Source organism: Clostridium thermopalmarium DSM 5974 (assembly GCF_002995795.1).
GTDB lineage: Bacteria > Bacillota > Clostridia > Clostridiales > Clostridiaceae > Clostridium_H > Clostridium_H thermopalmarium.
Genome location: NZ_PVXN01000053.1, coordinates 171520 through 227542 on the forward strand (window position 1 = coordinate 171520; position 56023 = coordinate 227542).

Consider the following 56023-nt stretch of genomic DNA (forward strand, 5'->3'; position numbering starts at 1 on the left):
AAGAAAAATCACCAGCAGATACTAATAAATAAGGCTACAGGAAGGAGATTTATAGCACCTAGTAAACAATACAAGGTCTATGAAGAAGAGTGTTCTTGGGAGCTAAAAGGACAATATGAAGGAGAGCCAATAGACTATCCGGTTAATGTTAAAGCATTATATTATATGCCTACACGTAGGAAAGTAGATTTAACTAACCTTCACGAAGCATTACATGACATACTAGTTAGCTGCGGAATCCTAAAAGATGATAATTGTAAGATAATAGTTTCTACAGATGGAAGCAGAGTTTTATACGATAGGAACAACCCTAGAACAGAGGTATTTATTACAAGGATAGAGGAGGAGTATATATGACACCAGGAGAGATAATGGAAAAAATTCAAGTTTGCCAACAAGCTTTAACAGCAGGAAATATAGAACTTAAGACTTTTGGTGTTAAAAAAGCTAATGCAGAAAGGAATTATAGAATTGCATTAGCTAAAGAAATTTTTAGATTAAGACAGGAAGAAAAACAACCAGCAACATTAATAAATGATTTAGCAAGGGGTAAAGAAGAGATAGCAAGGTTAAGGCTAGAAAGAGATATAGCTGAAACGAATTATAATGTATGCTTAGAATCTATGAGAAATTTAAGACTGGAGTTAGAAGCATATAGGAGTTTTCTTACATGGGAAAGAGTAGAACTTAAAAACACATAGAAAGCAGGGAATTGATATGGAGGATTGGAGGAAAAGATTAAATGACTTATTAGAGGGCAGAATAAAATTATTTGAGGAAGATTATGTGCATGGTGATCCATGTAGGTATAAAAAAGATGGAAAATGGGTTAAGGCAAAAATAGACATGAAAAAGAAAATAATATACGGATTAGATGGAGAGATATTAAGGAGGTGCAATTAATGTTAGCATTGGTAATAATCATAGCTATGATTTCTGTATCGGTGTCGATTACATGTTACAGGTATAGCATTATAAAAGCTAAAGAGACTATGAAAAAGATAAATAGACCGGACCTAATACAGATGAGGAGGGTAGAAGAACATGACAGAATATCAAAGTAAGCAACAAATAGTGGAATGGCTTAAGGAATATGAAGCTATAAAAGCTGGAATAGAGAATTTAGAGCAGACTATCGAGGATATAGCTCAATCTGATATGGCTGTAAATTATGATAAAGAGCCTACTGGGAAAACCAATAAATTTAATTCGATTGTAGAAAGTGCTGTAGTAAAGATAGACAAGCTAGATATAAAACGTAGAATAGAGGCAATGAAGAATATAGTTAATAATATAGATAGAGCATTAAGTATTCTTACTGATACAGAAAGATTTATAATAGAGCATAGATGTATTAAAAGTCAATATTATTATCAGTTCTGTTATCAAATTAATGTTAGTGAAAGAACCGCTAAGAGAATTAAAAAAGAAGCTTTAAGGAAAATGTCTATAGTTATTTTTGGGAAAGAGTAGGTTGGCACTTTTTTGGCACGATTTTATTAAATATCTGTAGTAAAATAGTATTATAAAAATATATACAACACATTGTGCTAGAGCACTTGGACAAGTTCCAGGTGCTTTTTCTATTTTTATAATTTTTATAATTAAGGAGCGAGAAGTGTGAAAATAGGTGAAATACTTAGAGAAAAGCAGCCTAAGGAATATAAAAAATTAAGAAACGAACAAAACACAATTAAAAAACATGAGCACTTCTCTACTAGAGAAATAGAAGAGCTGATGTATCATAGTTGCTATAAACGTAGTAAAGGTGGGGCTTTGAGGCAGATAAAATAAATGGATATGAGGTTAATTGCTCATATCCATTTTATAATTTATATTTGCTTTATTTATAGTCTTTTATCCCAAGATGTTCTTTTAAAGCCACTTGAAGTATTTGTGAAAAGTTGACTTTATTTTCTTCGGCTATTTTGTTTAACCAGTAAGGAATAGTTAATGTCTCATTATGTATGAGTGACTTATAAGCGTGAATAGAAACTACAAAGGAGCTATTAGGCATTTTAATGCTTTCAAGTCTCTTCTTTAGATATAGATAAGATTGTAATTTATTAATAAGTGAATTGATATAAAAAATGTAAATAATGATATAAATTGCAGGAATTTTTCATTTTGTGAAGAATAATGTTATATAATGGAGGTGAGAAAAGTGAAATTAATACCATTAAAACAATGGATATGTGATGTCTGTGGGGAAATAATAGAAAAACCAGAGGATGGATATGTACAATGGCATAGGGATTCTAATATGAAAATTGATGACTTTATTATTGTGCACCATCAATCAGCTTCTCCAAGAAAATGCACTAGCAATGGATGTTATAAATATGATAGTGATTCCGATTTGAAAAGTTTTTTGGGAGAACATGGTATTGTAGAATTGCACGCATTATTAGATCCTGGTCCGTACCATCTTCCAGAATACTGCAAACAGGTAGCGGATATAAGAAAATGGTCAGATCTTTATAAAAGATTACAGCTTCCTTACTATGAAGAAGCAAGAAAGTACTGGCATAGAGCAATGTCAGATGGATACTTTGGCGATTCTAATGAAGTTTATATTTATCTACCAAATAATCTAAAAAGAATGATTGAACATTATGAAAAAGAAGATTATTAAAAAGAGCTTTTCTTAAAGAGCTCTTTTTTAGTGCAAAGAGAATCCTATTTACATATTTAAAATTATGAAAACTAAATTTAAAATGTAAACTGTAAAATTGTTAAAAAAAGAAGGAAAACTTCCTAGAATGTAGAAATATCATACTAGGAGGTGAAAATTATGGATATGGAAGAAGGCAAAAAAGAAAAAGTAAGAGAAATTAAAAGAAAAGCTACTATTGAATCAGCAGGAAGATATTTTGATTCTCTATATGATAAGCACCTAGAGGATAAGAGAAAAGTAAAACTAAAATTAAAGAGTAAAGATGGCAATGATGTTATTATAAACAAAACGGAATATGAAATACCGTTTCAAATTGATCAAATAATACTTGCCTTAAACGGAGCATTTGAAATTAAGGTTAGCAATTTTGAAATTACTAGAGAAAACCTTAGTTCAATAGAAATTCTATTTGAATAAAACAGGAGATAAGTAGTATATGCATTGTGAATTAAAAGATATAGAAATTGAGTTGTTTGATAAAAAGCAGAGAATGGGACGAGAAGTTAAAATCATTAGGGAATGTTCTGAAAACTACAAAGTTATAAACGGGATAAAGACATTTGTTCCTTGTAAGTTCAGACTAAATGAGAAATGTTTACGACTAAAATATAGAATAGGTAATAAGTAATGTAAGTTAGAGCTCATAACGGGCTCTTTTTTCATACCCAAAACAAACAAATAGGTAGGTGGTGACAATGTAGAATGACAGATATAAGAGGACCAGATATAAAAGATCAGGCTAAACAAGATTACCTAAAAGGCATGAAATATAAAGAACTTGCTGAAAAATATGAGGTAAGTATAAATACAATAAAGTCATGGATAAAAAGATATAATTGGTCCAAAGAGAAAAAAGAAGTGAGTGCACACAAAAAGAAAAAGGGTGCACCCTTAAATAATAAAAATGCAGTAGGCCATGGAGCTCCACCAAAGAATAAAAATGCGGAGAAACATGGATTTTTTTCTAAGTATCTTCCAGAGGAAACTTTAGAGCTTGTTGATGAGATTAAAGAAATGGACTACTTAGATATACTTTGGGAGAACATCACAATTCATTATGCCGGAATAATAAGAGCTCAAAGAATTATGTATGTGAAAGACCAGGAGGATATGACTAAGGTATTGAAAAAGCAAAAAGAAACCTCAGGAGTAACAACAGATAGCTGGGAGAAGGAATACGAGTTACAATTTGCCTGGGATAAACAGGCTACTTTTCTTAATGCACAGAGTAGAGCTATGTCAGAGCTACGAAACTTAATAAAACAATATGATGAAACTCTTCATAAAAATTGGGATTTAGCAACAGATGAGCAAAAGGCTAGAATTGAAAAGTTAAAGATAGATATAGAAAATACAAAAGGTAATAATACAGGTGATGAACAAGTGGTGATTGTAGATGACATATAAGCTATCAGAAATAATCATTCCCAAGTTCCACAGTTTTCATAAAGCATATAAAGAAGATTACCTTCACTATGTTTTAAAGGGTGGAAGAAACTCTGCTAAATCATCTACTTATTCTGAGGAGTTAATATTGGATTTAATGAAGTATAAAATAAATGCTTTAGTTGTTAGAAGAGTTGCAAATACTCTTAGAACCTCTGTGTATGAGCAATTATTATGGGCAATAGATATTTTGAATGTGGGACACCTTTGGAAGAAAAATAAAAGCCTTTTAGAACTAGAATATCTTCCATGGAAAAATAAAATACTTTTCAGAGGTGCTGATGATCCGCAAAAGATTAAATCTATCAAAACAAGCAAGTATCCTATAGCAAGGTTGTGGTTTGAAGAAGTTGCAGAGTTTAAGACAGAGGAGGAAGTACAGACTATAGTTGATTCTATAGTCAGAGCAGAGCTTCCAGATGGATTAAAGTATAAAATAGTTTATTCTTATAATCCACCTAAAAGAAAGCAGCATTGGTTAAATAAAAAATATGAAACACAGTTTATACCTGCTAATACTTATGTTCATCACTCTTGTTATTTAGATAATCCTTATGTTTCAAAAGCTTTCATAGAAGAAGCTGAGAACATGAAAAAGAAAAATGTTTTTAAATATAGGTGGAATTACTTAGGTGAGCCTATAGGTAGTGGAGTTGTGCCATTCGATAACTTAGAATTTAGAACTATAACTGATGAAGAAGTTAAAAGCTTTGATAATATCAGGCAAGGCATTGACTGGGGATATGGAGTTGACCCAGTAGCATTTGTAAGGTGGCACTATGATAAGACTAGAAGGAAATTATATGCTTTAGATGAAGTGTATGGGGTTAAAATGTCCAATAGAATATTAGCAGACAAGATAAAAGCTAGAAAGTACAATGGATTTTTAACAATAGCAGATAGTGCTGAACCTAAATCAGTTGCAGAACTAAAGTCTTATGGCATTAGAATTAAAAGTGCTAAAAAGGGTGCAGGAAGTGTGGAATATGGAGAAAAGTGGCTTGGTGATTTAGAAGCTATAGTAATAGATCCGAAAAGGACTCCCAATATAGCAAAGGAATTTGAAAATATAGACTATGATGTTGATAAAGATGGCAACCCATTAACCAGGTTAGTAGATAAAGATAATCACACTATAGATGCAACAAGATATGCGTGTGAAGATGATATGAGTAACAGTGGGGTACAAGTATTTAAATAAGGGGGTGAAAAGATGCTTTTTGATTTTAGACCTAAAGTTCCAGCACTTACCAAAGAGGAGGTTATAAAAGAATTCATAGATGAGTTTAATAAGTCAGATAAAAGAAAAAATATGATAATAGGTGAAGCTTACTATGAAAATAAGAATGACATAAACACAAGGGAAAGATACTGCTATGTTAATAAGCAGAAGATGATAGACCATACCAAAGTAAATAATAAATTAAGTCATTCATTTATGAAGCTGCTAGTGGATGAAAAGATAGGGTACTTGTTAGGAAAACCTCCTAGTTATACCTCACTAAATGATAGTTTTGAAGAAAAGCTCAATGAGGTGTTGGACAGTGACTTTGACGATGTACTAAATGAAGCTGGTATTGAAGCAAGTAATAAAGGTATTGCATGGTTGCAGGTTTATATTGATGATGACCAGGAATTGAAATTTAAAGTAATTCCAAGTGAGCAGATAGTACCTTTGTGGTATGATACCGCTCATACAAAATTACAGGCAGTAATTAGGTATTACTATATAACAGTATATGAAGGTAAAAATAAAAAAGATGTGCTTAAAGTAGAGTACTGGGATGATAAAACTGTGATGTATTATACCGATTATAATGGTAAATTAATTCCTGATGTAGAGGCAAATGAAACTGCAGAACCCATAGGACATTACATGAAAGATAATGAGCATTTTGGTTGGGGAAAGGTTCCTTTTATAGCTATTAAAAATAATAGTAAAGAACTTAATGATTTAACTTTTGTAAAGAGCCTTATAGATGATTATGACCTGAACACAAGTGATACAAGTAATAATCTTGCAGAGATACAATCTCTTATTTATGTACTAAAGAATTATGCTGGACAAGACATAGGAGAGTTCATGCAAGACTTAAGATACTACAAGGCTATAAAGGTTGAAGGTGATGGAGGAGTTGATTCCCTACATGCTGATTTAAATGTTGAAGCTGTAGAAAAGCACCTGGATAGATTAAAAAAAGATATATATCAGTTTGGCCAGGGTGTGAATATGGATACTGACCGTTTTGGAGCTAATCCTTCAGGAGTTGCATTAAAGTTTTTATATTCGGGACTAGACCTTAAATGTAATAACTTTGAAAGAAAACTTAAAAAAGCTTATAAGGAAATATTTTGGTTTGTAGCAGAGTACTTAAAACTTATGCGACAAGGCAACTTTAACTATAAAGAGGCTAAAGTTCAGTTTAATAGAAATATGATTATCAATGAAACAGAAGTAATTCAAAATTGCCAAGGAAGTGTAGGTATTATAAGTAGAAAAACAGTAAGAGAACACCACCCTTGGATAAATGATGTGGCAGAGGAAGAGCAGAGGCTTGAACAGGAACATGATTCTTTAGAGTATGACCTTCCACTAAATAAACCACCCAATAAACAAGGTGATGTAGATGAATAATATTGATTACTGGAAGAAAAGAGAAGAGGAAAAAGTCAGTAAGCAATTTAGGAAGGCAGATTTATTAGAAAAAGAATTAAAGGAACAGTATGAAATAGCTCTAGAAGAAATAAATAAAAAAATAACTTATTTTTATGAGAAATATGCCAAAGATAATGACATGACATATAGAGAAGCTACAATGTTCCTAAATGGTCAAGAATACTCCAGGTGGAGAAAAACACTTGAAGAGTATATAAATGACATAGAGTATTCCGGGGATGAATTGTTGCAGCTGGAGCTTAACACTCTAGCAATGAAAAGCCGTGTGAGAAGAATAGAGGTATTAAAAACTGATGTTAGTATTGAACTTCATAAATTATATAAAAAGCAAAATGAGACAGTTACAGGTTTGCTAACAGATATAGCAGAAGGAACTTATTATGAAACAATATATCAAGTACAAGTTTTTGAAGGAATAGGACATTCTTTTGCAAAACTTAATAAAAATACTATAGAAACTATTCTCTCTTATCCATGGAGTGGAGCAAACTTCTCTGATAGGATATGGAAACAAAAAGAAAAGCTTACAGATACAATCAAGCAGGAATTAACACAGAAGTTTATCCAGGGTAAAGATGTAAGAAGTACTGCTAAAGCTATAGCTGATAAAATGAATGTAAGTTATAAAAATGCTTGTACTTTAGTTCAAACAGAAAGTGCATATATTGTAGGGGAATCTACTGCAAGAGGATATGAAGCTACTGGAGTACAGCAGTATCAAATATTGGCTACACTAGATAGCAGAACATCATCTATATGCAGAGAACAGGATGGGAAAGTCTATGACCTAAAAGATAAGACTATAGGAGTTAATTATCCACCTTTTCATGTAAGATGTAGGACAACTACAGTACCTTACTTTGAAGATGAAGAGGATACTGGAAAGCGAGCTGCAAAGAAACCAGGAGGAAAGACCTATTACGCACCAGCAAATATGACCTATGAAGAATGGTACAGTGAACATGTTGCTTAAAGCGAGGTGAAGATAGTGGAAGAAGCAAGTAAAGAAATAATTGATCTAAGAAATAGAGTTATAGAGGCGCAGCAAAGAAATGCTAGCCTCAAATCACAGGTACAAAAATTGAAATATACAATAAAAAACATAGCAGAATTATTATAAAAAGAAAGGAATGATATAAATGAAACAATTAAACACTATTCAAAAAATGGAAAAGTTGAATGATGTCTATGCAGTAGATGAAAAAGGCAATGGAGGAGCAAACCATAGATATGTAATATGTAAGCAAGGTGAAACTAGGTGGTGTAATGGGAATAATTCAGAGGGAGTGTATTCTGATATACAATTTCAAAATGGTGCAAGAAAGGAAGAAAACTCAATCCATGGAGTAGCAAATGAGGACTTATTAGAAATAGTAAGACACAGATTACAATGTTTTCAAGCAGGACCATTTGCGAGTAAATATAACGAGGAGGCTCTAAAACACATAGAAGAAGCTTTGCATTGTATGAATGCTAGAGTAGAGGATAGAGTTAAAAGAAATGTATTAGGAAGGAATGAAAAATAATGGCTAAGTATAGAAAGAAACCAGTAGAGGTTGAAGCAGTTCAATATACAGGGAAAAACATTAATGAGATATACAATTTTGTAAGAAAGCATCTATTTAGAGATATAGATAGGAACTTATCTATTCAAACTCTAGAAGGTACTATGAAAGCAACACCAGGTGACTGGATTATAAAAGGTGTCAATGGTGAGTTTTACCCATGCAAGCCAGACATATTTGAGAAAACATATGAATCAGTAAAATAATTTTGAGAGGAGCGATAATATGCCAAAGTTAAGTGAAATACTAGGAGAATCATATTCACAGATACCAGAAGATATTAGAACTAAGTACAAAGATATTGACTTAGTTGACAGCTCCGGTTATGTAGAAAAAAATAAATTTGATGCTGTAAAAAATCAACTATCAGATTTGCAAGCTCAAATAAAAGAAAGGGATAAGCAGCTAAAAGATTTATCTTCTAAAGTTGGAGATAATGAAGAATTAAAAAATCAAATAGAAGAGCTGCAGAATAAAAATAAAGCTGCTAAAGATGAATATGAATCTAAAATATTAAAAATGCAGTTTGATTATGCACTAGAAAAAGCTCTATCTAAAGCTGGAGCAAAGAATAGTAAAGCAGTTGAAGCTCTATTAGATAGAGATAAAATAAAATTAGATGGTGAAACTCTTATAGGATTAGATGAACAGCTTACAAGCTTAAAGATATCTGATCCTTATTTATTTGGTGAAGATAAAATTTCAAGTCCTAAACCAGGTGATGGAAAGAGTGATCCAGGAGATAGTGATTTAGCAGCTAAAATAGCTGAAGAAAGAAATAAAGAAGTACAAAATCCATATGAAAAATTATGGAATTAGGAGGGAAAAAGTATGTATGTAAAAACAACAACTTTTAATAACCAGGCTGAATTTTTAGCTAGTGACAAATATGTTAATTTCACTACTACAGTATCCGACGAGGGCATAACAGCAGATGAGTTAGGAAGAAAGATAGTTCCTGCAGGTAGCATATTAGATGCAGCTGGAAAGATAGTAAATGATGGTACTGCGGCAGGAATACTTTTTTCACCTGTAGATGTAACAGAAGGACCACAACCAGGAGCACTTATGGTTGAAGGTTATGTATTAGAAGCTAGACTTCCAGTTAAGCCTGCTGACACAGCAAAAGCAGCATTAAAAGAAATTAAATTTAGATAGGAGAGTGTTAAATATATGGCTAGAATAGAAGAACTATTTTCAACAGAAACAGTTTTAAATTATGTGAAAAATAGACAACCAGTACCAATGTTAGGAGATATGCTTTTCCCTGAGAAAAAAATCGAGGGATTAGATTTTAAAATGATAAAAGGTGCAAATAACTTACCTGTATCAGCAAGTATTCATAGTTTTGATACTGAAACTGAAATTGGTTCAAGAGATGGAGCTTCTTACAGTGTAGAAGAGCTTGCACTAATCAAAAGAAAAATAAAAATGGATGAAAAATTAATAATACAATTAAGTTCACCTAGAAGTACTCAAGAAGAAACTCAGGCTATTAATCAAATTTTCAATGATGTAGATAATATGGTTAATAGCGTAAGAACTAGAGTTGAAGCTATGAGAATGGAGGCTATATGTACAGGTAAGCTTTCTATAAATGAAAATGGAGTTAAAATCTCTATAGATTACGGGACTCCCAAAACTCAACAAAGTACAACAGATTGGACTGCTCCAGATGCAAAAATACTAGATGATATTTATAACTGGACAGATAAAGTTGTACAAAATACAGGATTTACTCCTACAAGAGCTTTAACTTCTAAATCAGTTTTAAATATACTTTTAACAAATACCGCAATAAGAAAGGCTATATTAGGAGTTAATTCAGATAGGATCATAACCAAAGATATGTTAAATCAGTTGTTAGCTTCTATGGGATTACCTCAAGTAGCGACATATGATGCTCAGTATAGAACGCAGGGAGCGGATGGAAAGTATACAGCTAAAAGATACTTTGAAGATAGTAAATTTGTATTACTTCCAGATGGAAAGTTAGGAGAAACTATTTATGGTTTAACTGCGGAGGAAATAGAGCTAAGAGGCAGAGGTGATGTTAAGATTGAAAGCTTTGGAAATATCCTAGCTGAAATTTACTCAACAAAGGATCCGGTTGCTAGATGGACTAAAGCAGTTGCAACTTGTCTACCATCATTCCCTTACGCTGACCAAATTTACATTGCTAAAGTTAAGTAGGAGTTTTATCTCCTGCTTAATTTAAAGAGGTGTTAGTATGCTTGAAAATATAAAAGATGTGTTAGAGATAACGGATAACTCTAAGGATAAACTTATTAATAGGTATATAAGTAAAGTTACTCAGAAGGTGCTTAATTATTGTAACTTAAAAGAGTTGCCTATAGAACTTCAAGGCTTTATAGAGGATAAAGTTATTTCTATAATGCAATATAAATTAGAATCAGCAAGTAGTGATAAAAGTAGCAGGGAAGTTAAGTCAATTCAGAGAGGTGATACTAAAATTGAATTTGCCACCATATCTGAAAAAGATGAAAAAACACTATTAAATTTTAGTAATTCAGACATGAAAGAATTAAATAGTTTTAGAAAGGTGGCTTGGTAGTATGGATGAAGCAGCACTCCTTGAATTAACTTATTTTGATAAAGCTACAATAAGTGGCCAAATACAATATAAAAAACCTAATGGAGCTATAGCTTTTAAAAATGGACTAAAGGCAGAAAATATTAAATGTGCTATTTCAAAAAAAGAACCTCAAATACTAAGCGAAACTGAAACAGTATCTAATATAAAATACTCAGTTATTATGTTTTGTAGGCCCGATACAAATATTGCTGCAGGTGATGATGTTCAGGTAACATTTGAAAATGGACTGAAAAAAAATTATATAGCTGGAGAGCCATTCCTTTATTCAAGTCATTTAGAGATACCTCTAACAAGAAAGGATAGAAACTAAATGTTTGAAATTGATGGTTTAGATGAGTGGATAGCCAAACTAGAAAGAATAAAAGTAGAGTTCCCGGAAGAAATTGAAGCTGAAATATTAAAATTAGCCAATAAGTTACTAAGAAAAGTTAAACAACGAACTCCAGTAGGTGATACAGGAGAGTTGAGAAGAAATTGGGAAATAGGTGATATAGTAAGAGAAGGTAATGGTTGGTATATAGAGGTTTTCAACAATACTGAATATGCACCGCATGTGGAATTCGGACATAGGACAAGACTAGGAGTAACTAGTAATCCTGAACACTATAAAGCAAGAGGAGTTATAGCCTATGTTCCTGGAGTACATATGCTGAAAATAAGTGTAGAAGAATTAAATGCTCAATTACCAGGAGAATTAAAGCGTTGGATTAATAGAGTATTAGGAGAATAGTATATGCTTAAGTATAACGATATAAGGGATGCATTTACCTTAAAATTAAGTGAGAAGTATCCTAAAATTAATATATATGATGAAAAGATACAGCAGGGTTTTGAATCACCTGCTTTTTTCGTGCAATTAATTCCAGGTAGTTCAACAAGGGAAAGTAAGAATGTTAAGTCTCGATTCCTATTAGTTGATATTCAATACTTTCCTAAGGAAGTAAATTCTACTGAAGAAGTGTTAAATATGGCAGATGATTTAGAAGATATGTTTAAGGGTCATATTTCTATTAAAAATAGAAATATTAAATTAGACAATACACAGTATCAATCAATAAATGATGGAATTGGCATTGTATTACACTTCCAGGTACCTATTAACTATTATGAATTAATTGAGAAAGATATTGAAAACTTCGATGTAATGCAAGATATGATTTTATCAAAGAAAGGAGTGTAGATGATGTTAGGATTACCTAATGTAAATATAGCTTTTAAAACTAAAGCTAGTACTGCTATGCAAAGAGGCGAAAGAGGGATTGTAGCTCTTATATTAAAAGAAAAAGGTCCAGTAAACAATCCTATAAATATAAGCACTATAACAGATATTCCAACAGGATTTACTGCAGAAAATAAAGAGCAGATAGAGTTAGCGTTACGAGGAGGAGTTAATCCACCTAAAAAAGTAGTAGTCTATGCGATACAACCAGAGGCTACTGATTATAATGAGGCTTTAAAATACTTAGAGGTAACTAAATTTAATTATTTAGCAATACCATTCATAGAAAAAGAAGCAGCCAATATTATAGCCACTTGGACAAAGGAACTTAGAGATACAAAAGATGTGAAAATCAAAGCTGTATTACCACATACTCCGGCAGATCATGAAGGAGTTATTAATTTTGACACAGATGATATTAGAGTTGGAGAAAAGACATATTCTGCAGCTCAATATTGTGCTAGAATAGCAGGTATTTTAGCAGGGTGTCCTCTTAATATGAGTGCTACCTATACGGTTCTTCCGGAAGTTGATGATGTACCTCATTTAACTAAAGAGGAAGCAGACAAGGCTATAAATGAAGGTAAGTTAATTTTAATAAACGATGGTGAAAAGTGTAAGATTGCTAGGGCTATAAATTCATTAACTTCAACTACTAAGGATAAAGGTGAGGATTTTAAAAAAATATTAATAGTGGACAAGAATGATATGTGGCATGATGATGTAAAGCGTACAGTAAGTGATTATTATCTTGGGAAATATGCAAACACCTATGATAATAAAATATTGCTTATAACGGCTATACAAGCATATAATGACCAGCTAGCACTTGAAGGATTACTAGATAGTTCTTCAACTGAGTATAATAAAGTTTTTATAGACATAGCAGCACAGAAAACATATTTAAAATCAATTGGAGAAGATGTTGAGAATATGAAAGACCAGGATTTAAAAGAGGCTAATACAAAAGATAAAGTATTTATAGCTTCTAATTTGAAGTGGACAGATGCAATGGAAGACTTCAATATCAATGTAACTATTTAGGAGGTGCTTATTAATGGCATATGATGCACAAAAAACTATATCCGGTACTCAGGGTGAATGCTGGTTAGATGGAGAATATTTAGACAATGCCACAGGCTTGCAGGCTAAAGTTAAACTCATAAAAGAAGAAGTTAAAATGTGCAAAGTTATGGGTAAAAAATATAAGGTTGTAGGCTTTGAAGGCAGTGGTACATTAAAATTAAATAAAACTAACTCTAGAATGCTTTTAAAACTAGCTAATAAATTAAAGGAAGGTAAGAGTGTAGTCTGCACCATAGTATCAAAATTAGATGACCCTGATGTGGTTGGTGCAGAGCGTGTGGCAATAAAGGATGCAACCTTTGATGAATTTGACTTAGTGAATTGGGAAGCTAAAAAGATACTTGAGGAGAGTATTCCCTTCACATTCTCTGAATACGAAATTTATGATTGGATACAGCCATAATATTCTATGGCTGATTTTAAATTTAAGGAGGAATATCAATGGCTAATAATGTTATGGATTTATTACTAAAATCAGATACAAGTAAGGTGAAACTACCTACAAAAAAGGTTAAAATACAAAGCTTATCAGAGGCATTTGGAGAAGACGTTATATTTACAATCCAGGCAATAGGAATTGAAAAATATAATGAAATTCAAGAGGCTGGGGTAACTGTAGATGAAGATGCTCTTAGTGATATAGATTATAATAAAATTCAATTGCTTACAGTTTTAGAAGGAGTTAAGGAGCCAAATCTAAAATCAAAAGAGCTTATGGAGCATTTTAAAGCACATACTCCTATAGAGCTGCTTCAAAGAATGTTTTTAGGTAAACCAGGAGAAATTGCAACCTTATACAATCATATAAATGAGTTGTGTGGTTTTGGTAAAAATGCGGTTGAAGAAATAAAAAACTAATAAATTCTGATGGTGAAGTAAACACCATGTATTACCTTTTTAAAACTAAAAGGTTAATTAAGCCATCAGAATATTGGAATTTAGGACTAGGGGACAAATTAGTATTAAGAGCTTTCGTTGAGAAAGAGATAGAGGAAAGAACTCGCAAGGAATTAGCATTACAAAGAAAAGAAATACCAATATTTAGTGTGGATGTAGTATAATAACACTAGGAGGTTGATGTTATGAAAAAAATATTTATAGCAGTGCTTAGTGTTATTATGGCTATGTCTTTAGTAGCTTGTGAGAAGAAAAAGGAAGTTGTAAAAGGCAATGATAAGGTCAATCAAGAACAAGAAGTTAAAAAAGAAGGAAAAATAGATTTAAGTAAAATAGAATTAAATAAAGGGAATGTAGAAAAGCTAATAAAACAAATATTAGGAGCTAATAAGATTAGGGCTGTTACTGTTAATGATTCAGATATAAGTATTAAATTATTTCAAGAGCCTGAGGATGAAAAGCAATTTTTAATACACACTTCTAATTATTTTATTGATATTGTTAGTGAGTTATTTAAAAATAAAAAAGTTGAAAATATAGAGTTTATAGTAGACTCTATATTTGATACTAAACAGAATGAAAAAGTAGAATCTAGAGCTATTGCCTATACAATAACTAGAGAAAAATATAATAAATTTAATTGGGAAGATATTAAGCTACAAGTATATTCTGAACCTAAAATATTGTATGATTTACTAGACTCAGCGGCAGTACATCCATCAATTATAAATAATATTAAATAAAATAACACCTTAAGATACACCTTAGGGTGTTATTTTTATTGTCTTAAAAGGTGGTGAGGCATATGGCTGATGAAGAAAGACTTGGTGCTCGTATTGAGTTTAATACAAATAACTATATGGCTTCTATGCAACAAATCATAAGTCAAACAAATGATTTCAGACAATCTGTACAGCGTGCTAGAGAAACTATGGAACATGCAGCAAGAACTCGAGTAGAGGCTAGAATTAGAGTAGATAATACTCAAGCCACACGAAGCACCAGAGAAGTTAGAGACAACTTAAGAAGATTACATGAAAATAGACCTATAACAATTGCAGCAAGGGATATGACCAGACAGAAATTTAGAAATATACTTAGCACTTTAGGAAATTTAACTGGAAGACCCCACAGAGTTGTTTTAAATGCAATAGATAAAACTAAAAGAGTAATGTCTAGTATAAAAAACAGCATATTCAACCTTAAAAATCTAGCTGCAGGGATTGTTTTTGGAGCTACTGCTAAGTTTGCCTTTGATAATACAGTGGGTGCTGGAGCGAAACTAGAGCAGGAAGAAGTAGCGATGAAACACTTTATAGGTTTTCAGAATAAAGGGAAAAAAGGTTTTGATGTAAACAAGGCCACTCAGGAATACATTGCACAGTTAAGGCATAATGCTAATGTTACCCCGTTTGGTACAAATGAGGTTATAGCTGCAGGACGTAGAGCTGTAAACATAATGCAAGGTGATACAAAACAAGCTATGGAGCTTGTAAAGCTTGCTGAAAACATGGCTGCACTTAATCCTGGTAAAACTGTTATGGATGCAATGGAAGCTTTGGCAGATTTAAAGCAAGGCGAAGCTGAAAGAATGAATGAATTCGGCTTTAAATTTAGCGCTGATGATTTTGTCGAAGCTTCAGGAGCTGCAAAGAAGAAAGATAAAAAAGGTAAGGAAAAGAAAATGAAAATGTCTGACCTTACTGATGATCAATTTACAACTGCTTATAACAGTATTGTAAAAAATAAATTAAATCCATTCTTTGCTGGCGGAGCTGAAAAACTTGCAAAAACTGCTGCAGGACAGTGGTCAACAACAACGGGTCTGATGCAAAGTATGGGCTCAGATATTGGTAAAGCATTTCTTCCTCCAATAAATAAAGTTTTAGCACAAGTAAATAAAAGGTTTGAAAGCTTTTCTCAATCTAAGGCATTTGGAACTATAAAAAAACAAGTCGAAAGTTTTGCAAACTCTCAAGGTCAGAAGTTTTTAAAATGGTTTGATGACTTAGAAAAACATCCTGAAAAGATAGAAAAAGGCTTTAATAATGTTAAAAATACTTTAAAAGGCATAGGTAATGTATTAAAGACAGTTGGAAAATTAGCTAAAGAGGCCTATAACTTTGTAAAACCACTTTTAAATTTTGCAAATAAAAATCCTAAAGCAGCACTAGGAATATTAGCAGGATTAAAGTTCGGTCCAGGAATTATGAAAACTATATTACATGCACCTAAAAATATAAGGAAACTAAAGCAGGAACTTTCAGAATTAAAAACAGCTTTAGGATTTTTAAAAGCTGCTTCCAAAAATAACTTTAAGGCAATTGGAGGTATATTTAAGGGTATAGGTAAATTTACAGGTAAAGGTATAGGCAAGGGACTTATGTCTATACTTAAAGTTTTTAAAATTGTAGGAAAGGGAATAATCAAAACTGCAGCAAGAGTTTTCACATTCTTAGCAGCTAATCCAGTGGTTTTAATAATAGTAGCTATAATAGGTGTTTGTATATTACTTTACCAGGCATGGAAACATAATTGGGGTGGTATTAGAGACAAGACAAAGGCAGTAATAAATTTCATTAAACCTAAAATAGAGAGCATTAAAGAAACTTTTCAACATGTTAAAGAGAAGTGCTCTGAATTTGCAGAAAGTGTTAAAAAGAAATGGGAGGAACTAAAGGAGTTCTTCAAACATCCTATCAAAGGAACTATTGAGTTAGCCAAAAAAGGTGCTGGTTGGATTAAAGATAAGCTTGATGGAAGTCATGCTACAGGGCTGTCAAATGTACCTTACAATGGATATCTAGCAGAGCTGCATGAAGGTGAAAGAGTTCTTACAGCTCAAGAAAATAGAAGTTTTAAAGAAGGTTTTGGAGGAGTTCACATTGCAAAATTAGCTGATAGTATAGTTGTAAGAGAAGATGCTGACATTGATAAAATAGCAGATGCTCTTGTAAAAAAATTAAAAAAGACCAGCTTTAATATGGCTTAGGGGGTGTTATAGTGGAATTTTGGTTTTTACAAAATAAAGACAAGCTACAACTTCCAGTACCTCCAGCTGAGTTTGATGTTAGTGTTGGGAATATGAATGAAACCATAGTAGTAGAGAATGTTGGTGAGGTTAATTTGTTAGGTAAGTCAAGGCTTGCTACTATTTCCTTATCATCATTTTTTCCTGCTCAAGTATATGATTTTTGCCAGTACACAAATTTTCCTAAACCATACGAATGTGTTGCTTTAATAGAAAAATTTAGGAAGTTAGGACAAGTAAGAGTACTTATAACTGAAAGTAATGTAAACCAAATTTTTTATATTGAGGATTTTACTTATGGAGAGAGAGATGGAACGGGAGATGTTTATTTTACTATAAATTTAAAGGAATATAGGAAAGTTGTGGCCAAGTCTGTTAATACATCCAAAGCAAGTAATGGTGGAAAATCTAAAGTAGTAACGAATAAACCAAGACCTGCAACTAAAAAACCATCTGTAGGTCGAAAGTATACAGTTAAAAAAGGGGATAGTCTATGGAATATAGCAAAACGCTACTATGGTAATGGGATGAAATATAAGGATATAGCAAGTAGAAATAACATAAAAAATCCCAACCTTATTTATCCAGGACAGGTGTTAGTCTTATGATAGAAGCATGGATAATGTATAAAAATAAAAATGGATACTGGAAAGAAAATGCTACAAATTTACTTAAAACAATAATTATAAGTGGCAGTAAAGATGAAGTTGCTCGTAAACTTGAAGCAACCTTTTTTTATAGCATTTTTGACCGAAATCACGAAAATGTTCAAATAGGAGTAGGTTCAAAGATATGGATTGTACTAGATGGAAAAGAGATTTTTAGAGGAATAGTATGGGACAGAGAGTTAAATTCACATCAGGAATTAGTTATTACAGCATATGATTACTTAGTTTATCTTCTAAAATCTACTGTCACTTATAATTTTAAGAACATATTGGCAGAGGATGCCGTAAAAAAAATTATAACTGAATTGGGCTTACAATATGGAAATATACCTAAAATAGGAATAAGAATTAGTAGGCTTATACAGGATAAAACAGCATATGAGGCAGTAATGGAAGTGCTTACTCAAGTATCTAAGCAGAATGGAAAACAGTATATTCCTGTGTGTGATGGTACTAAAGTTTCAATTATCGAAAAAGGAGTTATTGTAGTTGACTATGAATTGACATGTATAAATGCATTTCAAAAGGATAATGATGTTGGAAATGTATTAAATACAAGTTACAAAGATACTATGAAAAACATGGTCGGAAGAGTAAAGATATATGATGATAAGGGTAATTATATATCTAAAGTGGAGAATCCTGGTCTTTTTGAGTACTATGGAATAATTCAAAAGACATATCAAACAGAAAAGGATAAGAATCCTCTTCAAGTGGCTAGAAACATGCTTCATGGTATTGATAATGAATGTAGTATAGAAGCTATAGGAAACTGGAGTTGTAGGACAGGATATGCTATTAAAACTAAAATATTTTATATAGATGCACTTCAAAATGGACTACTTTTTATTGATGGAGATACTCATACTTGGGAAGTTGGAAGTAATAAGTACACTATGACACTAGATTTAAAATTTGAAAATAAAATGGATGTAAAGGAGGATTAAATATGAAGGATCCTTATGTTGAGTTTATAAATTTAATGAAGGATAGGGGAGCAGATAAAAATCCTCCCAGTATACAAATAGGGCAAATGGTTAGTGCTAATATTCTCAAAATAGGAGAGCTGCAGCTAACAAGTGATGATTTTTATGTAGCTGATTATTTAAAAGAAAATTATAAAAGAAATTTAGAGGTAGATGGCTCTACTAGAGAATATATAACTAAAGATGGATTAAAAGCCGGTGATACCGTGGCAGTACTAGCGACGGAGGATAGGCAGACATTCATAGTGTTATGTAAGGTGGATAAGCCATGAGTACTATATTTCCTAATGAAGATATTTTAGACCAGGCTATAAAAGAAACAGTTCATGACAGAGAAGAGTTGCCTCTATTTAAAGAATATGCTTGGGATTTTGATAAAAATAAATTTATTTTAGAGAATGGTAAGTTTAAAGTAGTTGAAGGAAATGAAGCTCTTAAAGTATGGATATGGAAGGCATTAAAAACTGAAAGATATAGATACTTAGCTTATAGTTGGAATTATGGACATGAATTGGATTCACTCGTAGGAAAAGGACTAAGCAATGCAGCATTAAAGCTAGAGGTTGAACGTTATATAAAAGAGGCTCTTTTAATAAATCCTTACTTAAAAGATATATATAATTTAAATATTACAATTGAGGGAGCTAAACTAGATATTGCTTTTACAGTTTCTACTGTTTATGGGGAGATGAATGTAAGTGTATAGTGAAGATAGTAAAGATATACTAAATAGAATGTTAGATAAAGTGCCTAATGATTTAAATAAATTAGAAGGCTCTTTTTTATTCGATGCGTTATCTCCTATTAGTTGTGAGCTAGCTGAAGCTAAAATACAGCTTGATGAGATACTTAATAGAGTATTTGCTGTAACCGCAGCCAAATATGGTTACAGTGAAGAATTAGATAAAAAAGCAGAAGAATATGGAATATATAGGAAAGGCGGCACAAAAGCTACAGGGGAAATTATATTTGATGGAGTAGATAATACGGTTATTCCAAAAGGAACTATTGTTCAAACTAGCAACGGTTTGCAATTTGAAACTACAGAAGAAAAGATAATAATAAATGGAAGTGCTACTGTTAAAATAGAAGCAATGGAAATAGGAGAAAAATACAATGTGCCATCCGGAACTATTACTCAACTGCCTATACAGTTAGTTGGGATTAGAAGTATAAATAATATTAATCCTACTACGGGAGGAACTGAAAATGAATCAGACGCAGAACTGCTACAAAGATTACTTTTAAAAATTCAATCTCCTGTAACTTCAGGTAACCCTAATCATTATAAACAATGGGCTTTAGAGGTAGATGGAGTTGGAAAAGTTAAAGTATTTCCTTTATATGATGGTAACGGGACAGTAAAAATAGTATTAATTGATAGCAATAAAAAGGCACCATCTGAGGAATTAATAAATAATGTTTTTAATCATATAGAAGATGTTAGACCTATAGGACCTAAAATAACTGTTGTTGGTGGTATAGAAAAACAAATTAATATAACATCAAAGGTCATATTGGCCAATGGATTTAATATAGGCCAAGTACAAGAAGAATTTATAAAATTACTAGACGAATACTTAAAAGATATAGCTTTTGAACTATCATATGTGAGTATAGCAAGAATAGGAAATCTGCTTCTTAATACTCCTGGAGTTTTAGATTATACAGAACTAAAGATAAATAACTTCTCGGTAAATGTTGGACTATCGGATGAAGAAATACCTGTACTTGGAACAGTCAGTTTGGAGGTGCAATAATTGTACCCAGAAAGTATAGATAAGTTTACAGAAAAATTAAATAAACTAGATGGCAATACCTATGTAATCGAAGAAGAGGTAACATTCACTGATGGAGCATATGAAGATGAACTGCAGCATGATAATGTATCTAATACAAGTGTAAGAGTTTATACAGGAAGTAAGTTGACAGGAGATAGAATAGATAATTTTATACTTTCTACTCCAAGTGAAACTCCATGGAAAAGAGTTATTAAGATATTTGCTGATGTTCCTAAAGCATATATCACTTACGAAACTCAAGGAGATACAGTTGAAGCTGACGATATAAATAAAGTACAAGAAAGTATAGTGAATACTCAAAAAGAAGTAGACAGATATAAAGATGCTAATGATTTAGAGATAAGCAACCTAAAGAATAGGGCAACTATACTTGAAAATAATAAAGCTGAGAAAACATATGTAGATACAGAATTAAATAAAAGGTACTTAAAAGAACAGGTATTTACTAAAGAGGAAGTTTTACAGAAGATACAAGATATTATAGGTACCGCTCCTGAAGCTCTAGATACATTACAAGAGATAGCAGAAGCATTAAATAATGACGCAAACTTTGCTGGAACAATTACTAATGAATTAAGTAAAAAAGTTGATAAAATAGAAGGAAAACAATTAAGCACAGAAGACTATACTACAGCTGAAAAAAATAAGTTAGCTGGGATAGCTGATGGGGCAAATAAATATATTCATCCTTCAACACATCCAGCTACTATAATTGTAGAGGATAGTGCTCATAGATTTACTACAGATACTGAGAAAAATAATTGGAATGATGCGAACAGTAAAAAACATACGCATTCTAATAAGGCTGTACTCGATATTATAACTCAAACACTTGTAGATGCTTGGAACAGTGCTGTATCTCATATAAGTGATACTATTAAGCATATAACCAGTGATGAGAGAACCTTATGGAATACAGTAACTAATAAATCTGATATAGGACATACACATGACGATAGATATTATACAGAGGATGAAATAAATTCTAAGTTTGTAAGTAAATCAGAGCTTGGTGATGCTGGCTATGGAGATATGCTTAAAAGCATTTACGACACTAACGGCGATGGTATTGTAGATAAAGCCGAAAAATTAACTAATGCAATAACAATATCAAATTATGATACTTTAAAACCAGATTTGGTAGCACAAGGAACTATAACACCTATTAGAGCATCAAATGCTGCTAATTCGCCTTGGAATAATACAACATCGGGATTTTTAATACAAAGTAATGATAGAGATAGTTTCCATATCTTAATATTTAGAAGTGGAGGAGATGGATGGGCGTATAGAAGCTATTATCAAGGTAACTGGAGCAGTTGGAAAATTTGGTCGACAACAGACCATAATCATAATACTCAATACCTGCCTAAGGGTGGAGTAACCTGGAATGATTTAAAGGGGGTGTAGGTGTTGTATGGAACTATAAAATATGGTACTAGCCAATATGGTAATAATTTTACAGTATCAGATGAAGAAATTGAATTATATAGACCAGACTTATTAGCCTATTTACCTCCTATTTTACGAGAAATAAAAGAATTTAAAGTATGGAATGATGTAGTAGGATATGAATTAGCATTGCTAAAGTGGCAAATGAAAGACGTACTTAAGCAATGTTTTATTGATACTGCTACATGGGGATTAAGTTTATGGGAAAAAGAGTTTGGAATTGACACAGATATAAGTAAGAGCTATGAAGAAAGAAGAGAAATTCTTAAAGCTAAAAAAAGAGGCCATGGAACTGTAACTAAAAAATTAATAAAAGAAACAGCAGAAGCTTTCAGCGGTGGAGAAGTAGATATTATAGAACACCATGAAAGCTATTCTTTTACAGTACAATTTATAGGTGTTAAGGGTATTCCAAAGAATTTAGCAAGCTTTAAAGATATGCTAGACACTATAAAGCCAGCACACTTGGCGTATGATTTTAAATACACTTACACAGTTTGGGATTTTATAGAGGGTAATTTAACATGGAATGATGCAAAACTTAAAACATGGAATGACTTAAAAATTTATGAATAGAGGAGAGTGAGATGATATGAAAACAACAGCTAATTATGGATTAAAAAAGCCAGAGGGGACAGATGTAGTTAATATTGAGGACCTTAATTATAATGCGGATATCATTGATACGCAGATTAAAAGTTTAAATGATAAAAAAATAGATTATGGAACAGCGAGTGGGACTAATACCTACACTGTAACTATAACAGGAGCAACATTGACAGAGGGAAGAAGTTATAAAATAAAATTTACTAATGCTAATACTGGAGCAGCAACATTAAATATTAATGGTTTAGGAGCTAAGAGTATCCTAAAATCAAATGGAAATGCTTTATCTAGTGGAAACATAAAAGCAGGACAGATACTTCATCTAGTTTACACTGGTTCGGTTTTTCAATTATTGGGTGAAGGGGGTGAGTATGGTACTGCCACCGCAGATAAGGTACTAGAAGGATATACAATAGGTACAGAAAATGGAATAGTTTCTGGAACTATGCCAAATAATAGTGGTAAAATCCAAGAAGCAGTAGCCACGTATTCAGAAGAAGGGTTCGTTAGATTACGACCACCTAAAGGATACTATGATGGAGCACAGGGAAGTTCTGTAGATTGGACTGATGAAAATTTTAAAAAAGAAAATATTAAACCTGGTGTAACTATATTTGGACAAACAGGAACTTTTACAAGTGATGCTAATGCTACAGCAGGTCAAATTTTAAGCGGACAAACTGCTTATGTAAAAGGTAATAAGGTAACTGGAACCATGCCTAATAATGGTTCAAAAACATTTACTCCATCAGATAGTGTTCAAACCAGTGGCGCTGGTTACTATAGTGGTATTACAGTAAATGCTAGACCTAGTTTATCTGGAAATGCTACCACAGCTCAAGTGTTAAGTGGACAGACTTTCTATGGAAATAATTACACACGTCAAACAGGAACAATGCCTAATAATGGAGCTAAAATAATTATTCCTAGTACAACTAACCAAGCTATACCTGCGGGTTATCATAATGGTAGTGGATATGTTAAAGGTGATGCTAATTTAAAACCAGAGAATATAAAAAATGGAGTTAGTATATTTGGGGTTACGGGAACTTTAGAACCTAGACCATCTTCAGTTCACACAAGAACAGTAAGCACCACACATTCTAGTAGTCGAGGTGTACAGAATTTAACACAAACTTTTATTTCGGCACCTAATGCAAATTATATTCTTTTTATATCAGACTTGGATGCTGATAATAGACCATATAGCTATGTAGCTAATAATGCTCATGGTGCTCCTCAATCGAGTATAGGATTCTGTGATGGTACGAAATATTTTGACTTTTATGATGATTATGGTGGTTTTGGTGATTCGTATTCTTCAATGGACACTAAAATAAGGTCATTTTCTGTTTATATAGATAAAGCGAATAATAAAGCCTACACACTACTCATATATAGTCAATATATGAGTAATTATGAGGATAGCAACTTACACGCTTTTTCTATTAAACAAAGAATACTAGATATAACCGGGCTTAATCACAATTCTTTATCAATTGTGAGTCTATTAGGCTCACAGGATGAATATAACAGTTCATCCTCTGCAAAACTAGATGGTACTTTCTATTATTTTTCATAATATAGGAATTGGAGGTAGTTATAAATGATAGGAAGAAAAATTTATTATGAATTAGCAACAGGTGATGTTATATTAACAACATTAGAAAAAACAAGTGAAACTGCGATAAATACAACAAAAGAACAAGATTTTCAGATTTATGATGTACTACAAGCAAGAAGTATAGATTCTGTAGGAGTTATACAGCTAGAGTTTGGACAATATCAAGGCGAATTTCAAACAGCAAAATCATACAAAGTAAACCTAGAAACTAATGAATTAGTATTTGAATATCCAACTTATGAGCCACCACTTACAGAACAAATTGAGCGACTAAAGAGTGAAAATTTATCACTAAAGGAAGAAAATACAGCATTAAAAGAACAACAAAAAGAACTTCAAACTTCCTTGTTGGAAGCACAAAACGCAATTAATGCTTTATTGGAGGTGTAATAAATGAGTATATTATACAATTATTTTGTTAGTTGCTGGAGATTAAATCCTAATTTTAATGAAGAAAATCTTAATAATGCGGTAGCTAAAGGATTTATAACAGAGGAAGAAAAAGCAAAAATATTAAAAATCGAAAGAGAATTTTTAGAATAAAATAAGTTGTTTAATAGGCAAAGTAATGACTAGAGATAGTCTTTATTTTGCCTTATTTTATAAGAAAGAAGGGTAAAAGATGGATAAAAAAGAGGTATTCAGTACAGCTATAGCAGGAACGGGAACATTTCTAACATGGTTATTTGGGGCTTGGGATACAGCTCTAGCAATACTTGTATTATTTATAATCCTAGATTACGCAACAGGAGTAATTAGGGGCTATATAAAAAAAGAGCTTAGTTCAGATGTAGGGTTTAAGGGAATAGCAAGAAAAGCTATTATACTCGTGGTTCTAATTGTAGCTGTAGCATTGGACAGACTGCTCAATACAGGGACTTGGGTATTTAGGACATTGGTTTGTTATTTCTATATTGCTAATGAAGGATTAAGTATATTAGAGAATTGTGGTTCTTTAGGTTTACCATTACCAGCAAAGATAAAGGATGCGCTGGAGCAACTTAAAGATGGCAATAAAAAAGAGATAAAGGAGGAATAGTCCATGAAAATAGCAATTCGTGGAGGACACAATTATGGAGTACCAGGAGCTTCAGGAGTATTAGATGAGGTCGCAGAAGATAGAAAGGTTTATGCTAAGGTTATAGAATATCTTAAAAAGTTAGGTCATGAGGTATTAGACGTAACACCTAATAAAACATCTACAAGTGCTGAAGATTTATCTTTTGGAGTATCTAAAGCTAACAGATGGGGAGCAGATTATTTTTGCTCTATTCATTTTAATGCTGGAGGCGGTAGAGGTACAGAAGTTTTATATTATAATGGAAGTTCTAAGGGAAAGAGTAAGGCTGAAAAAATAGCAAATAAAATAGCGGAGTTAGGTTTTATTAACCGAGGAGCTAAGGTAGATACTAGAGGACTTTATGAATTAAGAAATACCAAAATGCCAGCTAATATAATAGAAGTATGTTTCGTGGACAGCAATGTGGATGCAGAGTTATATAGAAAAGTTGGAGTTAGTAATATTGCCAGAGCAATAGCAGAGGGAATAACTGGACAGATTATTAAAGTAGAAACTGAAGCTAAACAGAATAAATATACTGTTAATTACTGTCTAGAGTTTCAGAAGTGGTATAACAAGGTTACTCAAACAAGAGCACCGCTTACTGAAGATGGTATATACGGTCCATTAACAGAGGAGGCATTACAGAAAATTACAAATATCATAAGAGAATTTTAATTTACTCCCTGGAGAAAACCAGGGGGATTTTTTTATTTTTTGATTAGAACTAATGAATATAAATAATAACATGAATTGATAAAAAACATAAGGCTAGTTGACAAAATTGCAAAAACATAGTAATACAGTTGTAAAGTATATTTGTAAACAATATTACCATAGTGATAGGAATATTTTTATGAATAAGATGAAAATAAGTGAAATATACTTGTATAAAAAATATATTTATGGACAAAATTTTTTAATAATATAGAAAAAATTATATCATAGTATTTTAATTATTTTATTAAAATTTATATTGTTTTAGAGGAAATATGTTTACAGTGTAGAAATAGGAATATGCTACAATATATAGAAAGAGTGATAGTAATGGCTATTCCTAGTCTAAACGGACACGGTATTTTACCAGAAGGTATTTATGAATGCACAATGGAAGATATAAAAGAAAAGTTTTGTTCTATAGAGAATAAAGAACATAGATGTAAGTTATTTAAAAAGCTAGAGCAATATTTAAAAGATTTAAAGAAGTTTAATACTAAATATGAATTAATAATTGATGGGAGCTTTATAACTGATAAAAAATTTCCATCTGACATAGATTTTATTCTGGCATATGATTTTGAATATAGCCCAAAGACTAATTTCGATGATTGGCTTATGTTATTAAATGGAGATTGCGTAAAGCAAAAATACGGGTTACAAGTATTTCCAACATTTCTTGATAGTGATTTATACGATGAAACTATTGAATTTTGTAAACAAGTAAAAGAAAAGCCAGGTATAATTAAAGGGTTGTTGAGGGTGAGAATATGATAAATAGCATTGAGCAAAAAAATCAGGCTGAAAATCAAATAAAAAGATTAGAGAATATATTAATTTCTCTTAGGGAAAAATTATTGCCAGATAGAGAAAAACAATATAAAGCAATGGCTAGTAGTTATGTAAATAAAATAAGAGAGTTGAGAGAAGAAATAGATGAATTTACAGGCGTTCAACTATTTAATATACCTAAAAATGATTTAAATATCCATATAATAGGGCCTGTTATTGGATATGGTGAGGCTCCAATTAGTTTGGTATCAAAGTTTTTAGATAATTTTAGGAAAAGCATTCAAACAATATATGCAATTTTGTGTGATATAAAGATTTCAACAAATGTACCTAAGGAAGTTGCTAAAGCATGTGATTTTAATTTATTAGGATATAACAAAGGGAGTATAAATTTATCACTTGGATTACCACCTAAACAGTTAAACTTTTTTGACAGTAATAATAAAATAGATAATGCTATGGAAGTATATTTTAAAGCTATTCATTGGGCTTCAAGTGCCTTACCAAAAGAGTGTATTGATATAGATGAAAATATAAGAGATAGAGCACTAGGAAGTATATTAAGAACTCTTCCAGATGAAAAAAATATAAGTGAAATAACTTTTTCAGGAGAAGCAATAAAAAAATATGGTAAGTTAAGTATAAATAAATATGCTAAATATAGGATTAGTGAAATATTGTTAAATAAAGATATTGATGATGAAATAATAGAAGTGAAAGGCAAAATTAGAGAAGTAGATTTGGATAATTTATCTTTTACATTAAGAGATATACAAGAAAATGATTATAATATTCCGAATCAGATGAAGTGTATAATGACAGAAGCAGTAGCTGAACAACTTAAAGATTATTTAGACTCATATGCAATTATTAAGGGAATTAGAAAAGAATCTAGTAATACTATCAATGTTAAATTAGTAGACACTTTAGATTAAAATTGATCCTGGGAGCAATCCCAGTTTTTTTATTTTAAACAAAAAAAGACTGGCAAAGTGCCAGCCTTCACCACTTCCGTTGGAAATGGAATTTGATTTCTTATTAATTATATTATACTTAAATTAAAAAAAATATCAACAGAATAAAAATATTTTACAAATTCTATTGACTTTTTACGCAGGTATGTTATAATATAATTAGGAGGTGGGGAAATGGAATTTGATTTCTTATTAAAACTTCTAGGATTAATCCTCCTAGTTTTACAAATCACCGAAAAGTTAATAGATATAATAAACAAACTTTTCGATGATTGACAAAAGGGGATGAAAAATCCCCGCCTTTCCCTTATCTTAATATAAATAAAGGATGGTGTTAAAATGAATATTAAATTACTACTCAATCAAGCGTCTTTTGGAGTAAGCATAGCATTTTTAATAATAGCTTTACTTAGTAAAGATGTGCGATATATATTAATAGGAATTGTCTTGATAGTATATAGTGAAAATAAAATTAAAAAATCTAAAAAGTAGGTGAATTAATGGAACGTGAAGAACTAATAAAACTAATCCAAGAGAACACAATGGATTCCTCTGAAGTTGTTGAATACCTTGGTATATCTAAGCAGCGATTATCAGATATGAATAGAACTGGCAAGCTTGTTGCTGTTAAAAAAGGTATTTATTTAAAGGTTGACGTGGAAAAGAGAAAACAAGAACAGGGAACGTTAAGAGAAAAATATTATAAAAGATAATTATTTTACCTCAAGCTCAGGCTTGGGGTATTTTTTTATTTTTTGAAAACATATCAGCATTGTTAAAAAATTTTAAATAGCAGTGCCAAAGTGACCATAATTTTAAAATTCTAAAAAGCATATGCATAATGGGGTTACTAAAATGCACTGCCTTTTGGGTATCATGGAATAAATATTAAAAGGGTGAAATGCGAACAAATGTTCTTGTAAAATAAAAGTAAAAGTGGTAAAATGATATTAGCCACTGGGGAGTATGGGAGGTAATAAAATGTATGAAATGATGAAAGAAAAAGAAAAAACTAAAATACATAATGAAAACTTTGTAAAGGAAGATTTAGAATTAAAAGCACTAATTGAAGAAAATATCAAACTAAAGTCAATCATCATGGAATTAAAAAGATACATTAAAAGATTATAATTGGTTGCATTTTGGTTGTATTATTTTGAAAATAGATTGAAACAATTTTAAAAACTTAATTACAATAAATTTTATTAAAGCTGATATTTTCTACATTTAAGAACAGTTTAAAATGTTTAATATATAGAAATTATCGGTCTCCAAAACCATTGGTTGTGGGTTCGAGTCCTACTGCCCCTGCCATAAAAACCTGTAAACATTAATGTTTACAGGTTTTTGTTTTTTATATAAAATAAAAATGCTAAAATTTACATATAAAAAATATATTAATGAATAGAGGGAGTGAAATAAATATGATAAAAATAGATGTTGAAAAATGTATAGGATGTGGACAATGCGTTAAGGATTGTTTTCCTAATGATATAGAAATAGTATATGGAAAAGCTCATGTTAAAAATGTAGCGTGTATTAAATGCGGACATTGTATAGCTGTGTGTCCTAAAAATGCTGTATCAATAGATGAATATAGCATGGAAGATGTAAAAGAATATAATAAAGAAGAGTTTTTTATAGACGAGGATAATTTATTAAATTTTATAAAGTTTAGAAGAAGCGTAAGACAGTTTAAAGATAAAGAAGTGGAAGAAGAAAAAATTCGTAAGATTATAGAAGCTGGTAGGTTTACTCAAACGGGAAGCAATATGCAAGATGTATCTTATATAGTTGTAAGAGAAGGGCTAGAGAAGCTAAAAATATTAACATTTGATGTATTAAAAGAAATAGGAGAACAAATGTTATCTAATTTAACTCCAGAAACTATGAGATTTAAAAATTATGCACAGATGTGGATAAAAATGAGGGATTCATATGAACAAAATCCTAAAGAAAATGACAGATTATTTTTTAATGCTCCCATTGTAATAGTTGTTACAGCTAGTTCAGAAGTAAATGGAGCCTTAGCTTCTTCCAATATGGAACTTATGACTAACGCTTTAGGTCTTGGAACGGTTTTTAGCGGTTTCTTCGTAAGGGCAGCACGAAGAAGTAAAAAGATTAGGGAGTTTCTTGGAGTTGAAGAGGGGAAACAGGTTATAACATGCATGGTAATAGGATATTCGGATGTAAAGTACTTTAGAACAGTACCAAGAAAAGAAGCCAATATATCTTGGCTTTAAAAGGAACTACATTTCTAATTCATTATCATTTAAACGAGAAAGTGGTCAAAAATAAAATAGAATTTACTGCTGTATAAGTGGTAATATATATATATAATGTATATAATTAGATTTATAAAAAATAATATAAAGAATATATTAGGCGGTGTTTAAATGAAGAAATATTTAGAGATGTTTATTGCCTTCTTCAAGATCGGAGCTTTCACTATAGGTGGAGGATATGCTATGCTTCCTTTGATTGAAAAGGAAGTTGTAGATAGAAAAAGGTGGATAGAAAGAGAAGAGTATCTGGATATGATAGCCCTAGCTCAGTCTGCTCCTGGGCCTATAGCAGTTAATACTTCTGTGTTTGTAGGATATAAAGTAGGGGGAGTCTTAGGAGTTTTTGCAACAACTTTAGGATCAGTTTTACCATCCTTTTTAATAATTTTAATAATAGCTTCTTTCTTTACAGGTATAAAAGATAATGTTTTTGTAGAAAAAGCTTTTAAAGGAATAAGACCAGCTGTTGTAGCTCTTATTGCAGCACCAGTGATAAACATGAGTAAAAGTGCTAAAATTAATAGAAAGACCATACTTATACCTATTGTGGTGACCATCTTAGTAGCCTTTGCAAATATAACTCCTATAATAATCATAATAGTTTCAGCCTTAAGTGGTGTTTTTTACATGAGACATATAGGAGGAAATAAAGAATGATACTTTTAAGACTTTTTATTACATTTTTTAAAATAGGGCTTTTTAGCTTTGGTGGAGGATACGCTATGTTGTCAATGATACAACAAGAAGTGGTATCTATACACGAATGGGTTGGGCCTAAAGAATTTGTTGATATGGTGGCTATTTCTCAAATCACTCCAGGACCTGTTGCTATAAATATGGCTACATATGTAGGATATAAGGTAAATAGTGTGATTGGTTCTTTATTTGCAACTCTTGGAGTTATAACCCCATCTATAATAATAATGCTCATAATAACACGATTTTTTGTAAAATTTAAAAATAATAAATATGTTGAGCATGCTTTTTTAGGCTTAAGACCAGCTACAGTAGGTTTGGTAGCTGCAGCAGCTATATTAGTTGCTTATGGAGCTTTTATAGATTATAAAAGTATACTTATATTCATAGGAGCATTTATACTTTCATATAAATATAAGATAGATCCAATACTTATGACTGTAATTGCGGCAGTAGTTGGAGTAATTGTCTACTAAATCATATTATAAACAAATTGCTGCATATTTAGATACGATTTAGCACAAACAAGATGCAGAAACATATTTAAATAGAATGAAGGCAGAGGATTGCCTTCATTTTATTTTCGGATAATACTTTTTTAATTTTTAAGATTTATTATAATATATTAAATGAAATCATATTTTAATAGGGAGTTGAGTTTATGTTTTTCTTTGGAGTGTTTGGTGTTTCTACTAGGGAAAAAGAAATAAGGGAAATAAGCAATAAAATATGTAAAAAATGCGGTGCTATGACTGCATATAAGATGATAAAAACTTACAATGTGTTTCATATATTTTTTATTCCTATAATTAAGTGGGGAGAAAAGTATTTTTTAAAGTCACGATGCTGTGACACCATATTTGAGATATCGGGAGAATTAGGTAGAGAGTTAGAACAAGACGAAAAAGTGCATATAGACGATAATGAACTTCGTGAAATTTATAGCAACTATAATAATGAATTTTATAATAAAAAAGAGATAAGGTGTAGAAATTGTGGAAGTGAGGTGGATTCGTCTTTTAAATATTGCCCTAACTGCGGAGAAAAGTTAGGTTAAAAATAACCTCATGTCTCTAATAGACATAAAAAAATTGAAGTGATATAATTACACTGTTTCAAATGGTGTCATAAATCAACACTAGAGGAGAGACAATATGAAAAGGGCAATTATGTTGATATTGGTTACATTTTTACTTGTAGGATGTATGACTAATAAAGTAAGCTCTTCTAATGAGGGCATACAGCATAATAATGAACCTGCATCAAAGCCCACATTAAAAAAGCAGCAATATAGTTTTGGACCTATGGCAGACTTATCTAGAATAGATGATTCCACGAAGCAAGAACTTCAAAATTATTTAGATAAGCTGGGAGATCCACCTGCAGATAGAATAACTTTTAATGGAATAAGTGCATTTTATAATGAGGATGGTTCCCTTCTTGTGGACCTATTCATTAGAAATGGATATTCTTATTCTGTGTTTAACTTAGAAGCTACATTAGATATAATAAAAGATGGTAAGATTATTGCATCAGCACCTTTTTATTTTAATGTACAGGACTTTGGAGAACTTCCTCCGAATGTTTCAAGACCTTGGACTATATTATATTATCCTGAGGATATAAAGTTTAAGGAAAATCAACTTATGGATTTTGATATAAAGGTTAATAATCTCCAGTATGAATATTAGGCATGTAAATGGGGGGATTTTAAATGTATGAATACGATGTAGTAATAGTTGGAGGAGGACCAGCAGGGCTTGCGGCAGCTATAAGAGTTAAAGAACTTGGAATTAGCAAAATTTTGATATTAGAAAAAGAAGAATGTCTTGGAGGAACATTAAACCAATGTATACATAGCGGTTTTGGAGAAGAAATTTTTGGAGAAGAAATTACAGGTCCCGAATATGCTGAAAAATTTATAAAGCAAGTTAAAAAGATGGGAATAGAATATAAGCTGAACACTACTGTATTTGACTTTAACAGGGATAAGACAATATGGGCAGTTAATGAAGAAGATGGCATAATGGAGATAAAACCAAAGGCTGTAATTTTAGCTACAGGGTGTAGGGAAAAGCCAAGAGGAGCAATAAACATAGCAGGGAGTAAAAGTGCAGGAATATATACTGCAGGAATGGTGCAAAAGTTTGTTAATATAGAAGGATATATGCCTGGAAAGGAAATAATTATTGTAGGTTCTGGAAAGGTAGCTCTTATTATGGCAAGAAGGCTTATTTTAGAAGGAGCTAACGTTAAAGCTGTAGTAGAAGAAGCATCTACTCTTAAAGCTTCTGAAAAGTATATAGCAGAGTGTTTAGAAGATTTTAATATACCTATAAAACTATCTTATACAATAATAGGTTTAGATGGAAAAGATAGAGTTGAAGGAATAACCATTGCAAAGGTTGATGAAAATAAGAATCCAATAGAAGGAACTGAGGAATATATTCCTTGTGATACGGTACTATTATCTGTGGAAATTTCTCCAGAAAATGAGCTCGTAAAGAAAGCTAAAATTGAAATTTCTGAAGAAACAAGAGGACCTAAAGTAGATTGCAATATGGAAACAGAGTTAGAGGGAGTATATGCTTGTGGTGATTTGCTTTATGCACATGAGGAAGTAGATGAAATAACTTTAGAAGGGTATAAAGCTGCAGAAGGCGCAGCAAATTATATTAAATCAAGATTGAACTAAAATGCCTAAGGGTGTGCCCTTAGGCATTTTTAGAAGGCTTTTTTGAAACATGACTTACATATCAATGTTTTGCCTTTATTTGCAGAAATAATTTCATTGCTATTTTTTATGACTTTACCACAAATTGCACAAGTGCTATGAAATTCATCTATGGATTTAGGTTTAATATTTTTTACTCCTTGAGATTTTTTATTAGCAGGAGGTTCATATTCTATAGGTTCATCTCTGAACTCCTTTTGACCAATCTCGTAATTCATAAAATATGTACTTTCTCCAAAGAGCTCTAATTCAAATCGTGGATTTTCAGAGTCATAATATTCTTCTATTATAAGTCTTCTGATTTGAGCATCGTTTATAATAAGTCCGCTTTTTTCAATTCCATCAAAAATACTCTTAGGTATATTTGTTGTATCAGGATGTCTTTTTTTACTTTTATAATAAACCTTTAGGACTGCAATTAAGGATTCTGTAAGAAATACATTAGGATTTTGTAGCCTTGCAACGTAGGCTATCTCTTCTTCGTATAAAGCATATCTATCATGATATTTACCAGAATTATAAGGAAGAATAGATCTGCCGCTTGAATTAGAAAGCTTAAAGTTAGATTTTGAAATAGGAGAACCATTCACAACTACTTTTGCATAAGGTTTCATTTATATCAACCCCCTTTTAGAGTCAGATAATATTATAACACAGCGCAGTAAGGTTGCTAATACCTTATTGGTGAGGTATAATTAGTTCTGAAATTTGTCAATAATAAGATTAGTGTTTAAAAGCGAAAGAGGGAAAAAAATGATTAAAGATATAAAGATTCTTGCTATAGAAACTAGCTGTGATGAAACTGCAGCGGCGGTTGTAGTTAATGGAAGAGAGGTATTATCTAACATAATATCTTCTCAAATAGATATACATACTAAATTTGGAGGAGTAGTACCTGAAGTTGCATCCAGAAAGCATATAGAAGCTATAGGAATAGTAGTAGAAAGAGCATTAGAGAAAGCTGATGTTACATTAGAAGATATAGATGCTGTAGCTGTTACTTATGGTCCAGGATTAGTAGGGGCATTGCTAGTAGGAGTTCAATATGCTAAAGGACTTTCTTATGGACTAAAAAAACCTCTAATAGGAGTAAATCATATTGAAGGACACATAAGCGCTAATTTTATACAATATAAAGATTTAGAGCCTCCATTTGTGTGTCTTGTAGTTTCAGGAGGGCATACTTTTGTAGTATATATGAAAGACTATGGCGAATTTGAAGTATTAGGACAAACAAGGGATGATGCTGCAGGAGAAGCTTTTGATAAGGTAGCAAGAGCTATAGGGCTTGGATATCCTGGAGGGCCTAAAATAGATAAAATATCAAGAGAAGGAAATGAAGAAGCTATAGCTTTTCCAAGAGCTAATTTTCATGATAAGGATTCTTTGGATTTTTCTTTTAGCGGAATAAAATCAGCAGTTCTGAATTATCTTAATAAGATGAATATAAAAGGCGAAGAAATAAATAGAGCAGATATAGCAGCTTCTTTTCAAAAAGCTGTGGTAGACGTATTGGTTGATAATGCAATAAAGGCATGCAAACTTAAAAGAGTAGATAAAATAGCCATAGCAGGAGGCGTTGCTTCAAATTCTCATTTAAGGGAAAGTATGGTAAAAGAAGGGGATAAGAATGGAATAAAAGTACTTTTTCCAGATCCAATCTTGTGTACAGATAATGCAGCCATGATTGGAAGCGCTGCGTATTTTGAATTTTTAAAGGAAAGAATAGCACCATTAGAGTTAAATGCTATACCTAATTTAAAATTAGGAGAAAGATAATAATGAATGAAAACAGGTTTTGCTTTAATTTTTATCAACTATTATAGTTTAAAAATTAAGATTTAAAGGTTTAGGCTGTATTTGAAGAAATGTTTTTATAAACACTTTTTCAGATACAGCCTAATTTAATAAGCGGATAAAGGAAAATGTTGTTATAAAAGATACTTTATATAGCAAATAAAATGTTTTATAATAGTATTAAGAAATTGGAAGGTTAAGGAGAGTATAGTATAATTAGAGTATCAGGAGGATGATATAAATTTTGCAGAAGGTATTAATTATAAATGATTGTAAGCTCGAAGGAATTATAATGAAAGATTTATTACAAAGTCTAGGATATGATGTAAAGATATCAAATGAATATGATGCTATAACACAGGTGGAAGAATATTTACCGAGTATAGTTATCGCAAATTTCATTATGAAAAAAGTAACAGGAGATAAGCTTATAGAAAAAATAAAAAAGGTTAAACCTGATACTTGGTGCATACTATCCTCCAGTAATTCAATAAATTTAGAAAGTTATAGAGCATTTAATGTGGATGCAGTAATGCAAACACCTATAAGTGAGGAAAAGCTTAAAGATGCACTGAATATCAAAAAGATGATTAAGTTTTGCCCTTATTGTGGTGAAAATCTAAAGGAAATAAAAAGAGCAATAATATATTGCCCTAATTGTGGAGAAAAATTGCAATAAAAATGCACAGCATTTTTATTAAGTGGATAGTGTTGAACAAGTAATTAGAAGCCCTTGTATTTCTGAATTTAAAACACCGTAAAAACCTTCTATTGTCTAAACAATAGTTAGCTTAGGAGGTTTAGAGGGTTAAATTCAGAAATATTAGAGCTTCTTTGCGTAGTGAATCTTTCCTAAATGCAAATCTCATATGGAATGTTCAATATTAAAGATTGTCACAATTTATTGCTATTCTTCAATAAGTTCTTCCCATTCTGTATATAGTTCTTCAAGTTTAGCTTGACATCTTGCGATTTCTTTGTTCACTGCTTCGCTCTTTTCAGGGTTAGAATATACTTCTTCAAGGCAAAGTTGTTGATTCAAATTTTCTATGTTTTCTTCCAAGGAGGAAATAGTCTCTTCTAGATTTTTTATTTTTAGTTTCTTTTGCTTTTGTAATTTTTCTTCTTCTCTTTTCTTTTTCTTTTCATATTGTATTTGAGTTTTTGTTTTGCCTTCAACCTCCTCTAATTCTTGAAATCTTAGAGGATTTTTCTTCTTTTCTACATAGTAGCTATAATTTCCAAGAAAGGTTTTTATGCCATCATCATTTAGTTCATGTATTTTTTCTACAATCTTATTTAAGAAATATCTATCGTGGGATATAACTAAAACAGTTCCATCATAATTTGATAGAGCATCTTCTAAGGCTTCACGAGACATTATATCTAAATGATTTGTAGGTTCGTCAAGAAGAAGAAAATTAGCTTTCGATAACATAAGTTTTAGAAGATTTATTCTGCATTTTTCTCCTCCACTTAGAGTGGAAATTTTCTTAAATACATCATCACCTGTAAACAAAAAAGCGGCAAGAGCATTTCGAATTTGGGTAGTAGTCATATTAGGAAAGTCATCCCAAACCTCATCTAAAATTGTCTTATCAGGGTTAAGATTAGATTGTTCCTGGTCATAGTAGCCGATAAATACGTTTTTTCCTAAAGTGCAGGTACCTGTGTCACTTTCTACTTTATTCATGATTATTTTAAATAAAGTGGTTTTTCCACGACCATTTTCACCAATTAAAGCTGTTTGTTCTCCACGTTTGATATCTAAATTCAGATTTTTAAATAGCAGTCTATCTCCATAAGATTTAGATAGGTTTTCAACATGAAGAATATCATTTCCACTCTTTATTTGAGTTTCAAATTTAATTTTGGCTCGTTTATTATTGGCAATTGGAGCTTCTATTCTTTCAATTTTATCTAAAGCTTTTTGTCTACTTTCAGCTGCCCTAATGCTTTTTTCTCTATTGAAAGAACGATATCTTTCAATAATTTCTTCTTGGCGTTTTATTTCAGCTTGTTGAATGTTATAAGCTTTTAATTGATCTTCATACTCTTTTTTCTTTAATTCAATAAAAGCAGTGTAATTTCCATTATAGGATTTGATGGTTCCATTTGATAATTCAAAGATCTTTGTAGCAATGGAATCAAGAAAATATCTATCATGAGATATAATTATAATCGTTCCTTTATATGTTTTTAGGTACTCTTCAAGCCATTCTATAGCTTCTAGATCTAAGTGGTTAGTTGGCTCATCAAGTAGGAGAATTTCTGGATTTGAGAGTAACAGTTTACATAGGGCAACTCTGGTTTTCTGGCCGCCGCTTAAAATGCTTATGGGCTTATCATAGTCATCTTCAGTAAAGCCCAGCCCTTTTAATACTTTGCTTAGTTCGCCTTTATAAGAATATCCTCCTCTGTTATTGTATAATTCATAAGAAGTTGTATAATCCTTAATGATCTTATTATGATATTCTTCATTTTCGTGATCATAAGGCTTATTCATTTCTTCTTCTAATTTTCTAAGCTTGCTTTCCAAGTTTAAAAGATCTTGAAATACAGATATAGTTTCTGTATAAATAGAATTAGATGACTCTAAAGAAAGATGCTGTGATAAATAACCTATTTTCTTATTTTTATCAATAAATATATCACCGCTGTCTGCATCAAGTTGCTTAGTCAATATTTTAAACAAAGTAGACTTGCCTGCTCCATTAGGACCAACTAAGCCTATGCGTTCTCCTTCATTTATATTAAAGGTTATATTTTTTAAAACCACATTTATTCCATAACTTTTTTGTATATCCTTGCAGCTCAAAACTATCATTGTATTCACCTTCCTCAGTATATTGTACTATGGAAAGTATGTTTTTTGTAGTGTAAATTTATTTTACCTGTTTAAAGATAGTATAGAGCTTAATAGGTAGTTAATATTTTAACAAGAATATATAAAAGATGTATATAATTATAAGGAAAATATAGAATAAAAGTAGAAAATAAATTTATATTGGTTTTGTTATGATTAAGACACAAGTTTTTTACTCTGAAGGATTATTGTATTAATAAATTAAGTATAGTAAAATAGTTGATAATACGATATATTGATATACATATTGAAAATAGTCAGAGATTAGAAATAGACATTAATAAGGAGGGTAAGACGTGGATAGAAAAAGTAATGTTTCAATGGCTGTTATAAGAAGATTGCCTAAATATCAGAGGTACTTAAGAGAACTTATGGAAAATGATGTCGATAGAATTTCTTCAAAAGAACTGAGTGAAAAAATAGGATTTACTGCTTCTCAAATTCGTCAAGACCTTAATAACTTCGGAGATTTTGGACAGCAAGGCTATGGCTACAATGTAAAAGATTTATATAAAGAAATCGTAAAAATACTTGGACTAGGAGAAGAATACAACATTGTAATAATAGGAGCTGGAAATATAGGTCAGGCAATAGCTAATTATAATTTTGATAAGTTGGGATTTTTACTTAAAGGAATTTTTGATGTTAACCCTAAGCTAATAGGGTTGAAAATAAAAGATGTTGAAATAAAAGATATAGATGATTTAGAGGAAACTTTACAAAATAATAGAATAGATATAGGTGTTATTTGTGTTCCAAGCACTAATGCTCAAAGTGTTTGTGATATTCTTGTGGCTAATGGAGTAAAAGGTATATGGAATTTTGCACCAGTTGATTTGCATGTTACAGATGGTGTAGCCGTTGAAAATGTTCACCTAAGCGAAAGTTTGCTTACTTTGACATATATGTTGAAAGATATGAAACATCAGTAATATGACAAAAATTTTAGGAACTTTTTAAAAATAACTATTATTTTTATTGAAAAATAGAAATAATAGTTATATAATTATAAATGTGGGTTTTGTCTCGAAGGCGATATGCCTAAAAATTTTTTATACCTAATTGTTATGATATTAACAATTTCGACAAAGTATATGGGGAGGATTATTATTGTGGAGTATAAGAATGTTTTATTTGAAAAGGAAGGAAAGATAGCTGTAGTAACTATCAATAGACCAAAGGCGTTAAATGCGTTAAACTCAGATACTTTAAAAGAATTGGACAAGGTTATAGATGAAGTTGCGAGTGACAATGAAGTTTTAGCGGTTATCATAACAGGAGCTGGAGAAAAGGCATTTGTTGCTGGAGCAGACATATCTGAAATGAAAGATTTAAACGTTTTAGAAGGTAGAGCATTCGGAATTTTAGGAAATAATGTATTCAGAAAAATTGAAACATTAGAAAAACCAGTTATAGCAGCTGTTAATGGATTTGCCCTAGGCGGGGGATGCGAATTATCAATGTCTTGTGACATAAGAATAGCTTCAGAAAAAGCTAAATTTGGACAACCAGAAGTTACACTTGGAATAACTCCAGGCTTTGGAGGAACACAAAGACTTGCAAGACTTGTAGGCATGGGAATGGCAAAAGAATTAATATTCTCAGCTAGAACAATAAATGCTGAAGAAGCTTTAAGAATTGGACTTGTAAATAGAGTTGTTGCACCAGAAGCTTTAATGGATGAAGCTAAAAAACTTGCAAATACTATAGCAAGCAATGCGCCAATTGCTGTAAAACTATGTAAACAAGCTATTAACAGAGGTATGCAAGTAGATATAGATACAGCAATTAGCATAGAAGCAGAAATCTTTGGAGAGTGCTTCTCAACAGAAGATCAAACTGATGCTATGACAGCGTTTGTTGAAAAGAGAAAACTAGAAGGCTTTAAAAACAGATAGAGAAACTCATAGATATATAGAAGATGTAGAAGATTGATAGGAAGAAAATCAATAGCATTAGCAATTTTATTAACACTTTAAGAATTAGGTAAATATGGGGAGGATTATTATCATGGAATACAAAAATGTTTTACTTGAAAAGGAAGGAAAAATAGCTGTAGTAACTATAAATAGACCAAAGGCATTAAATGCTTTAAATTCAGATACATTAAAAGAATTGGACAAGGTTATAGATGAAGTTGCGAGTGACAATGAAGTTTTAGCAGTTATCATAACAGGAGCTGGAGAAAAGGCATTTGTTGCTGGAGCAGACATATCTGAAATGAAAGACCTAAACGTTTTAGAAGGTAGAGCATTCGGAATTTTAGGAAATAATGTATTCAGAAAAATTGAAACATTAGAAAAGCCAGTTATAGCAGCTGTTAATGGATTTGCTTTAGGTGGGGGATGCGAATTATCAATGTCTTGTGACATAAGAATAGCTTCAGAAAAAGCTAAATTTGGACAACCAGAAGTTACACTTGGAATAACTCCAGGCTTTGGAGGAACACAAAGACTTGCAAGACTTGTAGGCATGGGAATGGCAAAAGAATTAATATTCTCAGCTAGAACAATAAATGCTGAAGAAGCTTTAAGAATTGGACTTGTAAATAGAGTTGTTGCACCAGAAGCTTTAATGGATGAAGCTAAAAAACTTGCAAATACTATAGCAAGCAATGCGCCAATTGCTGTAAAACTATGTAAACAAGCTATTAACAGAGGTATGCAAGTAGATATAGATACAGCAATTAGCATAGAAGCAGAAATCTTTGGAGAGTGCTTCTCAACAGAAGATCAAACTGATGCTATGACAGCGTTTGTTGAAAAGAGAAAACTAGAAGGCTTTAAAAATAGGTAGGAGGTTTAAACATGAATTTTGAATTTACTAGAGAACAAGAATTAGTAAGACAAATGGTTAGAGAATTTGCTGAAAATGAAGTAAAACCTATAGCTGGAGAAATAGATAAAACTGAAGAATTTCCTATAGAAAATGTTAGAAAGATGGGTAAGTACGGATTAATGGGAATACCTTTCTCAACTGAATATGAAGGAGCAGGTGGAGACTATCTTTCTTACATTTTTGCAGTAGAAGAATTAGCTAAAGTTTGCGGTACTCATAGTGTTATTCTTTCTGCTCACGTTTCACTTTGTGCATCTGTTATAGACGCATTTGGAACTGAAGAGCAAAAGAAAAAGTATCTTCCAGATCTAGCAAGTGGTAGAAAAATTGGTGCCTTCGGTTTAACTGAGCCAAATGCTGGTACAGATGCTGCAGGACAACAAACAGTAGCTGTTAAGGATGGAGATAAATATATACTTAACGGACAAAAAATATTTATAACTAACGGTGGATATGCTGATACTTTCATAGTATTTGCTATGACTGATAAGAGTAAAGGAACAAAAGGAATATCTGCTTTCATAGTAGAAAAAGGATTCCCAGGATTCTCAATAGGTAAAGTTGAAGACAAATTAGGAATAAGAGCTTCATCAACTACTGAGCTTATATTTGAAGATTGCGTAGTTCCAGCTGAAAACTTACTTGGAAAAGAAGGAAAAGGTTTTTCAATTGCAATGAAGACTCTTGACGGAGGAAGAATTGGTATAGCTGCTCAAGCATTAGGATTAGCAGAAGGTGCTTTAGAAGAAGCTATAAAATACATGAAAGAAAGAAAGCAATTTGGAAAGCAATTATACAAATTCCAAGGTATGGCATGGATGGCAGCAGAATGCAAAGCTAAAATTGAAGCTGCTAGATATTTAGTATATAAGGCTGCTTGGAATAAGCAAGCTGGACTTCCTTACACTGTAGAAGCTGCAACAGCTAAATTATTTGCTGCTGAAACTGCTATGGAAGTAACTACTAAGGCTGTTCAAATGTTCGGTGGATACGGATATACTAAGGATTACCCAGTAGAAAGATTAATGAGAGACGCTAAGATAACTGAAATTTACGAAGGAACATCTCAAGTTCAAAAAATGGTTATTTCAGGTGCATTATTTAGATAAGAGATTAAGTCGAGGAGGAAATTAAACAATGAATATAGTAGTTTGTTTAAAACAAGTTCCAGATACAAACCAAGTTAAAATAGATCCAGTAACAGGAACACTTATAAGAGAAGGAGTTCCATCAATCATTAACCCTGAAGATAAGCATGCTTTAGAAGAAGCATTAAGAATAAAAGATGAAAATGGAGCACACGTTACAGTTATATCTATGGGACCTCCACAAGCTGAAGCTGCTTTAAGAGAAGCAATGGCTATGGGAGCAGATGAAGCAATTCTTATAACAGATAGAGCATTTGCAGGAGCAGATACATTAGCTACTTCATATGCCCTTGCAGGAGCATTAAAGAAGTTAGAATATGATATTGTATTCGCTGGAAGACAAGCAATTGACGGAGATACTGCACAAGTAGGACCAGAAATTGCTGAACACTTAGGAATTCCACAAGTAACTTATGTACAAAAAGTAGAAATTAATGGAGATACTTTAACAGTAAACAGAGCTTTAGAAGACGGATATGAAGTATTAGAAGTAAAAACACCATGTCTTTTAACAGCAATTAAAGAATTAAATGAACCAAGATATATGAATGTAAGAAATATATTCGAAGTATTCAAAAAAGAAGTTAAGATATGGAGCGTTAACGATATCGATGTAGATAGAGAACTTCTAGGATTAAAGGGTTCACCAACAAAGGTTAAGAAATCTTGGCCAAAAGAAACAAAAGGTAAAGGTGAAGTTATCAATATGTCAGCTAAAGAAGCAGCAGCATTCGCAGCTTCAAAATTAAAGGAAAAGCACTATATTTAGTATATAAGTAGAAGTGGAGGAATAGTCAATGAATATAGCAGATTACAAAGGCGTTTGGGTATATGCTGAACAAAGAGATGGAGAACTTCAAAAGGTTGCTTTAGAATTATTAGGAAAAGGAAGAGAAATTGCAGATAAATTAGGAACAGAATTAACTGCAGTTTTACTTGGAAATAAAGTAGATGATTTAGCTAAAGAATTATTAGCTTACGGAGCAGATAAAGTATTATATATTGAAGATGAAAAATTAGCTCACTATACAACTGATGCTTACACAAAGGCAATTTGTGATTTAGCAAATGAAAGAAAACCAGAAGTTTTATTCATAGGAGCATCTTATATAGGAAGAGATTTAGGACCAAGAATAGCTGCAAGACTTAAGACTGGACTTACAGCTGACTGTACAGCATTAGACGTTGAAGAAGGAACAAATCAATTAATGATGACAAGACCTGCATTCGGCGGAAACTTAATGGCTACAATCATGTGTACAGAACACAGACCACAAATGGCTACAGTAAGACCAGGAGTTTTTGATAAATTAGCTAAAGATGAAACTAAAATAGATGAAGCTAAAATTGAAAAGGTATCAGCAGTATTAGAAGAAAAAGATTTAAGAGTAACTGTTAAAGAAGTTGTTAAAATAGCTAAAGAAGTAGCTGATATCAGTGAAGCTGAAATTATAGTATCAGGAGGAAGAGGAGTAGGAAGCAAAGAAAACTTTGCATTACTTCAAGAACTTGCTGATGTACTAGGTGGAACAGTAGCAGGATCAAGAGCAGCTGTTGAAAATGGCTGGATTGACCATGCGCTACAAGTAGGTCAAACAGGAAAGACAGTAAGACCAAAACTATACGTTGCAGTAGGTATTTCAGGAGCAATCCAACACTTAGCTGGAATGCAAGATAGTGATTATATAATTGCTATTAACAGAGATGCTGATGCACCAATCATGAATGTTGCTGATTTAGGATTAGTTGGAGACTTCGCAAAAATTATTCCTGAATTAATAGCTCAAATAAAAAGCTATAAATAATTAAAATTAGGTTGGTTTTTAAATATAAGCAGTAGCTTATATCTTATAAATTAAACTCACAGTACTAATTTTAAATTGCTTAGGAGGTATGAAATTATGAAGAGGGTATGTGTGCTTGGTGCTGGAACTATGGGATCAGGCATTGCTCAAGTATTTGCAATGAAAGGATTTGAAGTAGTTTTAAGAGATATTAAAGACGAGTTCGTTCAAAGAGGACTTGACGGCATTAACAAATCTCTTACCAAGCTAGTGTCAAAGGGGAAAATGGAAGAAGCTGTAAAGGAAGAAATTCTTTCAAGAATAACTGGAACAGTTGACCTAAATATGGCAGCTGATTGCGATTTAGTAGTAGAAGCAGCAGTAGAAAATATGGAAATAAAGAAACAAATCTTTGCTGAACTAGACAAAATATGCAAGCCAGAAACAATACTTGCATCAAATACATCTTCTTTATCAATAACTGAAGTTGCTTCAGCAACAAACAGACCAGATAAGGTTATAGGAATGCATTTCTTCAATCCAGCTCCAGTAATGAAGCTAATTGAAATTATAAGAGGAATGGCAACTTCTCAAGAAACTTTCGACGCTGTAAAAGAAGTTTCTTTAGCTATAGGAAAAGATCCAGTTGAAGTTGCAGAAGCTCCAGGATTTGTTGTAAACAGAATCTTAATTCCTATGATAAATGAAGCTGTTGGAATCTTAGCAGAAGGTATAGCTTCAGCTGAAGATATAGATAAAGCTATGATGCTTGGTGCTAACCATCCAATGGGACCTTTAGCATTAGGAGACCTTATAGGACTTGATGTATGTCTTGCAATAATGGATGTATTATATAAAGAAACAGGAGATTCTAAGTACAGAGCTCATACATTACTTAGAAAATATGTAAGAGCTGGATGGCTTGGAAGAAAAACAGGAAGAGGATTCCACAATTACGCTAAATAGTGATAATTGAAACAATTTTAACAATAACATAATATGACAGTAAGCGAAAGACTGTGCATTTTGTACGGTCTTTTGTTCTATAATAGTAAAAAGATTAAAATATTGCCTCAAAAAGTATTAGAATTGTTATTAAAACTTGATTGAGTACATAAACTGTAATATAATATTGTTAATAAATTAACTATTATGAATAGTTGCAAAACAAATTAGGAGGGATACTATGGCAAGATTTACATTACCTAGAGATATTTATTTTGGAGAAGGAAGTTTAGAGGTTTTAAAGACCATTAAAGGAAAAAAAGCAGTAATAGTTGTGGGCGGAGGCTCAATGAAGAGGTTTGGTTTCTTAGATAAAGTTGAAAGCTATTTAAAGGAAGCTGGAATAGATACAAAGCTAATTGAAGGCGTTGAACCTGATCCATCTGTGGAAACTGTTATGAATGGTGCTGCTATTATGAGAGAATTTGAGCCAGATTGGATTATAGGAATGGGCGGAGGTTCTCCAATAGATGCTGCAAAAGCTATGTGGATTTTCTATGAATATCCAGACTTTACTTTTGAACAAGCAGTGGTTCCTTTTGGAATACCAGAATTGAGGAAAAAGGCTAAATTTATAGCTATACCTTCAACAAGTGGTACTGCAACAGAGGTTACAGCTTTTTCAGTAATAACTGATTATAAAACAGAAATAAAATATCCTTTAGCGGACTTCAATTTAACACCAGATATTGCTATAGTAGATCCTGAACTTGCACAAACTATGCCACCTAAATTAGTTGCACACACAGGAATGGATGCTTTAACTCATGCTATAGAGGCATATGTAGCTAGTGCAAGATCACCTTTCTCAGACCCACTTGCCATGAAAGCTATTGTTATGACTAAAGAAAATTTAGTTAAGTCTTTTGAAGGAGATAAGAAAGCTAGAAGTGAAATGCACATAGCACAATGTCTTGCAGGAATGGCTTTCTCTAATGCTTTACTTGGAATTACTCACAGTATGGCACATAAAATAGGAGCTGTATTCCATATACCACATGGATGTGCAAATGCTATTTTCCTTCCTCATGTAATACAATACAATAGGAAAGCTTGTGAAGATAGATATGCAGAAATAGCTAGAAACTTAGGATTAAAAGGAAATACTAATTCAGAATTAGTTGATTCATTAGTAGAAATGATAAATGACTTAAATACTAGATTAAACATACCTCATACTGTAAAAGAGTGGGGAGTACCTGAAGAAGACTTTAAGAAAAAGGTTGAATTTATGGCACATAACGCAGTTCTAGATGCATGTACAGGTTCTAACCCAAGGCCAATAGATGAGGAGACTATGAAGAAGATATACAATTGTGCATTTTATGGTGATAAAGTTAATTTCTAAAATATACTATTAGGAAGCTCTCTTTACGGGGAGCTTTTTATTAGATATAATAATATGTAGCAGTTAAAAAGTAAGAGATTTAGGGGTAGTTTATACTAGATTACTTATGAAGAGAAATGGGGGGTAATTATGTTTAAAATCGTAAAAAAGAGGCTTTTAGTTCCTAATATATATCTTATGGATATAGAAGCGCCAAGAGTAGCAAAATCGGCAAAACCAGGACAATTTATAATTATAAAGACAGATGAAAAAGGCGAAAGAATTCCTCTTACAATTTGTGATTATAATGAAGAAAAAGGCACGGTAACAATAGTGTTCCAAACTGTGGGACATTCAACTATAGAGCTAGCAAAATATGAAGAAGGTGAATACATACGAGATTTCGTAGGGCCTTTAGGAAGACCTTCAGAGTTTTTAAGTGAAAATATAGAAGAGTTGAAGAATAAAAAAGTATTATTTATATCAGGAGGAGTAGGAGCTGCTCCTGTATATCCACAGGTTAAATGGTTCCATAATAATGGAATGAAAGCGGATGTAATAATGGGTACTAGAACTAAGGAACTATTAATTTTAGAAGATGAAATGAATGCTGTAGCTGATAATGTATATATAACAACGGATGATGGATCTTATGGATTTAAAGGTTTAGTTACAGAAAAGTTTAAAGACTTAGTTGATAATGAAGGCAAAAAATATGATTATGTTGTAGCAATTGGACCAGTTGTAATGATGAAATTTGTAGCACTTGCAACTAAGCCTTATGGAATAAAAACTATAGTAAGCATGAATCCCCTTATGGTAGATGGAACAGGTATGTGCGGGGCGTGCAGAGTTACTGTAGGTAACACTACGAAGTTTGCTTGTGTTGATGGACCAGAGTTTGATGGACATTTAGTAGATTTTGATGAAGCTATGAGAAGACAGGCTATGTATAAAACAGAGGAAGGAAAGAAAATTCTTGAAAAAGAATCTAAAATAATAGAAGCAGAGCACCATAAAAATGGCGGTGGCTGTGGTTGCGGAGGTGCTAAATAATGGATAGAATGAAGAGAACACCTATAAGAGAACAAGATCCAAAAGTTAGAGCTAAAAATTTTGATGAGGTTTGTTTAGGGTACACTGAAGAAGAAGCCATAGCAGAAGCTTCTAGATGTTTGCAGTGTAAGAACCCTTTATGCGTTGGAGCTTGTCCTGTTAATATTTATATACCTAAATTTATAGAGCAAATAAAAAATAGAAATTTTGAAGAGGCTGCAAGAATTATAGCTAAATATAGTTCTCTTCCAGCAGTATGTGGAAGAGTATGTCCACAAGAAACGCAATGTGAAGGAAAATGTGTTCTTGGAATAAAAGGAGAACCTGTAGCTATTGGAAAACTTGAAAGATTTGTTGGAGACTGGTCTAGAGAAAACAACATTAATCTTTCAGAAACAGAACCTAAAAAAGATAAAAAAGTTGCAGTAATAGGAAGTGGGCCTGCAGGACTTACTTGTGCAGGCGAATTAGCTAAAAAAGGATATGATGTTACCATATTTGAAGCTTTACATGAAGTTGGCGGAGTTTTGGTATATGGTATACCGGAATTTAGGCTTCCAAAAGAAACAGTAGTAAAAAGTGAAATTGAAAATATTAAAAAGTTAGGTGTAAAAATAGAAACAAATGTAATAGTAGGTAGAACAGCTAATATAGATAAGCTCATGGAAGAAGAAGGATTTGAAGCTGTATTTATAGGCTCAGGTGCAGGACTTCCTAAGTTTATGGGTATACCAGGAGAAAATTCTAATGGAGTATTTTCAGCTAATGAGTTTTTAACTAGAATAAACTTGATGAAGGCATATAGAGAAGATTATGACACTCCAGTTAAGATTGGAAAAAAGGTAGCCGTTGTAGGAGGAGGAAATGTTGCTATGGACGCAGCAAGAACTGCTCTAAGGCTTGGAGCTGAAACTCATATTGTTTATAGAAGATCTGAATCAGAACTTCCAGCAAGAGTAGAAGAAGTTCATCATGCAAAAGAAGAAGGAATAATATTTGACCTTTTAACTAATCCAATTGAAATCTTAGCAGATGAAAATGGATGGGTTAAAGGTATGAAGTGTGTAAAAATGGAGCTAGGAGAACCAGATGAATCAGGAAGAAGAAGACCAAAAGTTATAGAAGGCTCTGAGTTTATAATGGATGTAGATACTGTAATTATGTCCCTTGGAACATCTCCAAATCCACTAATATCTTCGACTACAGAAGGACTTGCTACTAACAAATGGGGATGTATAATAGCTGAAGAATCTACAGGAAAAACATCAAAGGATGGAGTATATGCTGGAGGAGATGCTGTAACAGGAGCAGCTACAGTAATACTAGCTATGGAAGCAGGAAAAAAAGCAGCAAAAGCTATAGACGAGTTCTTATCTAATAAGGATAAATAAATATTTCTATTTATAAATACTCAGTGAGCTCAACTAGCTCACTGAGTATTTTTTCTTTACATGGGGATGAAAGTAGGGCATAATACTACATATATAGTATGCATGAATGCATGCATCATTTTTAGTTTTTTCACACATTACAATTTAGTTCGGAGGTGCAATAATGGATTTTAAATATGTAGAAGAATTTGATGGTGGTATAGTAATAAAAGGTGTGAGAAATTTCAACCTTTCTCATATATTTGATTGTGGACAATGTTTTAGATGGAATAGGCAGGAAAATGGAAATTATATAGGGGTAGCATTTGGAAGAGTGATAGAATTAGAGAAAAGAGAAGAGGATGTAGTTATATATAACACTACAGAAGAGGATTTTGAAAATATATGGGTAGAGTACTTTGATCTATATAGAGATTATTCATCAATAAAAGAGATATTAGGAGAAGATGAACTTTTAAAGAAATCTGTAGAATTTGGAGATGGGATTAGAATTCTTAAACAGGAGCCTTTTGAAATAACCTTATCTTTTATAATATCAGCTAATAACAGAATACCTATGATAAAAAAGGCTATAGATAATATATCAAAGAAATGGGGAAAACCTATGGAGTACAAAGGACATACTTATTATACTTTCCCAAGCATTGATGATTTAGCAAACTGTACCATAGATGAATTAAGTGATTGTGGAACAGGTTTTAGAGCAAAGTATATAAGAAATACTATAGATGATATTTTAAGTGATAAAATTGACCTTGAATACATAAAAGGATTAAATGATGATGAATGTCATATTGCACTGCAAAATTTAAGTGGAGTAGGTCCTAAAGTAGCGGATTGTATTATGCTTTTTTCTATGCAAAAATATTCAGCTTTTCCAGTGGATGTATGGGTAAAAAGAGCAATGCAGCATTTTTATTTGGCACCAGATGTATCATTAAAAAAGATAAGAGAATTTGGTAGAAATAAGTTCAAAGAATTTTCAGGATTTGCTCAGCAATATCTATTTTACTATGCAAGAGAAAACAATATTAAGTTATGACTCTGTTTAACCGTTAACAGAGTTTTTTTTATTGAATTAAGAGGTATGAATAACCATCTGTTATAATAAAAAAAATAAACTGTTATAAAAATAAGTGTTACATTTTTAACAAACATCTGTTATAATGGTATTAGGGTTAATACATTTTAAGTACAGGTAGGAGGAAGTATAGTGATCTTTGAAAATGAATTAAAAAAACTTAAATATGAAGTGTTAAGGGACGTTGCTATATTAGCCAAGGAAGAAAGATTGACTCAAAGTGAACTAGAAAAGGTACCATATAATATAATTAAAGGTGATAAGCCAAAATATAGATGTTGTGTATATCATGAAAGAGCAATTGTAAAAGAGAGAGCAAAACTTGCTGCGGGGTATTTAGCAGATGGAGATAGACCAAGTGATTTAGTTAAAGCTAAAGATGACGATCCTATAATGTATGTTATACAAGCAGCCTGTGATACATGTCCTATTAATAAATACACTATAACAGAAGCATGCAGAGGATGTTTACAGCATAAGTGTATGGAAGTATGTAGGGCCGGCGCTATAACAAGAATTAATGGAAGAGCATATATAAATCAAGATCTATGTAAAGAATGCGGATTATGTAAAGCTGCTTGTCCATATAATGCTGTATCAGAAGTAATGAGACCTTGTAAAAAAGCATGTCCAACACAAGCTTTATCTATAGATCCAGAGGATAGAAGAGCTATGATAAAACACGAAGATTGTATAGATTGTGGAGCATGTATGGCGGCATGTCCTTTTGGAGCTATATCAGATAGAAGCTTTATGGTTCAAGTTATAAATGCTCTAAAGAGTGAGAAAAAGGTATACGCTGTAGTAGCACCTGCTATTACTGGCCAATTTGGAGGAAATGTAACTGTTGGACAGGTTAAAGATGCGTTAAAAAAATTAGGATTTGAGGATATGATAGAAGTAGCTTGTGGTGCAGATGCGGTAACAGCACACGAGGCAATGGAATTTGTTGAAAGAATGGAAAAAGGATACAGTTACATGACAAATTCATGCTGTCCAGGATTTGTTTCTTTTATAGAAAAGAAATTTCCTGATCAAGTAGAAAATATTTCAAACACAGTATCTCCAATGATAGCTGCTGGAAGACTTGTGAAGAAAAATCATAAAGATGCTATTGTAGTATTTATTGGACCATGTACAGCTAAAAAGAGCGAAATAAGAAGAGAAGGAATTCAAGATGCCATAGACTATGTTTTGACATTTGAAGAGATAGCTGCTATATTTGGTGCATATAATATAAGTCCAGAAGAATGTGAAGACATTGAGGTTAATGATGCATCATCCTTTGGAAGAGGATTTGCTCAAGGAGGCGGATTAAGTTCAGCTGTTGAGGACTTTATAAATAGTAAGGATATAGAAGTAGAATTTAATCCTGTAAAGATAAGTGGATATGCAAACCTTAGAAAATTTATGCTTTTAGCTAAGAATGGAAGGCTTCCAGGAAACTTTTTTGAGGGTATGATGTGTGAAGGTGGATGTATTGGAGGAGCAGGAACTATATGTTCTCAAAGTAAAACTAAGGTGCATTTAAACAAGTTCAGCAAGGAATCAAAGGCAAAACGAGTTATTTCAAATGATATGTTAGATGAATTTAGGGATATTAATTTAGAAAGATAGAAAAACAAAGGAGAGCATTTAAACTATGCATCTCCTTTATTTTTTTTATTTTTATGATGAGATCTTCTTTTAATATATATAACATAAAAGATGATGCTACTTAGTATAAGCATTAAGATTATAAACATAGCACAGTGAAAGAAGAAGCTTTGAGGCATTATATTAATTATAGGATCCTTTTTCTTATCTAAAAGCCAGTAGTCATTATTAAAAAGTAATTTATGAAATATGGTAAAGCTTTTATCAAAGTTTATTAAAAATGGAATGAAACAAATTATAGGTAAGATTAACAAAAATATAGAAGTTAGTTTTAGAAAATTATATTTTCTATTTTTATAAGTAGGAATAAACAGAGTTAATATAGTAAAAGATAAAATGTATGCTAAATTACTTAAAAAAATAAAAATAGCTTTTACTTCTTCAAAATGTATTTTTCCTTCTGTAGAATAAGGTAAAGTAGGCAGATTGAATTCGGTTATAGATGGATTATTAATATATTCTATAACATAACTGTAATTAGATTTTATTTCTGAAATTTCTAGTTGAGAGAGCTTTGGTATATCTAGATAAACAATGTCTAAATAATAAATAATTTTAAGATTTAAGGTTAATTTCACAATTAGTATAATAATTAATATAGCTAAGGAAAGAGAAAGTAAGATCTCGAAAAATATATTTAAATAAAAATTATTTTTTAAATCGTATTTCAAAATATCCACTCCATAAATTTAATTTAAAGATTGTACATCTTTAATTATTGGCAATATTAAAATAAATAATCATATTAAAGATTTTTATTTACAATAAAACAAAGAAAATAAAAGAAAAATAAAGAACTAATATGATATTAGAACATAATTTAGTCTATTTGGGTTAAATCTTGCCATAAGTTAAAATGTGGAATTTGCTATTAAAATTGCTATAAATTATCATTATAATTGTATTAGCACTCAAGATGAATGAGTGCTAACAAACTTGATTACTGATTTAATTAAAAATAAATTAAATAACATAAGGAGGTTTTTATATGAGAATAAAGCCACTTGGAGACAGAGTTGTAATTAAAAGATTAGAAGCAGAGGAAACAACAAAAAGCGGAATAGTATTACCAGGAAGTGCTAAAGAAAGACCACAAGAAGCAGAGGTAGTTGCAGTAGGACCAGGCGGATTAGTAGATGGAAAAGAAGTGAAGATGGAAGTTAAAGTTGGAGATAAGGTATTATTCTCAAAATATGCTGGAACAGAAGTTAAAATTGATGGAGAAGAGTACACTATTTTAAGACAAAATGATATATTAGCAATCGTAGAATAATTGAATAATTAATATTGCTGATCACTATATGGTACATATAAATAGTGGTTAGTTACTAGAGGATATAGATTAAATAAAAAGTTTTATTGAATAGAATACAAACTGTGAATTTAGAATATAGCGAAAATAAGGAGGTTTTTAAAACATGGCTAAGAGCATTTTATTTGGTGAAGAAGCAAGACGTGCAATGCAAAGAGGTGTTGACAAATTAGCTGATGCAGTAAAAGTTACATTAGGACCAAAGGGAAGAAATGTTGTTTTAGATAAAAAATTTGGAACACCACTTATAACAAACGATGGTGTTAGCATAGCAAGAGAAATTGAACTTGAAGATATGTATGAAAACATGGGAGCTCAACTTGTTAAAGAAGTTGCTACAAAGACAAACGATGTAGCTGGAGATGGAACAACAACTGCTACATTACTTGCTCAAGCAATTATAAGAGAAGGATTAAAGAACGTTACAGCTGGAGCTAATCCAATGCTTATAAGACAAGGAATAAAGCAAGCTGTTGATGTTGCTGTTGAAGAAATCAAAAAGGGTTCAAAGCAAGTTAACGGAAAAGAAGATATAGCAAAAGTTGCTGCTATTTCTGCTGCTGATGAAGAAATCGGTAGGTTAATAGCTGATGCTATGGAAAAAGTAGGTAACGAAGGTGTTATCACTGTAGAAGAATCAAAGACAATGGCAACTGAACTTGATGTTGTTGAAGGAATGCAATTTGATAGAGGATATTTAAGTCCATATATGGTAACTGATGCAGAAAAGATGGAAGCTGTATTAGACAATCCATATATCCTTTTAACAGACAAGAAGATTTCTAACATACAAGAATTACTTCCAGTTCTTGAACAAATAGTTCAACAAGGAAAGAAATTATTAATTATAGCAGAAGACATAGAAGGAGAAGCATTAGCTACATTAGTACTTAATAAATTAAGAGGAACATTCAACTGCGTAGCTGTAAAAGCTCCTGGATTTGGTGATAGAAGAAAAGAAATGCTTCAAGATATAGCTATATTAACAGGTGGAGAAGTTATATCTGAAGAATTAGGAAGAGACTTAAAAGAAGTTACTTTAGATATGCTTGGAACTGCTGAAACAGTAAAAGTATCTAAAGAAAATACTACAATAGTTAATGGAAAAGGCGATAAGAAAGCAATTTCTGATAGAGTAGCTCAAATTAAGAGACAAATAGAAGAAACAACTTCTGAATTCGATAAAGAAAAACTTCAAGAGAGATTAGCAAAACTTGCTGGTGGAGTTGCAGTAATCAAAGTTGGTGCTGCTACTGAAACAGAATTAAAAGAAAGAAAGCTAAGAATAGAAGATGCATTATCAGCAACTAGAGCTGCTGTAGAAGAAGGTATAGTTGCAGGTGGTGGAACTGCATACGTTAATGCTCTAAAAGAAGTAAGCAAATTAACTTCTGACGTTGCAGACATTAAGGTTGGTATAGATATTATAAAGAGAGCTTTAGAAGAGCCAGTAAGACAAATAGCTCAAAATGCTGGACTTGAAGGTTCTGTAATAGTAGAAAAGATAATGAACAGTGAACCAGGAATAGGATTTGATGCATTACATGGAGAATATGTAAATATGACAGAAGCAGGAATAGTGGACCCAACTAAGGTTACAAGATCAGCACTTCAAAATGCTGCATCAGTTGCATCAACATTCTTAACAACTGAATGTGTTGTTGCTGAAATTCCAGAAAAGAACACAACACCAGCACCAGGAATGGGCGGAATGGACGGAATGTACTAAAATTTAATTAAAAGTTAAAAGAAGAAGGTTAAGGAAGGGATTTTTGCCTATGGCAAAAGTCCCTTTAATTTATTTATATTTCAATAGATGCAATTGTATTACTAAAGAATATAAGTCACAATAAGATGTACAAAAAGAAGGTTTTCAAATGGCATTGTCTAATAATTATTATGGAAAGGAGAGATAAAAATATGACAAAGATTAATGAGAATATATTGATGGTTATATCTTCTGATAAAATGGGAGAAGGAGAGGAGGAAATTGGGAAAATTTTGATGAAAAACTTCATGTATGCTTTAACAGAAGCAGAAGATATACCTTCAACTATTATATTTTATAACGGAGGGGCTAAATTAGTATCTAAAGATTCACTGGTTATAGAAGAATTAAAGAAGCTAGAAGAGCTAGGGGTAGAAATTTTAACTTGTGGGACATGCTTAAACTACTATAACTTAACAGAAGAGCTAGCAGTGGGGAAAATAACAAATATGTACACTATTGTTGAAAAAATGAGTGCTTCTAAAAAAATTATTAAACCATAAATAGTGCATATGAAAGAAGAAGTATTTGCTTTGGTGGCCTTTTCATCTACCCATAGTGCAATTAAAGCAGAAAAGGAATTAATGAGACATGAGTTAAATGTAAGAATAATACCTGTACCGAGAGAAATAACTGCTGGATGCGGACTTTCCATAAGATTTGATTTAAATGATTTAGAGCGGGTGAAGAAGATAATAGATGATAATAATATAGAAACCTCCGGATACTATCATATAAAAAAGGTAGGATTAAGTAAGGAGATAAAATCTATTCTTTAATCTTTATTATATGATAATGTAATAATTTAAAAAATAAGCCATAGATAATATTAAAGCTTTGATAATTCATCTATGGCTTTAATAGCAGTATCCACTTCCTCGGTTGTATTAAAATAAGAAAAACTAAATCTAACTGCTCCCTGCTTTTGTGTACCTAATGCTTTATGCATTAATGGTGCACAGTGAGCTCCTGCTCTAGTAGCAATATCATAGGTGTTTGCTAGTTCTTCGCTTACAGCATTAGAATCGTAATTCCTTAAGTTCAAAGAAACTATTGGGGATCTTACATATTTTGAGAAATCTCCATAAATTTTAACACCGTCAATGTCTTTTACGCCATTATAAAATTGCCACATCAGAGTTAGTTCATGTTCTCTTATTTTTTCAATTCCAGTATCAAAAATAAACTCTATACCAGCTAAAAGTCCAGCAATACTATGGCTATTAATAGTTCCAGCTTCTAGCATATCAGGCATAGTATTTGGATGAGATGTAGAATAAGAATTACTTCCACTTCCACCAAGTTTTAAAGGTGATATATTTATATTATCTTTAATGCATATTCCGCCAGTTCCTTGTGGACCATAGAGAGATTTATGAC

General features: G+C 31.8%; 73 protein-coding genes (2 of these 73 running past the window's edge). 69 read left to right on the top strand and 4 right to left on the bottom strand.

The window, feature by feature from the left end; genetic code table 11:
* From CPAL_RS09945 to CPAL_RS10170, 51 genes are all read left to right on the top strand, one after another.
* A protein-coding gene (locus CPAL_RS09945; protein WP_207654930.1) for a RusA family crossover junction endodeoxyribonuclease crosses the window boundary here: on the top strand, window positions 1–357 show its 3' portion. The gene continues 39 nt to the left of window position 1, outside the view; only the last 357 of its 396 coding nucleotides appear in the window; the start codon falls outside the window, past its left edge; it ends in the stop codon at window positions 355–357.
* Window positions 354–701, top strand: a complete 348-nt coding sequence (locus CPAL_RS09950) for a hypothetical protein (RefSeq protein ID WP_106024526.1) — start codon at window positions 354–356, stop codon at window positions 699–701. The genes CPAL_RS09945 and CPAL_RS09950 overlap by 4 nt, the downstream gene beginning before the upstream one ends.
* 16 nt (window positions 702–717) lie before the next feature.
* Complete coding sequence (locus tag CPAL_RS09955) at window positions 718–903, top strand: hypothetical protein (RefSeq protein WP_106024527.1); 186 nt, start codon at window positions 718–720, stop codon at window positions 901–903.
* Window positions 903–1064 (top strand): hypothetical protein, encoded by a 162-nt coding sequence (locus CPAL_RS13915; protein WP_165815320.1) that lies wholly within the window; start codon window positions 903–905, stop codon window positions 1062–1064. Before CPAL_RS09955 ends, CPAL_RS13915 begins: the two co-directional genes overlap by 1 nt.
* Window positions 1045–1473, top strand: a complete 429-nt coding sequence (locus tag CPAL_RS09960; RefSeq protein WP_106024528.1) for an ArpU family phage packaging/lysis transcriptional regulator — start codon at window positions 1045–1047, stop codon at window positions 1471–1473. Before CPAL_RS13915 ends, CPAL_RS09960 begins: the two co-directional genes overlap by 20 nt.
* 147 nt (window positions 1474–1620) lie before the next feature.
* Window positions 1621–1794 carry a hypothetical protein gene (locus CPAL_RS13920; protein WP_165815321.1) on the top strand — a complete coding sequence of 58 codons (174 nt, stop codon included), beginning with the start codon at window positions 1621–1623 and terminating at the stop codon, window positions 1792–1794.
* A 370-nt stretch (window positions 1795–2164) separates the two neighbouring features.
* Window positions 2165–2635, top strand: a complete 471-nt coding sequence (locus CPAL_RS09970) for a hypothetical protein (protein ID WP_106024529.1) — start codon at window positions 2165–2167, stop codon at window positions 2633–2635.
* A 159-nt stretch (window positions 2636–2794) separates the two neighbouring features.
* Window positions 2795–3094, top strand: coding sequence for a hypothetical protein (locus CPAL_RS09975; protein WP_106024530.1), 300 nt, complete (start codon window positions 2795–2797; stop codon window positions 3092–3094).
* 19 nt (window positions 3095–3113) lie between these two features.
* Entirely contained in the window at window positions 3114–3305 is a 192-nt protein-coding gene (locus tag CPAL_RS09980) for a hypothetical protein (RefSeq protein WP_106024531.1), read from the top strand.
* A 74-nt stretch (window positions 3306–3379) separates the two neighbouring features.
* A complete protein-coding gene (terS, locus tag CPAL_RS09985) occupies window positions 3380–4084 on the top strand; it encodes a phage terminase small subunit (RefSeq protein ID WP_106024532.1) in 705 nt (234 codons plus the stop codon).
* Window positions 4074–5324 (top strand): PBSX family phage terminase large subunit, encoded by a 1251-nt coding sequence (locus tag CPAL_RS09990; RefSeq protein ID WP_106024533.1) that lies wholly within the window; start codon window positions 4074–4076, stop codon window positions 5322–5324. The genes terS and CPAL_RS09990 overlap by 11 nt, the downstream gene beginning before the upstream one ends.
* A gap of 12 nt (window positions 5325–5336) precedes the next feature.
* Window positions 5337–6758 (top strand): phage portal protein, encoded by a 1422-nt coding sequence (locus tag CPAL_RS09995; protein ID WP_106024534.1) that lies wholly within the window; start codon window positions 5337–5339, stop codon window positions 6756–6758.
* Window positions 6751–7773 (top strand): minor capsid protein, encoded by a 1023-nt coding sequence (locus CPAL_RS10000; RefSeq protein WP_106024535.1) that lies wholly within the window; start codon window positions 6751–6753, stop codon window positions 7771–7773. Before CPAL_RS09995 ends, CPAL_RS10000 begins: the two co-directional genes overlap by 8 nt.
* A 15-nt stretch (window positions 7774–7788) precedes the next feature.
* On the top strand, window positions 7789–7920 hold the full coding sequence (locus tag CPAL_RS14195) for a hypothetical protein (protein WP_278320567.1): 132 nt from the start codon (window positions 7789–7791) through the stop codon (window positions 7918–7920).
* A gap of 19 nt (window positions 7921–7939) precedes the next feature.
* Window positions 7940–8326 carry an Acb2/Tad1 domain-containing protein gene (locus CPAL_RS10005; RefSeq protein WP_106024536.1) on the top strand — a complete coding sequence of 129 codons (387 nt, stop codon included), beginning with the start codon at window positions 7940–7942 and terminating at the stop codon, window positions 8324–8326.
* Complete coding sequence (locus tag CPAL_RS10010) at window positions 8326–8571, top strand: hypothetical protein (RefSeq protein WP_106024537.1); 246 nt, start codon at window positions 8326–8328, stop codon at window positions 8569–8571. The genes CPAL_RS10005 and CPAL_RS10010 overlap by 1 nt, the downstream gene beginning before the upstream one ends.
* A gap of 19 nt (window positions 8572–8590) precedes the next feature.
* Window positions 8591–9184, top strand: a complete 594-nt coding sequence (locus CPAL_RS10015; protein WP_106024538.1) for a phage scaffolding protein — start codon at window positions 8591–8593, stop codon at window positions 9182–9184.
* Between the two features lie 12 nt (window positions 9185–9196).
* Window positions 9197–9523, top strand: coding sequence for a hypothetical protein (locus CPAL_RS10020; protein ID WP_106024539.1), 327 nt, complete (start codon window positions 9197–9199; stop codon window positions 9521–9523).
* Between the two features lie 15 nt (window positions 9524–9538).
* Window positions 9539–10558, top strand: coding sequence for a major capsid protein (locus CPAL_RS10025; protein WP_106024540.1), 1020 nt, complete (start codon window positions 9539–9541; stop codon window positions 10556–10558).
* A gap of 37 nt (window positions 10559–10595) precedes the next feature.
* The gene (locus CPAL_RS10030) at window positions 10596–10940 is read left to right on the top strand and encodes a phage head-tail connector protein (RefSeq protein ID WP_106024541.1); all 345 of its coding nucleotides are present in this window, start codon (window positions 10596–10598) and stop codon (window positions 10938–10940) included.
* A gap of 1 nt (window position 10941) precedes the next feature.
* Window positions 10942–11292: a hypothetical protein gene (locus CPAL_RS10035; RefSeq protein ID WP_106024542.1), complete on the top strand. Its 351-nt coding sequence runs from the start codon at window positions 10942–10944 to the stop codon at window positions 11290–11292.
* Window positions 11293–11712, top strand: coding sequence for an HK97 gp10 family phage protein (locus CPAL_RS10040; protein WP_106024543.1), 420 nt, complete (start codon window positions 11293–11295; stop codon window positions 11710–11712).
* Window positions 11713–11715: 3 nt separating this feature from the next.
* Window positions 11716–12162: a phage tail terminator family protein gene (locus tag CPAL_RS10045; RefSeq protein ID WP_106024544.1), complete on the top strand. Its 447-nt coding sequence runs from the start codon at window positions 11716–11718 to the stop codon at window positions 12160–12162.
* On the top strand, window positions 12163–13245 hold the full coding sequence (locus CPAL_RS10050) for a phage tail sheath subtilisin-like domain-containing protein (protein WP_242976307.1): 1083 nt from the start codon (window positions 12163–12165) through the stop codon (window positions 13243–13245). It abuts the gene before it with no gap.
* Window positions 13246–13258: 13 nt separating this feature from the next.
* Window positions 13259–13690, top strand: a complete 432-nt coding sequence (locus CPAL_RS10055) for a phage tail tube protein (RefSeq protein ID WP_106024546.1) — start codon at window positions 13259–13261, stop codon at window positions 13688–13690.
* Window positions 13691–13728: 38 nt separating this feature from the next.
* The gene (locus tag CPAL_RS10060) at window positions 13729–14145 is read left to right on the top strand and encodes a phage tail assembly chaperone (protein WP_106024547.1); all 417 of its coding nucleotides are present in this window, start codon (window positions 13729–13731) and stop codon (window positions 14143–14145) included.
* Window positions 14146–14171: 26 nt separating this feature from the next.
* Window positions 14172–14348, top strand: a complete 177-nt coding sequence (locus CPAL_RS13925; RefSeq protein ID WP_165815323.1) for a hypothetical protein — start codon at window positions 14172–14174, stop codon at window positions 14346–14348.
* Between the two features lie 21 nt (window positions 14349–14369).
* Window positions 14370–14927, top strand: a complete 558-nt coding sequence (locus CPAL_RS10065) for a hypothetical protein (RefSeq protein ID WP_106024548.1) — start codon at window positions 14370–14372, stop codon at window positions 14925–14927.
* Window positions 14928–14989: 62 nt separating this feature from the next.
* Window positions 14990–17176, top strand: coding sequence for a phage tail tape measure protein (locus tag CPAL_RS10070; protein ID WP_106024549.1), 2187 nt, complete (start codon window positions 14990–14992; stop codon window positions 17174–17176).
* An 11-nt stretch (window positions 17177–17187) separates the two neighbouring features.
* Window positions 17188–17823, top strand: a complete 636-nt coding sequence (locus CPAL_RS10075) for a LysM peptidoglycan-binding domain-containing protein (RefSeq protein ID WP_106024550.1) — start codon at window positions 17188–17190, stop codon at window positions 17821–17823.
* Complete coding sequence (locus CPAL_RS10080; protein WP_242976308.1) at window positions 17820–18830, top strand: XkdQ/YqbQ family protein; 1011 nt, start codon at window positions 17820–17822, stop codon at window positions 18828–18830. The genes CPAL_RS10075 and CPAL_RS10080 overlap by 4 nt, the downstream gene beginning before the upstream one ends.
* Window positions 18831–18832: 2 nt before the next feature.
* Window positions 18833–19141 (top strand): DUF2577 domain-containing protein, encoded by a 309-nt coding sequence (locus CPAL_RS10085; protein ID WP_106024551.1) that lies wholly within the window; start codon window positions 18833–18835, stop codon window positions 19139–19141.
* Complete coding sequence (locus CPAL_RS10090; protein WP_106024552.1) at window positions 19138–19575, top strand: DUF2634 domain-containing protein; 438 nt, start codon at window positions 19138–19140, stop codon at window positions 19573–19575. Before CPAL_RS10085 ends, CPAL_RS10090 begins: the two co-directional genes overlap by 4 nt.
* Complete coding sequence (locus CPAL_RS10095; RefSeq protein WP_106024553.1) at window positions 19568–20629, top strand: baseplate J/gp47 family protein; 1062 nt, start codon at window positions 19568–19570, stop codon at window positions 20627–20629. The genes CPAL_RS10090 and CPAL_RS10095 overlap by 8 nt, the downstream gene beginning before the upstream one ends.
* A complete protein-coding gene (locus CPAL_RS10100) occupies window positions 20630–22081 on the top strand; it encodes a hypothetical protein (protein ID WP_106024554.1) in 1452 nt (483 codons plus the stop codon).
* Window positions 22082–22084: 3 nt separating this feature from the next.
* On the top strand, window positions 22085–22699 hold the full coding sequence (locus CPAL_RS10105; protein ID WP_106024602.1) for a YmfQ family protein: 615 nt from the start codon (window positions 22085–22087) through the stop codon (window positions 22697–22699).
* A gap of 16 nt (window positions 22700–22715) precedes the next feature.
* Window positions 22716–24311, top strand: coding sequence for a hypothetical protein (locus tag CPAL_RS10110; RefSeq protein WP_106024555.1), 1596 nt, complete (start codon window positions 22716–22718; stop codon window positions 24309–24311).
* Window positions 24312–24335: 24 nt separating this feature from the next.
* Window positions 24336–24743: a hypothetical protein gene (locus CPAL_RS10115; RefSeq protein WP_106024556.1), complete on the top strand. Its 408-nt coding sequence runs from the start codon at window positions 24336–24338 to the stop codon at window positions 24741–24743.
* Between the two features lie 3 nt (window positions 24744–24746).
* Entirely contained in the window at window positions 24747–24896 is a 150-nt protein-coding gene (locus tag CPAL_RS13930) for a hypothetical protein (protein WP_165815324.1), read from the top strand.
* Window positions 24897–24975: 79 nt separating this feature from the next.
* The gene (locus CPAL_RS10120) at window positions 24976–25392 is read left to right on the top strand and encodes a phage holin family protein (RefSeq protein ID WP_106024557.1); all 417 of its coding nucleotides are present in this window, start codon (window positions 24976–24978) and stop codon (window positions 25390–25392) included.
* A gap of 3 nt (window positions 25393–25395) precedes the next feature.
* On the top strand, window positions 25396–26091 hold the full coding sequence (locus CPAL_RS10125) for an N-acetylmuramoyl-L-alanine amidase (RefSeq protein ID WP_106024558.1): 696 nt from the start codon (window positions 25396–25398) through the stop codon (window positions 26089–26091).
* Between the two features lie 369 nt (window positions 26092–26460).
* Window positions 26461–26904: a DUF6932 family protein gene (locus CPAL_RS10130; protein ID WP_106024559.1), complete on the top strand. Its 444-nt coding sequence runs from the start codon at window positions 26461–26463 to the stop codon at window positions 26902–26904.
* The gene (locus CPAL_RS10135) at window positions 26901–27857 is read left to right on the top strand and encodes a hypothetical protein (RefSeq protein WP_106024560.1); all 957 of its coding nucleotides are present in this window, start codon (window positions 26901–26903) and stop codon (window positions 27855–27857) included. The genes CPAL_RS10130 and CPAL_RS10135 overlap by 4 nt, the downstream gene beginning before the upstream one ends.
* A gap of 539 nt (window positions 27858–28396) precedes the next feature.
* Window positions 28397–28609, top strand: coding sequence for a MerR family transcriptional regulator (locus tag CPAL_RS10140; RefSeq protein WP_106024561.1), 213 nt, complete (start codon window positions 28397–28399; stop codon window positions 28607–28609).
* 268 nt (window positions 28610–28877) lie between these two features.
* Window positions 28878–29027, top strand: coding sequence for a hypothetical protein (locus CPAL_RS13935; RefSeq protein WP_165815325.1), 150 nt, complete (start codon window positions 28878–28880; stop codon window positions 29025–29027).
* Window positions 29028–29320: 293 nt separating this feature from the next.
* Window positions 29321–30142, top strand: a complete 822-nt coding sequence (locus CPAL_RS10145) for a nitroreductase family protein (RefSeq protein WP_061857961.1) — start codon at window positions 29321–29323, stop codon at window positions 30140–30142.
* 153 nt (window positions 30143–30295) lie between these two features.
* Entirely contained in the window at window positions 30296–30841 is a 546-nt protein-coding gene (locus CPAL_RS10150; protein ID WP_061857960.1) for a chromate transporter, read from the top strand.
* On the top strand, window positions 30838–31356 hold the full coding sequence (locus tag CPAL_RS10155) for a chromate transporter (RefSeq protein ID WP_061857959.1): 519 nt from the start codon (window positions 30838–30840) through the stop codon (window positions 31354–31356). Before CPAL_RS10150 ends, CPAL_RS10155 begins: the two co-directional genes overlap by 4 nt.
* A 185-nt stretch (window positions 31357–31541) precedes the next feature.
* Window positions 31542–31937 carry a zinc ribbon domain-containing protein gene (locus tag CPAL_RS10160; RefSeq protein ID WP_061857958.1) on the top strand — a complete coding sequence of 132 codons (396 nt, stop codon included), beginning with the start codon at window positions 31542–31544 and terminating at the stop codon, window positions 31935–31937.
* 97 nt (window positions 31938–32034) lie between these two features.
* Window positions 32035–32571 (top strand): SLAP domain-containing protein, encoded by a 537-nt coding sequence (locus tag CPAL_RS10165; protein ID WP_061857957.1) that lies wholly within the window; start codon window positions 32035–32037, stop codon window positions 32569–32571.
* A gap of 23 nt (window positions 32572–32594) precedes the next feature.
* Entirely contained in the window at window positions 32595–33575 is a 981-nt protein-coding gene (locus tag CPAL_RS10170) for an NAD(P)/FAD-dependent oxidoreductase (RefSeq protein ID WP_061857956.1), read from the top strand.
* Window positions 33576–33604: 29 nt separating this feature from the next.
* Here CPAL_RS10170 and CPAL_RS10175 read toward each other — a convergent pair whose 3' ends face one another.
* Window positions 33605–34228: a RusA family crossover junction endodeoxyribonuclease gene (locus CPAL_RS10175; protein ID WP_106024562.1), complete on the bottom strand. Its 624-nt coding sequence runs from the start codon at window positions 34226–34228 to the stop codon at window positions 33605–33607.
* A gap of 139 nt (window positions 34229–34367) precedes the next feature.
* On the opposite strand from CPAL_RS10175, the gene tsaD reads away from it, so the two are divergent.
* Window positions 34368–35393, top strand: coding sequence for a tRNA (adenosine(37)-N6)-threonylcarbamoyltransferase complex transferase subunit TsaD (tsaD, locus tag CPAL_RS10180; protein WP_106024563.1), 1026 nt, complete (start codon window positions 34368–34370; stop codon window positions 35391–35393).
* 262 nt (window positions 35394–35655) lie between these two features.
* Entirely contained in the window at window positions 35656–36090 is a 435-nt protein-coding gene (locus CPAL_RS10185; RefSeq protein ID WP_061857953.1) for a zinc ribbon domain-containing protein, read from the top strand.
* 228 nt (window positions 36091–36318) lie between these two features.
* Here the strand turns inward: CPAL_RS10185 and abc-f are convergent, their stop codons facing one another.
* Window positions 36319–38238, bottom strand: coding sequence for a ribosomal protection-like ABC-F family protein (gene abc-f, locus CPAL_RS10190; protein WP_061857952.1), 1920 nt, complete (start codon window positions 38236–38238; stop codon window positions 36319–36321).
* A gap of 335 nt (window positions 38239–38573) precedes the next feature.
* On the opposite strand from abc-f, the gene CPAL_RS10195 reads away from it, so the two are divergent.
* The 12 genes from CPAL_RS10195 (at window position 38574) to CPAL_RS10250 (ending at window position 51524) form a co-directional block, all read left to right on the top strand.
* A complete protein-coding gene (locus CPAL_RS10195; protein WP_061857951.1) occupies window positions 38574–39209 on the top strand; it encodes a redox-sensing transcriptional repressor Rex in 636 nt (211 codons plus the stop codon).
* A gap of 180 nt (window positions 39210–39389) precedes the next feature.
* Window positions 39390–40175, top strand: a complete 786-nt coding sequence (locus CPAL_RS10200) for a short-chain-enoyl-CoA hydratase (RefSeq protein WP_061857950.1) — start codon at window positions 39390–39392, stop codon at window positions 40173–40175.
* A gap of 112 nt (window positions 40176–40287) precedes the next feature.
* Window positions 40288–41073 carry a short-chain-enoyl-CoA hydratase gene (locus CPAL_RS10205; RefSeq protein ID WP_061857949.1) on the top strand — a complete coding sequence of 262 codons (786 nt, stop codon included), beginning with the start codon at window positions 40288–40290 and terminating at the stop codon, window positions 41071–41073.
* Window positions 41074–41084: 11 nt separating this feature from the next.
* Complete coding sequence (locus tag CPAL_RS10210; protein ID WP_061857948.1) at window positions 41085–42224, top strand: acyl-CoA dehydrogenase; 1140 nt, start codon at window positions 41085–41087, stop codon at window positions 42222–42224.
* Window positions 42225–42252: 28 nt separating this feature from the next.
* Window positions 42253–43032 carry an electron transfer flavoprotein subunit beta/FixA family protein gene (locus CPAL_RS10215; protein ID WP_061857947.1) on the top strand — a complete coding sequence of 260 codons (780 nt, stop codon included), beginning with the start codon at window positions 42253–42255 and terminating at the stop codon, window positions 43030–43032.
* Window positions 43033–43060: 28 nt separating this feature from the next.
* Complete coding sequence (locus CPAL_RS10220; protein WP_061857946.1) at window positions 43061–44068, top strand: electron transfer flavoprotein subunit alpha/FixB family protein; 1008 nt, start codon at window positions 43061–43063, stop codon at window positions 44066–44068.
* A gap of 96 nt (window positions 44069–44164) precedes the next feature.
* Window positions 44165–45013, top strand: a complete 849-nt coding sequence (locus CPAL_RS10225) for a 3-hydroxybutyryl-CoA dehydrogenase (protein WP_061857945.1) — start codon at window positions 44165–44167, stop codon at window positions 45011–45013.
* A gap of 220 nt (window positions 45014–45233) precedes the next feature.
* The gene (locus tag CPAL_RS10230; RefSeq protein WP_106024564.1) at window positions 45234–46400 is read left to right on the top strand and encodes an iron-containing alcohol dehydrogenase; all 1167 of its coding nucleotides are present in this window, start codon (window positions 45234–45236) and stop codon (window positions 46398–46400) included.
* 129 nt (window positions 46401–46529) lie between these two features.
* The gene (locus tag CPAL_RS10235) at window positions 46530–47435 is read left to right on the top strand and encodes a sulfide/dihydroorotate dehydrogenase-like FAD/NAD-binding protein (RefSeq protein WP_106024565.1); all 906 of its coding nucleotides are present in this window, start codon (window positions 46530–46532) and stop codon (window positions 47433–47435) included.
* Entirely contained in the window at window positions 47435–48826 is a 1392-nt protein-coding gene (gene gltA / locus CPAL_RS10240) for an NADPH-dependent glutamate synthase (protein ID WP_061857942.1), read from the top strand. The genes CPAL_RS10235 and gltA overlap by 1 nt, the downstream gene beginning before the upstream one ends.
* Window positions 48827–48989: 163 nt before the next feature.
* A complete protein-coding gene (locus CPAL_RS10245) occupies window positions 48990–49868 on the top strand; it encodes a DNA-3-methyladenine glycosylase family protein (RefSeq protein WP_061857941.1) in 879 nt (292 codons plus the stop codon).
* A 168-nt stretch (window positions 49869–50036) separates the two neighbouring features.
* Window positions 50037–51524 carry a 4Fe-4S dicluster domain-containing protein gene (locus tag CPAL_RS10250; RefSeq protein WP_207654932.1) on the top strand — a complete coding sequence of 496 codons (1488 nt, stop codon included), beginning with the start codon at window positions 50037–50039 and terminating at the stop codon, window positions 51522–51524.
* A 23-nt stretch (window positions 51525–51547) separates the two neighbouring features.
* Here CPAL_RS10250 and CPAL_RS10255 read toward each other — a convergent pair whose 3' ends face one another.
* The gene (locus CPAL_RS10255; RefSeq protein ID WP_170063600.1) at window positions 51548–52234 is read right to left on the bottom strand and encodes a TIGR01906 family membrane protein; all 687 of its coding nucleotides are present in this window, start codon (window positions 52232–52234) and stop codon (window positions 51548–51550) included.
* 317 nt (window positions 52235–52551) lie between these two features.
* Between CPAL_RS10255 and groES the strand changes: the two genes are divergently transcribed.
* The 4 genes from groES (at window position 52552) to CPAL_RS10275 (ending at window position 55422) form a co-directional block, all read left to right on the top strand.
* Window positions 52552–52836, top strand: coding sequence for a co-chaperone GroES (gene groES / locus CPAL_RS10260; RefSeq protein WP_061857938.1), 285 nt, complete (start codon window positions 52552–52554; stop codon window positions 52834–52836).
* Window positions 52837–52981: 145 nt separating this feature from the next.
* A complete protein-coding gene (gene groL / locus CPAL_RS10265) occupies window positions 52982–54604 on the top strand; it encodes a chaperonin GroEL (protein WP_061857937.1) in 1623 nt (540 codons plus the stop codon).
* Window positions 54605–54795: 191 nt separating this feature from the next.
* Complete coding sequence (yedF, locus tag CPAL_RS10270) at window positions 54796–55146, top strand: sulfurtransferase-like selenium metabolism protein YedF (RefSeq protein ID WP_242976309.1); 351 nt, start codon at window positions 54796–54798, stop codon at window positions 55144–55146.
* Between the two features lie 9 nt (window positions 55147–55155).
* A complete protein-coding gene (locus CPAL_RS10275; protein ID WP_061858057.1) occupies window positions 55156–55422 on the top strand; it encodes a putative Se/S carrier protein in 267 nt (88 codons plus the stop codon).
* A 50-nt stretch (window positions 55423–55472) separates the two neighbouring features.
* On the opposite strand, the gene CPAL_RS10280 is transcribed toward CPAL_RS10275, so the two are convergent.
* A protein-coding gene (locus CPAL_RS10280; protein WP_061857936.1) for an aminotransferase class V-fold PLP-dependent enzyme crosses the window boundary here: on the bottom strand, window positions 55473–56023 show its 3' end. 586 nt of this gene lie beyond the right edge of the window; 551 of the gene's 1137 nt are visible here — the last part of the coding sequence; its start codon lies off the right edge, out of view; its stop codon occupies window positions 55473–55475.

Excerpts from the sequence above, each read along its gene's own strand:
- CPAL_RS09950 (WP_106024526.1), top strand. The coding sequence starts at position 354 with ATGACACCAGGAGAGATAATGGAAAAAATTCAAGTTTGCCAACAAGCT.
- CPAL_RS09955 (WP_106024527.1), top strand. The coding sequence starts at position 718 with ATGGAGGATTGGAGGAAAAGATTAAATGACTTATTAGAGGGCAGAATA.
- CPAL_RS13915 (WP_165815320.1), top strand. The coding sequence starts at position 903 with ATGTTAGCATTGGTAATAATCATAGCTATGATTTCTGTATCGGTGTCG.
- CPAL_RS09960 (WP_106024528.1), top strand. The coding sequence starts at position 1,045 with ATGACAGAATATCAAAGTAAGCAACAAATAGTGGAATGGCTTAAGGAA.
- CPAL_RS09975 (WP_106024530.1), top strand. The coding sequence starts at position 2,795 with ATGGATATGGAAGAAGGCAAAAAAGAAAAAGTAAGAGAAATTAAAAGA.
- CPAL_RS09980 (WP_106024531.1), top strand. The coding sequence starts at position 3,114 with ATGCATTGTGAATTAAAAGATATAGAAATTGAGTTGTTTGATAAAAAG.
- terS (WP_106024532.1), top strand. The coding sequence starts at position 3,380 with ATGACAGATATAAGAGGACCAGATATAAAAGATCAGGCTAAACAAGAT.
- CPAL_RS09990 (WP_106024533.1), top strand. The coding sequence starts at position 4,074 with ATGACATATAAGCTATCAGAAATAATCATTCCCAAGTTCCACAGTTTT.
- CPAL_RS09995 (WP_106024534.1), top strand. The coding sequence starts at position 5,337 with ATGCTTTTTGATTTTAGACCTAAAGTTCCAGCACTTACCAAAGAGGAG.
- CPAL_RS10000 (WP_106024535.1), top strand. The coding sequence starts at position 6,751 with ATGAATAATATTGATTACTGGAAGAAAAGAGAAGAGGAAAAAGTCAGT.
- CPAL_RS10005 (WP_106024536.1), top strand. The coding sequence starts at position 7,940 with ATGAAACAATTAAACACTATTCAAAAAATGGAAAAGTTGAATGATGTC.
- CPAL_RS10010 (WP_106024537.1), top strand. The coding sequence starts at position 8,326 with ATGGCTAAGTATAGAAAGAAACCAGTAGAGGTTGAAGCAGTTCAATAT.
- CPAL_RS10015 (WP_106024538.1), top strand. The coding sequence starts at position 8,591 with ATGCCAAAGTTAAGTGAAATACTAGGAGAATCATATTCACAGATACCA.
- CPAL_RS10020 (WP_106024539.1), top strand. The coding sequence starts at position 9,197 with ATGTATGTAAAAACAACAACTTTTAATAACCAGGCTGAATTTTTAGCT.
- CPAL_RS10025 (WP_106024540.1), top strand. The coding sequence starts at position 9,539 with ATGGCTAGAATAGAAGAACTATTTTCAACAGAAACAGTTTTAAATTAT.
- CPAL_RS10030 (WP_106024541.1), top strand. The coding sequence starts at position 10,596 with ATGCTTGAAAATATAAAAGATGTGTTAGAGATAACGGATAACTCTAAG.
- CPAL_RS10035 (WP_106024542.1), top strand. The coding sequence starts at position 10,942 with ATGGATGAAGCAGCACTCCTTGAATTAACTTATTTTGATAAAGCTACA.
- CPAL_RS10040 (WP_106024543.1), top strand. The coding sequence starts at position 11,293 with ATGTTTGAAATTGATGGTTTAGATGAGTGGATAGCCAAACTAGAAAGA.
- CPAL_RS10045 (WP_106024544.1), top strand. The coding sequence starts at position 11,716 with ATGCTTAAGTATAACGATATAAGGGATGCATTTACCTTAAAATTAAGT.
- CPAL_RS10050 (WP_242976307.1), top strand. The coding sequence starts at position 12,163 with ATGATGTTAGGATTACCTAATGTAAATATAGCTTTTAAAACTAAAGCT.
- CPAL_RS10055 (WP_106024546.1), top strand. The coding sequence starts at position 13,259 with ATGGCATATGATGCACAAAAAACTATATCCGGTACTCAGGGTGAATGC.
- CPAL_RS10060 (WP_106024547.1), top strand. The coding sequence starts at position 13,729 with ATGGCTAATAATGTTATGGATTTATTACTAAAATCAGATACAAGTAAG.
- CPAL_RS13925 (WP_165815323.1), top strand. The coding sequence starts at position 14,172 with ATGTATTACCTTTTTAAAACTAAAAGGTTAATTAAGCCATCAGAATAT.
- CPAL_RS10065 (WP_106024548.1), top strand. The coding sequence starts at position 14,370 with ATGAAAAAAATATTTATAGCAGTGCTTAGTGTTATTATGGCTATGTCT.
- CPAL_RS10070 (WP_106024549.1), top strand. The coding sequence starts at position 14,990 with ATGGCTGATGAAGAAAGACTTGGTGCTCGTATTGAGTTTAATACAAAT.
- CPAL_RS10080 (WP_242976308.1), top strand. The coding sequence starts at position 17,820 with ATGATAGAAGCATGGATAATGTATAAAAATAAAAATGGATACTGGAAA.
- CPAL_RS10085 (WP_106024551.1), top strand. The coding sequence starts at position 18,833 with ATGAAGGATCCTTATGTTGAGTTTATAAATTTAATGAAGGATAGGGGA.
- CPAL_RS10090 (WP_106024552.1), top strand. The coding sequence starts at position 19,138 with ATGAGTACTATATTTCCTAATGAAGATATTTTAGACCAGGCTATAAAA.
- CPAL_RS10110 (WP_106024555.1), top strand. The coding sequence starts at position 22,716 with ATGAAAACAACAGCTAATTATGGATTAAAAAAGCCAGAGGGGACAGAT.
- CPAL_RS10115 (WP_106024556.1), top strand. The coding sequence starts at position 24,336 with ATGATAGGAAGAAAAATTTATTATGAATTAGCAACAGGTGATGTTATA.
- CPAL_RS13930 (WP_165815324.1), top strand. The coding sequence starts at position 24,747 with ATGAGTATATTATACAATTATTTTGTTAGTTGCTGGAGATTAAATCCT.
- CPAL_RS10120 (WP_106024557.1), top strand. The coding sequence starts at position 24,976 with ATGGATAAAAAAGAGGTATTCAGTACAGCTATAGCAGGAACGGGAACA.
- CPAL_RS10125 (WP_106024558.1), top strand. The coding sequence starts at position 25,396 with ATGAAAATAGCAATTCGTGGAGGACACAATTATGGAGTACCAGGAGCT.
- CPAL_RS10130 (WP_106024559.1), top strand. The coding sequence starts at position 26,461 with ATGGCTATTCCTAGTCTAAACGGACACGGTATTTTACCAGAAGGTATT.
- CPAL_RS10135 (WP_106024560.1), top strand. The coding sequence starts at position 26,901 with ATGATAAATAGCATTGAGCAAAAAAATCAGGCTGAAAATCAAATAAAA.
- CPAL_RS10140 (WP_106024561.1), top strand. The coding sequence starts at position 28,397 with ATGGAACGTGAAGAACTAATAAAACTAATCCAAGAGAACACAATGGAT.
- CPAL_RS13935 (WP_165815325.1), top strand. The coding sequence starts at position 28,878 with ATGTATGAAATGATGAAAGAAAAAGAAAAAACTAAAATACATAATGAA.
- CPAL_RS10145 (WP_061857961.1), top strand. The coding sequence starts at position 29,321 with ATGATAAAAATAGATGTTGAAAAATGTATAGGATGTGGACAATGCGTT.
- CPAL_RS10150 (WP_061857960.1), top strand. The coding sequence starts at position 30,296 with ATGAAGAAATATTTAGAGATGTTTATTGCCTTCTTCAAGATCGGAGCT.
- CPAL_RS10155 (WP_061857959.1), top strand. The coding sequence starts at position 30,838 with ATGATACTTTTAAGACTTTTTATTACATTTTTTAAAATAGGGCTTTTT.
- CPAL_RS10160 (WP_061857958.1), top strand. The coding sequence starts at position 31,542 with ATGTTTTTCTTTGGAGTGTTTGGTGTTTCTACTAGGGAAAAAGAAATA.
- CPAL_RS10165 (WP_061857957.1), top strand. The coding sequence starts at position 32,035 with ATGAAAAGGGCAATTATGTTGATATTGGTTACATTTTTACTTGTAGGA.
- CPAL_RS10170 (WP_061857956.1), top strand. The coding sequence starts at position 32,595 with ATGTATGAATACGATGTAGTAATAGTTGGAGGAGGACCAGCAGGGCTT.
- CPAL_RS10175 (WP_106024562.1), bottom strand. The coding sequence starts at position 34,228 with ATGAAACCTTATGCAAAAGTAGTTGTGAATGGTTCTCCTATTTCAAAA.
- tsaD (WP_106024563.1), top strand. The coding sequence starts at position 34,368 with ATGATTAAAGATATAAAGATTCTTGCTATAGAAACTAGCTGTGATGAA.
- abc-f (WP_061857952.1), bottom strand. The coding sequence starts at position 38,238 with ATGATAGTTTTGAGCTGCAAGGATATACAAAAAAGTTATGGAATAAAT.
- CPAL_RS10205 (WP_061857949.1), top strand. The coding sequence starts at position 40,288 with ATGGAATACAAAAATGTTTTACTTGAAAAGGAAGGAAAAATAGCTGTA.
- CPAL_RS10210 (WP_061857948.1), top strand. The coding sequence starts at position 41,085 with ATGAATTTTGAATTTACTAGAGAACAAGAATTAGTAAGACAAATGGTT.
- CPAL_RS10215 (WP_061857947.1), top strand. The coding sequence starts at position 42,253 with ATGAATATAGTAGTTTGTTTAAAACAAGTTCCAGATACAAACCAAGTT.
- CPAL_RS10220 (WP_061857946.1), top strand. The coding sequence starts at position 43,061 with ATGAATATAGCAGATTACAAAGGCGTTTGGGTATATGCTGAACAAAGA.
- CPAL_RS10225 (WP_061857945.1), top strand. The coding sequence starts at position 44,165 with ATGAAGAGGGTATGTGTGCTTGGTGCTGGAACTATGGGATCAGGCATT.
- CPAL_RS10230 (WP_106024564.1), top strand. The coding sequence starts at position 45,234 with ATGGCAAGATTTACATTACCTAGAGATATTTATTTTGGAGAAGGAAGT.
- CPAL_RS10235 (WP_106024565.1), top strand. The coding sequence starts at position 46,530 with ATGTTTAAAATCGTAAAAAAGAGGCTTTTAGTTCCTAATATATATCTT.
- gltA (WP_061857942.1), top strand. The coding sequence starts at position 47,435 with ATGGATAGAATGAAGAGAACACCTATAAGAGAACAAGATCCAAAAGTT.
- CPAL_RS10245 (WP_061857941.1), top strand. The coding sequence starts at position 48,990 with ATGGATTTTAAATATGTAGAAGAATTTGATGGTGGTATAGTAATAAAA.
- groES (WP_061857938.1), top strand. The coding sequence starts at position 52,552 with ATGAGAATAAAGCCACTTGGAGACAGAGTTGTAATTAAAAGATTAGAA.
- groL (WP_061857937.1), top strand. The coding sequence starts at position 52,982 with ATGGCTAAGAGCATTTTATTTGGTGAAGAAGCAAGACGTGCAATGCAA.
- yedF (WP_242976309.1), top strand. The coding sequence starts at position 54,796 with ATGACAAAGATTAATGAGAATATATTGATGGTTATATCTTCTGATAAA.
- CPAL_RS10275 (WP_061858057.1), top strand. The coding sequence starts at position 55,156 with ATGAAAGAAGAAGTATTTGCTTTGGTGGCCTTTTCATCTACCCATAGT.